At 39.5% G+C, this 57,671-nt stretch carries 49 protein-coding genes (2 of these 49 cut by a window edge); 25 read left to right on the plus strand and 24 right to left on the minus strand.

Annotated elements, in window-relative coordinates; all coding sequences use genetic code 11:
• The 6 genes from lpdA to ampD form a co-directional block, all read right to left on the minus strand.
• Window positions 1-957: the 5' portion of a dihydrolipoyl dehydrogenase gene (lpdA, locus tag AAC855_RS10225; protein ID WP_086955916.1), read on the minus strand. Its footprint begins 471 nt before the window's first position; only the first 957 of its 1,428 coding nucleotides appear in the window; the start codon lies at window positions 955-957; the stop codon falls past the left edge of the window.
• Window positions 958-1,159: 202 nt separating this feature from the next.
• A complete protein-coding gene (gene aceF, locus AAC855_RS10230; protein ID WP_340609445.1) occupies window positions 1,160-3,025 on the minus strand; it encodes a pyruvate dehydrogenase complex dihydrolipoyllysine-residue acetyltransferase in 1,866 nt (621 codons plus the stop codon).
• Window positions 3,026-3,038: 13 nt separating this feature from the next.
• A complete protein-coding gene (gene aceE / locus AAC855_RS10235; RefSeq protein ID WP_099125297.1) occupies window positions 3,039-5,702 on the minus strand; it encodes a pyruvate dehydrogenase (acetyl-transferring), homodimeric type in 2,664 nt (887 codons plus the stop codon).
• Window positions 5,703-5,942: 240 nt separating this feature from the next.
• Entirely contained in the window at window positions 5,943-6,707 is a 765-nt protein-coding gene (gene pdhR, locus AAC855_RS10240; protein ID WP_099111401.1) for a pyruvate dehydrogenase complex transcriptional repressor PdhR, read from the minus strand.
• Between the two features lie 1,072 nt (window positions 6,708-7,779).
• Window positions 7,780-8,634 carry a beta-lactamase regulator AmpE gene (ampE, locus tag AAC855_RS10245; RefSeq protein WP_340609446.1) on the minus strand — a complete coding sequence of 285 codons (855 nt, stop codon included), beginning with the start codon at window positions 8,632-8,634 and terminating at the stop codon, window positions 7,780-7,782.
• Between the two features lie 5 nt (window positions 8,635-8,639).
• On the minus strand, window positions 8,640-9,182 hold the full coding sequence (gene ampD, locus AAC855_RS10250; protein ID WP_340609447.1) for a 1,6-anhydro-N-acetylmuramyl-L-alanine amidase AmpD: 543 nt from the start codon (window positions 9,180-9,182) through the stop codon (window positions 8,640-8,642).
• Between the two features lie 334 nt (window positions 9,183-9,516).
• On the opposite strand from ampD, the gene ppdD reads away from it, so the two are divergent.
• From ppdD to yacG, 6 genes are all read left to right on the plus strand, one after another.
• The gene (gene ppdD, locus AAC855_RS10255; protein WP_340609448.1) at window positions 9,517-9,939 is read left to right on the plus strand and encodes a prepilin peptidase-dependent pilin; all 423 of its coding nucleotides are present in this window, start codon (window positions 9,517-9,519) and stop codon (window positions 9,937-9,939) included.
• A 105-nt stretch (window positions 9,940-10,044) separates the two neighbouring features.
• Window positions 10,045-11,553 carry a type II secretion system protein GspE gene (gene gspE / locus AAC855_RS10260; RefSeq protein WP_340609449.1) on the plus strand — a complete coding sequence of 503 codons (1,509 nt, stop codon included), beginning with the start codon at window positions 10,045-10,047 and terminating at the stop codon, window positions 11,551-11,553.
• Window positions 11,554-11,582: 29 nt separating this feature from the next.
• Window positions 11,583-12,782, plus strand: coding sequence for a protein transport protein HofC (hofC, locus tag AAC855_RS10265; protein ID WP_340609450.1), 1,200 nt, complete (start codon window positions 11,583-11,585; stop codon window positions 12,780-12,782).
• 187 nt (window positions 12,783-12,969) lie between these two features.
• On the plus strand, window positions 12,970-13,593 hold the full coding sequence (coaE, locus tag AAC855_RS10270; RefSeq protein ID WP_340609451.1) for a dephospho-CoA kinase: 624 nt from the start codon (window positions 12,970-12,972) through the stop codon (window positions 13,591-13,593).
• The gene (zapD, locus tag AAC855_RS10275; RefSeq protein ID WP_340609452.1) at window positions 13,586-14,344 is read left to right on the plus strand and encodes a cell division protein ZapD; all 759 of its coding nucleotides are present in this window, start codon (window positions 13,586-13,588) and stop codon (window positions 14,342-14,344) included. The genes coaE and zapD overlap by 8 nt, the downstream gene beginning before the upstream one ends.
• Before the next feature lie 31 nt (window positions 14,345-14,375).
• Complete coding sequence (yacG, locus tag AAC855_RS10280) at window positions 14,376-14,570, plus strand: DNA gyrase inhibitor YacG (protein WP_340609453.1); 195 nt, start codon at window positions 14,376-14,378, stop codon at window positions 14,568-14,570.
• A gap of 97 nt (window positions 14,571-14,667) precedes the next feature.
• On the opposite strand, the gene mutT is transcribed toward yacG, so the two are convergent.
• A complete protein-coding gene (mutT, locus tag AAC855_RS10285) occupies window positions 14,668-15,069 on the minus strand; it encodes an 8-oxo-dGTP diphosphatase MutT (RefSeq protein ID WP_340609454.1) in 402 nt (133 codons plus the stop codon).
• A gap of 413 nt (window positions 15,070-15,482) precedes the next feature.
• Here mutT and AAC855_RS10290 point away from each other — a divergent pair, with 413 nt between their 5' ends.
• Window positions 15,483-17,072: an ATP-binding cassette domain-containing protein gene (locus AAC855_RS10290; protein WP_340609455.1), complete on the plus strand. Its 1,590-nt coding sequence runs from the start codon at window positions 15,483-15,485 to the stop codon at window positions 17,070-17,072.
• 165 nt (window positions 17,073-17,237) lie between these two features.
• Here AAC855_RS10290 and AAC855_RS10295 read toward each other — a convergent pair whose 3' ends face one another.
• Together AAC855_RS10295 and gap are read right to left on the minus strand one after the other, a co-directional pair.
• Window positions 17,238-17,801, minus strand: a complete 564-nt coding sequence (locus AAC855_RS10295) for a TetR/AcrR family transcriptional regulator (RefSeq protein WP_340609456.1) — start codon at window positions 17,799-17,801, stop codon at window positions 17,238-17,240.
• Between the two features lie 65 nt (window positions 17,802-17,866).
• Window positions 17,867-18,865: a type I glyceraldehyde-3-phosphate dehydrogenase gene (gap, locus tag AAC855_RS10300; RefSeq protein WP_340609457.1), complete on the minus strand. Its 999-nt coding sequence runs from the start codon at window positions 18,863-18,865 to the stop codon at window positions 17,867-17,869.
• Window positions 18,866-19,097: 232 nt separating this feature from the next.
• On the opposite strand from gap, the gene AAC855_RS10305 reads away from it, so the two are divergent.
• From AAC855_RS10305 to AAC855_RS10355, 11 genes are all read left to right on the plus strand, one after another.
• Window positions 19,098-20,261: a LeuA family protein gene (locus AAC855_RS10305; RefSeq protein WP_340609458.1), complete on the plus strand. Its 1,164-nt coding sequence runs from the start codon at window positions 19,098-19,100 to the stop codon at window positions 20,259-20,261.
• Window positions 20,262-20,269: 8 nt separating this feature from the next.
• The gene (locus AAC855_RS10310) at window positions 20,270-20,860 is read left to right on the plus strand and encodes a cysteine hydrolase family protein (RefSeq protein WP_340609459.1); all 591 of its coding nucleotides are present in this window, start codon (window positions 20,270-20,272) and stop codon (window positions 20,858-20,860) included.
• A gap of 1 nt (window position 20,861) precedes the next feature.
• Window positions 20,862-21,872, plus strand: a complete 1,011-nt coding sequence (locus AAC855_RS10315; protein ID WP_340609460.1) for a TauD/TfdA family dioxygenase — start codon at window positions 20,862-20,864, stop codon at window positions 21,870-21,872.
• Window positions 21,873-21,883: 11 nt separating this feature from the next.
• Window positions 21,884-22,285, plus strand: a complete 402-nt coding sequence (locus AAC855_RS10320; RefSeq protein WP_340609461.1) for a cupin domain-containing protein — start codon at window positions 21,884-21,886, stop codon at window positions 22,283-22,285.
• 89 nt (window positions 22,286-22,374) lie between these two features.
• On the plus strand, window positions 22,375-23,595 hold the full coding sequence (locus tag AAC855_RS10325; RefSeq protein WP_340609462.1) for an MFS transporter: 1,221 nt from the start codon (window positions 22,375-22,377) through the stop codon (window positions 23,593-23,595).
• Window positions 23,596-25,005, plus strand: a complete 1,410-nt coding sequence (gene leuC, locus AAC855_RS10330) for a 3-isopropylmalate dehydratase large subunit (RefSeq protein WP_340609463.1) — start codon at window positions 23,596-23,598, stop codon at window positions 25,003-25,005.
• Window positions 25,006-25,009: 4 nt separating this feature from the next.
• Window positions 25,010-25,576 carry a 3-isopropylmalate dehydratase small subunit gene (gene leuD / locus AAC855_RS10335; RefSeq protein ID WP_340609464.1) on the plus strand — a complete coding sequence of 189 codons (567 nt, stop codon included), beginning with the start codon at window positions 25,010-25,012 and terminating at the stop codon, window positions 25,574-25,576.
• A gap of 2 nt (window positions 25,577-25,578) precedes the next feature.
• Window positions 25,579-27,417 (plus strand): FAD/NAD(P)-binding protein, encoded by a 1,839-nt coding sequence (locus AAC855_RS10340; RefSeq protein WP_340609465.1) that lies wholly within the window; start codon window positions 25,579-25,581, stop codon window positions 27,415-27,417.
• Between the two features lie 55 nt (window positions 27,418-27,472).
• Complete coding sequence (locus AAC855_RS10345) at window positions 27,473-28,639, plus strand: aminotransferase class I/II-fold pyridoxal phosphate-dependent enzyme (protein WP_340609466.1); 1,167 nt, start codon at window positions 27,473-27,475, stop codon at window positions 28,637-28,639.
• 15 nt (window positions 28,640-28,654) lie between these two features.
• A complete protein-coding gene (locus AAC855_RS10350) occupies window positions 28,655-29,857 on the plus strand; it encodes an amino acid aminotransferase (RefSeq protein ID WP_340609467.1) in 1,203 nt (400 codons plus the stop codon).
• A gap of 72 nt (window positions 29,858-29,929) precedes the next feature.
• Window positions 29,930-31,297 carry an amino acid permease gene (locus AAC855_RS10355; RefSeq protein WP_340609468.1) on the plus strand — a complete coding sequence of 456 codons (1,368 nt, stop codon included), beginning with the start codon at window positions 29,930-29,932 and terminating at the stop codon, window positions 31,295-31,297.
• Window positions 31,298-31,410: 113 nt separating this feature from the next.
• Here AAC855_RS10355 and AAC855_RS10360 read toward each other — a convergent pair whose 3' ends face one another.
• From AAC855_RS10360 to AAC855_RS10380, 5 genes are all read right to left on the minus strand, one after another.
• Window positions 31,411-31,845: an NUDIX domain-containing protein gene (locus AAC855_RS10360; RefSeq protein WP_340609469.1), complete on the minus strand. Its 435-nt coding sequence runs from the start codon at window positions 31,843-31,845 to the stop codon at window positions 31,411-31,413.
• Between the two features lie 33 nt (window positions 31,846-31,878).
• On the minus strand, window positions 31,879-33,138 hold the full coding sequence (locus AAC855_RS10365; RefSeq protein ID WP_340609470.1) for an adenylosuccinate synthase: 1,260 nt from the start codon (window positions 33,136-33,138) through the stop codon (window positions 31,879-31,881).
• A gap of 201 nt (window positions 33,139-33,339) precedes the next feature.
• Window positions 33,340-33,999: an HAD family hydrolase gene (locus AAC855_RS10370; RefSeq protein WP_340609472.1), complete on the minus strand. Its 660-nt coding sequence runs from the start codon at window positions 33,997-33,999 to the stop codon at window positions 33,340-33,342.
• Between the two features lie 2 nt (window positions 34,000-34,001).
• On the minus strand, window positions 34,002-35,270 hold the full coding sequence (locus AAC855_RS10375) for a hypothetical protein (protein WP_340609473.1): 1,269 nt from the start codon (window positions 35,268-35,270) through the stop codon (window positions 34,002-34,004).
• Between the two features lie 2 nt (window positions 35,271-35,272).
• Window positions 35,273-36,064 (minus strand): HisA/HisF-related TIM barrel protein, encoded by a 792-nt coding sequence (locus tag AAC855_RS10380; protein WP_340609474.1) that lies wholly within the window; start codon window positions 36,062-36,064, stop codon window positions 35,273-35,275.
• A 544-nt stretch (window positions 36,065-36,608) separates the two neighbouring features.
• On the opposite strand from AAC855_RS10380, the gene AAC855_RS10385 reads away from it, so the two are divergent.
• From AAC855_RS10385 to yegD, 4 genes are all read left to right on the plus strand, one after another.
• On the plus strand, window positions 36,609-36,749 hold the full coding sequence (locus AAC855_RS10385; protein WP_340609475.1) for a hypothetical protein: 141 nt from the start codon (window positions 36,609-36,611) through the stop codon (window positions 36,747-36,749).
• A gap of 417 nt (window positions 36,750-37,166) precedes the next feature.
• Entirely contained in the window at window positions 37,167-38,276 is a 1,110-nt protein-coding gene (locus tag AAC855_RS10390) for an S-(hydroxymethyl)glutathione dehydrogenase/class III alcohol dehydrogenase (RefSeq protein ID WP_340609477.1), read from the plus strand.
• Window positions 38,277-38,316: 40 nt separating this feature from the next.
• Window positions 38,317-39,168: an S-formylglutathione hydrolase gene (gene fghA / locus AAC855_RS10395; protein ID WP_340609479.1), complete on the plus strand. Its 852-nt coding sequence runs from the start codon at window positions 38,317-38,319 to the stop codon at window positions 39,166-39,168.
• A gap of 216 nt (window positions 39,169-39,384) precedes the next feature.
• On the plus strand, window positions 39,385-40,737 hold the full coding sequence (yegD, locus tag AAC855_RS10400; RefSeq protein ID WP_340609480.1) for a molecular chaperone: 1,353 nt from the start codon (window positions 39,385-39,387) through the stop codon (window positions 40,735-40,737).
• 90 nt (window positions 40,738-40,827) lie between these two features.
• Here the strand turns inward: yegD and AAC855_RS10405 are convergent, their stop codons facing one another.
• The 3 genes from AAC855_RS10405 to AAC855_RS10415 form a co-directional block, all read right to left on the minus strand.
• Complete coding sequence (locus tag AAC855_RS10405; protein WP_340609481.1) at window positions 40,828-41,979, minus strand: tetratricopeptide repeat protein; 1,152 nt, start codon at window positions 41,977-41,979, stop codon at window positions 40,828-40,830.
• Window positions 41,980-42,015: 36 nt separating this feature from the next.
• Window positions 42,016-44,976 (minus strand): SEL1-like repeat protein, encoded by a 2,961-nt coding sequence (locus AAC855_RS10410; RefSeq protein WP_340609482.1) that lies wholly within the window; start codon window positions 44,974-44,976, stop codon window positions 42,016-42,018.
• A 361-nt stretch (window positions 44,977-45,337) separates the two neighbouring features.
• A complete protein-coding gene (locus tag AAC855_RS10415) occupies window positions 45,338-45,817 on the minus strand; it encodes a nuclear transport factor 2 family protein (protein ID WP_340609483.1) in 480 nt (159 codons plus the stop codon).
• Between the two features lie 252 nt (window positions 45,818-46,069).
• On the opposite strand from AAC855_RS10415, the gene AAC855_RS10420 reads away from it, so the two are divergent.
• Complete coding sequence (locus tag AAC855_RS10420) at window positions 46,070-46,606, plus strand: TetR/AcrR family transcriptional regulator (RefSeq protein WP_340609485.1); 537 nt, start codon at window positions 46,070-46,072, stop codon at window positions 46,604-46,606.
• A gap of 825 nt (window positions 46,607-47,431) precedes the next feature.
• Here the strand turns inward: AAC855_RS10420 and AAC855_RS10425 are convergent.
• Both AAC855_RS10425 and AAC855_RS10430 read right to left on the minus strand, forming a co-directional pair.
• Window positions 47,432-48,289 (minus strand): queuosine precursor transporter, encoded by an 858-nt coding sequence (locus AAC855_RS10425; RefSeq protein ID WP_340609486.1) that lies wholly within the window; start codon window positions 48,287-48,289, stop codon window positions 47,432-47,434.
• The gene (locus tag AAC855_RS10430) at window positions 48,273-48,887 is read right to left on the minus strand and encodes a helix-turn-helix domain-containing protein (RefSeq protein WP_340609487.1); all 615 of its coding nucleotides are present in this window, start codon (window positions 48,885-48,887) and stop codon (window positions 48,273-48,275) included. The genes AAC855_RS10425 and AAC855_RS10430 overlap by 17 nt, the downstream gene beginning before the upstream one ends.
• Window positions 48,888-49,297: 410 nt before the next feature.
• Here AAC855_RS10430 and AAC855_RS10435 point away from each other — a divergent pair, with 410 nt between their 5' ends.
• Window positions 49,298-49,993 (plus strand): helix-turn-helix transcriptional regulator, encoded by a 696-nt coding sequence (locus tag AAC855_RS10435; RefSeq protein ID WP_340609488.1) that lies wholly within the window; start codon window positions 49,298-49,300, stop codon window positions 49,991-49,993.
• A 23-nt stretch (window positions 49,994-50,016) separates the two neighbouring features.
• Window positions 50,017-51,300 (plus strand): cytosine permease, encoded by a 1,284-nt coding sequence (locus AAC855_RS10440; RefSeq protein ID WP_340609576.1) that lies wholly within the window; start codon window positions 50,017-50,019, stop codon window positions 51,298-51,300.
• A 104-nt stretch (window positions 51,301-51,404) separates the two neighbouring features.
• Here AAC855_RS10440 and iolB read toward each other — a convergent pair whose 3' ends face one another.
• The 5 genes from iolB to AAC855_RS10465 all read right to left on the minus strand — a co-directional run.
• A complete protein-coding gene (gene iolB / locus AAC855_RS10445; protein ID WP_340609489.1) occupies window positions 51,405-52,235 on the minus strand; it encodes a 5-deoxy-glucuronate isomerase in 831 nt (276 codons plus the stop codon).
• Window positions 52,236-52,271: 36 nt separating this feature from the next.
• Window positions 52,272-53,162 (minus strand): myo-inosose-2 dehydratase, encoded by an 891-nt coding sequence (gene iolE / locus AAC855_RS10450; protein WP_340609490.1) that lies wholly within the window; start codon window positions 53,160-53,162, stop codon window positions 52,272-52,274.
• Entirely contained in the window at window positions 53,159-55,132 is a 1,974-nt protein-coding gene (locus tag AAC855_RS10455) for a bifunctional 5-dehydro-2-deoxygluconokinase/5-dehydro-2-deoxyphosphogluconate aldolase (RefSeq protein WP_340609491.1), read from the minus strand. Before AAC855_RS10455 ends, iolE begins: the two co-directional genes overlap by 4 nt.
• 72 nt (window positions 55,133-55,204) lie before the next feature.
• Window positions 55,205-56,338 (minus strand): Gfo/Idh/MocA family protein, encoded by a 1,134-nt coding sequence (locus AAC855_RS10460; protein ID WP_340609493.1) that lies wholly within the window; start codon window positions 56,336-56,338, stop codon window positions 55,205-55,207.
• 28 nt (window positions 56,339-56,366) lie between these two features.
• On the minus strand, window positions 56,367-57,671 hold the 3' portion of the coding sequence (locus AAC855_RS10465; RefSeq protein WP_340609494.1) for a solute:sodium symporter family transporter. The gene runs 384 nt beyond the window's last position; 1,305 of the gene's 1,689 nt are visible here — the last part of the coding sequence; its start codon lies off the right edge, out of view; it ends in the stop codon at window positions 56,367-56,369.

Raw genomic sequence — 57,671 nt, forward strand, 5'->3', positions numbered from 1 at the left:
CATTGGCTGACCAACGATATCACCGATAGCGAAGATATGAGGTACGTTAGTACGCATTTGCTTATCAACATTGATAAAGCCACGCTCATCAACAGCAACACCTGCTTGACCCGCATCGATCAGTTTACCGTTTGGTACACGGCCGATAGCAACCAGAACCGCGTCATAGCGCTGAGGTTCTGCCGGTGCTTTTTTACCTTCCATTGTCACGTAGATACCATCTTCTTTGGCTTCTACAGCAGTCACTTTGGTTTCCAGCATCAGATTGAATTTCTTGCTGACACGCTTAGTGAATACTTTAACAACGTCTTTGTCCGCAGCAGGGATAACCTGATCGAACATTTCAACCACGTCAATCTGAGAACCCAGAGCGTGATAAACAGTGCCCATTTCCAGACCGATGATACCGCCGCCCATAACCAGCATGCGTCCCGGAACTGTTTTCAGCTCCAGTGCATCAGTAGAATCCCATACGCGAGGGTCATCATGCGGAATGAATGGCAGCTGAATTGGGCGTGAACCCGCTGCAATAATGGCATTATCAAAATTAATCGTTGTTGCGCCATTTTCGCCTTCAACTACCAGAGTGTTAGCACCTGTGAATTTACCAACACCGTTAACAACGTTAACTTTACGGCCCTTAGCCATACCGCCCAGACCACCTGTCAACTGGGAAATAACTTTTTCTTTCCAGAGACGGATTTTATCGATATCAGTTTGTGGCTCACCAAACACGATACCGTGTTGTGCCAGCGCTTTTGCTTCTTCAATGACTTTAGCAACGTGAAGCAATGCTTTAGATGGGATACAACCAACGTTAAGGCAAACACCACCCAGAGTAGAGTAGCGCTCAACCAGAACGGTATCCAAACCTAAGTCTGCACAACGAAAAGCAGCAGAATACCCTGCTGGGCCTGCTCCAAGCACCACTACCTGGGCTTTAATTTCAGTACTCATCATGACCTCTTAATTGTTTGTCCGGCGGGTCAGACGAAAAAAAACCATATTCCACCGGGACGTACACACCGCGAGCAGTTTACAGAATTGTAAATAACCTGAAAAGCGCGTTAACGTGACGGAAATCTCAACCTGCCAGATACAAGTATAAAATTTCCATCACTGTCGTAATTATTAGGCCGGCTATTCACCGGCCTTTGCATTACATCACCAGACGGCGAATATCGCTCATCAACTGATTAATATAAGTGATGAAACGAGCACCATCAGCTCCATCGATCACTCGGTGGTCGAAAGACAGAGACATAGGCAGGATCAGACGAGGAACGAATTCCTTGCCATTCCAGACCGGCTTCATGGAAGAACGGGACAGGCCCATAATCGCAACTTCTGGCGCGTTCACGATTGGTGCAAAGCCGGTTGTACCGATACCACCCAGGCTGGAAATGGTGAAGCAGCCGCCCTGCATGTCGGAAGCAGTCAGTTTACCAGCACGAGCTTTCTTAGATACTTCCGCCAGTTCTCTTGACAGTTCCATGATGCCTTTTTTGTTAACATCTTTGAATACAGGAACAACCAGACCGTTAGGCGTATCAACCGCAATACCGATGTTGACGTATTTTTTCAGGATCAGCTTTTGGCCATCTTCAGAGATAGAGCTGTTAAAGCGAGGCATTGCTTCCAGTGCTTTCGCAGCCGCTTTCATTACGAATACCAGCGGAGTGATTTTCACGCCCAGCTGTTTCTTCTCTGCTTCTTTGTTCTGCTGTTTACGGAATTCTTCAACTTCAGTGATATCCGCTTCATCGAACAGGTTAACATGAGGGATCATTACCCAGTTACGGCTCAGGTTTGCACCGGAGATTTTCTGGATACGGCTCATTTCAACTTCTTCGATTTCACCAAACTTGCTGAAATCAACTTTCGGCCAAGGCAGCATACCAGGTAAGCCGCCACCCGCAGCCGCTGGTGCCGCTTCAGCGCGTTTGATCGCATCTTTAACGTAAGCCTGAACGTCTTCGCGCAGGATACGGCCTTTACGACCAGTACCTTTAACTTTAGCCAGGTTTACACCGAATTCACGAGCCAGACGGCGGATAACCGGAGTTGCATGAACGTAAGCGTCATTTTCTGCAAACTCATTTTTGCCTTCTGCTGGCTTAGCCGCAGCCGGAGCTGGTGCTGCTTTCGCTGGTGCAGCCGCAGGAGCCGGAGCCGCTACAGGTGCAGCCACAGGCGCTGCGCCTGCAACTTCAAATACCATGATCAGAGAGCCGGTTTTCACTTTATCGCCAACCGCGATTTTAATCTCTTTCACAGTACCTGCAAATGGCGCAGGGACTTCCATGGAAGCCTTGTCACCTTCAACAGTGATCAGTGACTGCTCTTCCGCAATGGTGTCACCCACTTTAACCATGATTTCGGTAACTTCAACTTCATCACCACCGATATCCGGTACATTAACTTCTTTTGCCGCAGATGCTGCGGGCGCTGCTGCCGGAGCAGGAGCTGCTGCCGGAGCTGGCGCTGAACCAGAACCTGCAACTTCAAATACCATGATCAGAGAGCCGGTTTTCACTTTATCGCCAACCGCGATTTTGATCTCTTTCACAGTACCTGAGAATGGCGCAGGGACTTCCATGGAAGCCTTGTCACCTTCAACAGTCAGCAGAGATTGCTCTTCAGTGATGGTATCACCGACTTTTACCATGATTTCGGTAACTTCAACTTCATCACCACCAATATCCGGTACAGCAACTTCTTTGCTTTCAGCTGCAACAGGTGCTGCTACTGGAGCTGCTTCCTGCTGTGCCGGTGCAGCTTCTGCTGCACCTGTTGCGGATTCAAAGATCATAATCAGTTTGCCGGTTTCAACTTTGTCACCAACTGTAACTTTGATCTCTTTAACCACACCCGCCTGTGGAGAAGGAACTTCCATAGAAGCCTTATCACCTTCAACAGTGATCAGTGACTGTTCTACTTCTACTGTGTCACCAACTTTCACCAGAATCTCGGTAACTTCAACTTCATCTGCACCAATATCAGGCACGTTAATTTCGATAGACATTAATCTTTACCTCTTATGCCAGACGTGGGTTAACTTTTTCTGGGTTGATGCTGTATTTCTTGATGGCTTCTTCAACCACTTTCACATCAACTTCGCCACGTTTGGCCAATTCACCCAGAGCAGCAACAACCACGTAAGAAGCATCAACTTCAAAGTGGTGGCGCAGGTTTTCACGGCTGTCAGAACGACCGAAGCCGTCAGTACCCAGTACGCGGAATTCGCTTGCTGGTACAAAGTTACGAACCTGCTCAGCAAACAGCTTCATGTAATCGGTAGAAGCAACTGCTGGTGCTTCATTCATGATCTGAGCGATATAAGGAACGCGTGGTTCTTCTGATGGGTGCAGCATGTTCCAACGCTCACAATCCTGACCATCACGAGCCAGTTCAGTGAAGGAAGTTACGCTGTAAACGTCAGAAGCAACACCGTACTCGTCAGACAGGATCTTAGCTGCTTCACGAACGTGACGCAGGATAGAACCGGAGCCCAGCAACTGAACTTTACCTTTCGCGCCTTCCATGCTTTCCAGTTTATAGATACCTTTACGGATACCTTCTTCAGCACCTTCCGGCATTGCTGGCATGTGGTAGTTTTCGTTCAGAGTGGTGATGTAGTAATAGATGTTCTCTTGTTTCTCACCATACATACGCTCCAGACCGTCATGCATGATAACAGCCACTTCATAAGCGAACGCTGGATCATAAGAGATACAGTTAGGAATAGTCAGAGACTGAATATGGCTGTGACCATCTTCGTGTTGCAGACCTTCACCGTTCAGAGTCGTACGACCGGAAGTACCACCAACCAGGAAGCCGCGAGCCTGCTGATCGCCAGCAGCCCAGCACAGATCACCGATACGCTGGAATCCGAACATGGAGTAGTAGATGTAGAATGGGATCATCGGCAGGTTATTGGTGCTGTAAGAAGTTGCAGCCGCCAGCCAAGATGATGCAGCACCCAGTTCGTTGATACCTTCCTGCAGGATCTGACCTTTAGCGTCTTCTTTATAGTATGCAACCTGCTCACGGTCCTGCGGAGTATACTGCTGACCATTCGGGCTGTAGATACCGATCTGACGGAACAGACCTTCCATACCGAAAGTACGTGCTTCGTCAGCAATGATTGGAACCAGACGATCTTTGATAGACTTGTTCTTCAGCATTACGTTCAGGGCACGAACGAAAGCGATAGTGGTAGAAATTTCTTTGGATTGCTCTTCCAGCAGAGAATTGAACTCTTCCAGTGCTGGGATTTCCAGTTTGTCGTCGAAGTTAACACGACGGCTTGGCAGGTAACCACCCAGTGCATTACGACGCTCATGCAGATATTTAGCTTCTTCTGAGTCTTTGTCGAAAGTCACGTATTGCAGGTTTTCAACTTGCTCATCAGATGCAGGCACGTTGAAACGATCACGGAACTGGCGAACGCCTTCCATGTTCATTTTCTTAACCTGGTGAGCAATGTTTTTACCTTCAGCGGTATCACCCATGCCGTAACCTTTAACGGTCTGAGCCAGGATTACAGTTGGTTGGCCTTTAGTTTCCTGCGCTTTATTCAGTGCAGCGTAAACTTTCTTAGGATCATGACCACCACGGTTCAGAGCCCAAATCTCGTCATCAGTCATATCTTTGACCAATTCCGCAGTTTCTGGGTAACGACCGAAGAAGTGTTTACGGACATAAGCACCATCTTTAGACTTGAATGTCTGATAGTCGCCGTCCAGAGTTTCGTTCATCAGCTGAACCAGTTTACCGCTGGTATCTTTACGCAGCAGTGCATCCCAACGCTCACCCCACAGGACTTTCAGTACCTGCCAGCCAGCGCCTGCGAAGATGCCTTCCAGTTCGTTAACAATTTTACCGTTACCGGTTACCGGGCCATCCAGACGCTGTAAGTTACAGTTGATGATAAATACCAGGTTATCCAATTTTTCACGGGTTGCGATAGTGATCGCACCTTTGGATTCTGGCTCATCCATCTCACCGTCGCCCAGGAAAGCATAAACGGTTTGTTTAGAAGTATCTTTCAGACCACGGTTTTCCAGATACTTCAGGAATTTAGCCTGATAAATTGCAGAGATTGGGCCCAGACCCATTGAAACAGTCGGGAACTGCCAGAAGTCAGGCATCAGTTTAGGGTGCGGATAAGAAGACAGACCGTTACCACCGATTTCCTGACGGAAGTTGTTCATCTGCTCTTCAGTCAGACGACCTTCAAGGAATGCACGAGCATAAACGCCCGGAGAAATGTGGCCCTGGAAGTAAACCAAATCGCCGCCATCATTGTCATTACGAGCGCGGAAGAAATGGTTAAAACAAACTTCATAAACAGTAGCGGAAGACTGGAATGAAGCCATGTGACCGCCCAGCTCCAAATCTTTCTTGGATGCACGCAGAACAGTCATGATGGCATTCCAGCGAATTGCAGAACGAATGCGGCGCTCCAAATCCAGATTACCAGGGTAAGCCGGCTCATCCTCAACCGGAATAGTGTTGATGTAATCACGGCTTGCAGTACCAGCTGCTACACTAACGCCACCTTTACGTGCTTCGTTCAAAACCTGATCGATCAGGAATTGAGCGCGTTCAACACCTTCTTCACGGATGACCGATTCGATCGCCTGTAACCAGTCGCGAGTTTCGATCGGATCCACGTCATTTTTCAAAATATCTGACATGGTGTGTTCCTTATCTGTTATCTATTTCTAATGGTTGTTTTGGAGCCTATCTTCTGGTCATACCTTTTGACATTCAGTCAGTCATGACCGGAAGATAGGCCCTGCTATATGTTGCCGCTAAAACTCTTCAAAAAGAGCATAACGACTGTACAGACGCAGCAGCCAGGATCTGCACAGTCAATTTAGGACCTACCCCATTTGGGAGTTGTTTTAATCCATGACGCCCCGGAGGATAGGCTCTTATTCCTGATGTTGTTGGAGCCTTCTCAGTGAGCGTTCACGACGGGTATGCTCACGAGTCAGATCCAATAAAACTTCTTCAATGAAAGACAAATGACGATGTGAAGCTTCACGGGCTTTTTCCGGTTCTTTCGCCATTATTGCGTGAAAAATCGCTGCCCTATGGTCACTCACTGCCGCAAGCATTTCTTTACGGGTATAAATGAACTCGAAATTGCGCCGGATATTCTGTTCCAGCATCGGGATCATACAACGCAGTAAATGCAGCAAAACCACATTATGTGCTGCTTCTGTGACAATAAGTTGATATTGCAGAACTGCATCAGATTCCGCACCAATATCCCCGCTTTGCTGTGCTTCCTGAATCGCGAGATGGCTTTCCTTAATGCGTTTAAAATCTTCATCTGTTCCTCTGAGCGCCGCATAATAAGCTGCAATACCTTCCAGCGCATGACGGGCTTCGAGGAGATCAAATTGTGATTCCTGATTCTCTGCAATAAGTTGGGCGAGCGGGTCACTGAAACTTTGCCAGAGATTATTCTGTACAAAAGTTCCTCCACCCTGACGACGGAAAAGAAACCCTTTGGCTTCTAGTTTTTGAATGGCTTCGCGCAATGAAGGACGTGATACCTCGAACTGCTTCGCCAGCTCACGCTCAGGCGGCAGCTTTTCCCCGGGGCGCAACGAGCCTTCGAGAATGAGGTTTTCCAGACGCTGCTCAATCACATCTGATAATTTTGGTTGGCGAATTTTGCTATAAGCCATATCTGCTGTAAGCCATTCAGTAAGTAAGTGTTACTTTGAACTATTTATGGTTGAACTATACCCCTATACCCTGTTTAACAGAGTATTCAGACTAACCTTCAGTTTATCGACCTCATTCAATTAACCTCGTTTAGCTGGGATTTAGTCAATTGGTATTACCAATTTAGAATACAGGCCATAAAGTAACAAAGTATTCACTAGCTGTCTATAAAGACCTTGGGCTAAATCATAAAAACCTGCAAATTTTAACAAATTATTTTAATTTTTATCAGAAAATTATAACCAAATGGGATTTTTAGTCAGTAAAACAGGTTAGAGTGGTAAAGATACAGATTAAATTCATTAGCCATTGTTATAATTCATTTAATATATTGAATCTTTTGTTTATTTATTATTTAAATTTATACATTACTATTTAACTTACACATATAGTGAACAAATTAAGGGTTATAGCACTTGTTACTGATTATGACAGCACCATAGTTATGTTATTAACAAAACTAATTTAAAATAGGAAATCACAAACATAAATTAAGTATTTCACTGTGTAGCTAATCTACCGGATAGATTTCATACTGAATCGTTCTATTACAGTTACAGACAAGACAACAGTGGCAAACCAATGCAGTGGCAACAATAAGTAGCTAAAAACACATATAAAAAGTATTAAATACACCCTCCCCCGCCTCAGGAATAACAAAAATGTTATGGACATCTCTTAAGTGGTTAATTTAAAAGCCAACTCAGGGAATATTTAACGTTTCAGGATGAATATATACCCAATAGATTTTGAGTTGAGCTCCGTCGGAAAAAGAATAGTTTATCAGTAACATAGAGAATTATGTATATGTAACTGGAAAACCCAGCCAACGCAGAAACTACTCTAAAGATTAAGGGTATACTCAGGCTAATTTGATATATACCAACATATTTCAAGTTGTCTAACTGGGGTCAATGATGCCGATTGACAATATCACCAGCCAAAAGCTACAACCTGAAAAAATGAACGGTATAAAAATCTTTTTAAAGTAATTCCCGCCAGATGTCATATATAGACATAGGCGGGAATTTTTTATGCTAACGCTCCATAAATCGTCAACAGTGCGACAATAATCACAATCGTGAATGTTGCCTTTTTCGCAATTTTTACCGCAGCAAGGGGACTATTCAAAAGATCTAAATGAGGTTCCTTGCTCAATGCAAATTGAGCCAATTGGCTGACCACTTTATATTGTGATGTCCGCAAATCACTGAGTGATGCGATCCAGGCCGGTAACGCTTTTTCCCCATGCCCTAGCAAAGCATAAGCAATACCTGCCAAACGTGCTGGTATCCAATCCAAACAGTTTAATAGCGCATCAACCCCAGATTGAGCACGTTGCACAGAAGTTCTGCATTGCGCCAACCATCGCTGATAAGCCCTCAGAAAACAGTATCCCATTAAAATTGCCGGGCCAAACTCACCCATAACAACTAACCAGAAAATCGGGGCAAGATAATAGCGGAAGTTTATCCAGATCAATGCGTTCTGTATTTCACGCAAGCGGTCATCTTTTGTCATCTCAGGCGGAGTCTGTTGCCCTACGAGTAAATTTGTAAGATGAATATTCTGTTGCTCTAAATCACCAATACGTACAGAGCGGAGATATTCACGATAACTATGACGTAAAGAGCCGGCACCAATACATAACAAACTAATCATGATGCATAACAGGATCGCAGGGATACCAAAAGCAACAACACTCAGTACATCAATAATTTTCCAAGTCAAAAAAGCGACCACAAATGCCATCACTAAACTGACCCACAGTGAATACACTTTTACTCTGGCAAAAAAAGGAGACAGATAATGTTCTAACTGCCAATGGTCTCCCATCTTAAAAATGCGTTCCCATGCCAGTATTAACAATAGAATAAAGAGAGTCATCCAACTCACTCCTTTAATAGCTGCCGATAATGTTCCCAGTAAAAATAAGGCCCTGGATCAGTTTTCCTGCCCGGAGCGATATCACTGTGACCTGTAATATTATTACGGATATCAGGATAATGGCTGATAAGCAATTCAGTCACTTCCGCCAGCTTAGTGTACTGAATTTCGGTAAATGGCTCGTAGTCTGTGCCTTCTAACTCAATGCCTATTGAAAAATCATTGCACGTTTCCCGATCACAGTAGCAAGAAACCCCTGCATGCCAGGCTCTTTTGTCGAAAGGTACATATTGCACAACTTCACCGTCACGACGAATCAAACAGTGTGCAGAAACCCTCAACCCTTTTATTTCCCCAAAGAAAGGGTCTTCATTCGGATCCAACGTTCCCATAAATAGCTGATCAATATACGGCCCGCCAAACTTACCGGGCGGTAAGCTAATGTTATGTATAACCAATAATGATGGTATTTCCCCGGATGGGCGCAGATCATAATGCGGTGAAATAACCTTTCTGGCATTAACAATCCACCCTTCATGTAACCTCATACCCTTGATTCCTCCATCTTTCAAAACCTATTGAGTATATACCCTATGAATTTCAAGATGCAGCCAAAGTGTAACAGGTTGGATTTTTCAATCGAGGAGTATTTTTGTTCATGTTTTCATTTGCGAGCAGGCTCGAAAACTTCCCAGTATAAAATGTAATTAATAATTATTTTCTTTGAATCACTTCCATAAATTTCATTTATCTTATTTTATTTTTTAAGAAAACATTCATGCTAACTGGCATCAGAAAGTCATACATAGCATGCTTCTATTTTAAAAAAATAACGAAGCCATGTAATCATCAAATAAAAAATCAAAATGAGGAAAAAATAATATGAATCAACAGGGATTTACATTAATGGAAGTCATGGTGGTAATGGCTATAGTGTCTATCCTCGGTGCGATTGGCATTCCTAGTTATCAGGGATATATCCAAAAGGCAGCACTGACTGATATGCTACAGGCTATTGTTCCTTATAAATCTGGTATTGATATTTGTCATTTTGAAACAGGAAATTACAAAGAGTGCAGTTCTGGGCAAAAATCAATTCCATCAGGGTTTAATAGCCATTACATCAATACAATTACAGTAAAAGAAGGAGAAGTAAATATCATTGGCCAGAAAAACCTCAGCGGCCTGAATATTACCTTAAAACCAGATCAAAATATCAAAACAGGTATGACTCACTGGCAAGTCATGTGCCATTCTGAAAATGAATCGCTAAAAATAAAATGCCAGGAAACATTCAAGTTTTAACCAATTGAAAATATTGCCATTTAAATTATAGCACTCCACTAAAAGTGGAAATTGCCTTATATGTAAAAACTAGCTTCTCATTTTAAAACCAAAGGAACATATTAAATGAAAAACATGGAGAGCATTTCAATGGAAAAAGAAATTAATGACCTATGCCAGAAACATCAGGCAATTATTATAAAAAGAAATAGTTATTCTATCACTATTGCCTGTAGCCAATCACCTAATGAAGAATTCATTACTGCATTACGTTTTATTTCTGGTGCAATAATTGATTTTAATATTTGGCCAAAAGCCAAAATAGAATCCATGTTGACACAAAAACACATACTACCTCCCTATGCAGAAAATTATTGCTCAGAAAGTAGCGAAACAGAAACCTATCGGATAGAAAATTTCACCACTCAAGATAACAATTATAATGAAAAACAATTGAATGAAAGCAATTCAGAAGATATTGACACTCCGGTTATTCAATTAATTAATCAAACAATATCTATCTCTATACAAAAAAGAGCATCAGATATTCACTTTGAACCTTTACGAAACAGCTATCAAATACGTATTAGGGTTGATGGTTCATTGCATTTTATGCCACCACCTCCTCCCCAAATGAATACAGGCATTCCTGCTCGTTTAAAAATTATGGCGAAACTCAATATTGCCGAAAAACGTCAGCCACAAGATGGGCAATTTGACTGGAATGATAATAAAAACCGTTATGCAATACGTATCTCAACATTACCCACCCTGTATGGAGAAAAAATTGTTCTACGTATTCTCAGCACCATACAACAACTATCATTGGAACAACTTGGCCTGTCTGAATCTCAGCTACAGCTTTTAATTCAGAAACTTCACGTACCACAGGGAATGATTGTCGTAACCGGCCCGACAGGAAGTGGGAAAACTGTCACGTTATACAGTTGCCTGAAATATCTAAATCAAACTCAGAAAAACATCTGTAGCGTTGAAGATCCAATAGAAATCCCCTTACAAGGCATTAATCAAACACAAATCAATAATAAAATAGGGCTAGACTTTGCTAAAGTTTTACGGGCATTACTCCGACAGGATCCCGATATCATCATGGTTGGTGAGATTCGTGATAATGAAACGGCTGAAATATCGATGAAGTCGGCTCAAACGGGCCACTTGGTTTTATCCACCCTACATACCAATTCGACGATAGATACCTTATCACGCCTCCAACATCTTGGGATTTCAGGTTATACAACCGCCTCATGTGTTAAATTAATTATTGCTCAGAGATTAGTCCGTAAGCTTTGCCCTCATTGCCGTCAACCTGCAAAAGAACCTGAGTTCATACATACTGAAGATAATGATAAAAAACAAAGTATAGAAGTAAAAAAATGGGTAGCAGTCGGCTGTGAGCACTGCTTCTCTGGCTATTATGGCAGGACAGCCATCTATGAATTTCTCGAAATAAAACCTGAAGTTCAACAGGCTTTATCAGCACACCCTTCTGACAAAACACCCTGCTTACCAACCCTGCAACAAAAAGCTACGCTTTTATCTGCTGGGTTAACATTAGTCGGGCAAGGTATAACAACTCTAGAAGAGATTTATCAGATTTTAGGCCAAGAATTATAATCAATAAATACCCATATAGAAGGCAAAGAATGAGAATAGAATTCATTTATCACTGGAAGGCCGTGAATAAAAAAGGAAATATTATAACAGGAGAAAAAATAGGTCAGAACAAACAAGTTGTTTTCAACCATCTGAGTCAACTTGACCTACAACCCTATGCCATTAAACGCCGACAGATGATTTATTACAGTGAAAAAGAAATGGCTTATCGGCTACATTTCACCCAACAACTAAATACATTGCTGACATCAGGTATCCCTCTGTTACAGGCTCTTAATATTCTCATACCAGAATGTAAAAATATTATCTGGAGATGCATATTAGCTGATATTACCCACAAAATTAGCCAGGGAGATTCATTCTCCACCGCTTTACAGAATTATCCACAACTATTTTCTCCTTTATTCTGCCAATTTATTGCAATAGGAGAACAAACAGGTCAACTTGAATCTTGTTGTCAATTACTTATTCATCGGCTAGAACAGCAGAATATATTGCATAAAAAATTCCAGAAAGCATATCGCTATCCATTGATAATTTCTCTTGTTACAATAATTATTATTTTATTAATGCTACTTTTTGTTCTCCCAGAATTCAAACAGGTTTATTCTGCATTTGATGCCTCACTACCTTTATTAACACAATGGATCTTATCTTCCTCTGACTTTATGATTGACCATGGCTTTTTTATTTTCATGACAACATTAATAATGGCAATCAGTTATTTATGGTTACGCTCCCGGTTTCCGACATTACACGAAAAAGAAAAAATATTTTTCACCCGATTACCGCTGTTCAAAAAACTCATAACATATCGGCATACCAGTCAGATATTTCATATTCTATTTATGACTCAAAAAGCAGGGTTAACTTTAACCATTGGTTTGGAATGTGCAATGACTGCAACCCACCATCCTTTATTTATAGCTGGAATCAAAAACCTTCATCGACAAATACAGCAAGGTGTACCAATGAGTCATGCACTGAAAAAAGAGTATTGTTTTCCCCCATTATGTAAACAGTTCGTCATAATTGGTGAAGAATCAGGTGAACTTGAGCTATTTTTAGGTAATCTAGCGATATGGTATCAAGAACAATTTATAAACTGTGCTGATAATTTAGCTAACTTACTTGAACCTGTATTAATGCTGCTCATGGCGGTCATTGTAGGCCTGTTACTACTCGCAATGTATTTGCCAATTTTTCAATTGGGTACTATTTTGACGTAACATATTATATACACTGAGTTTCTAGTTATTTTGCGGCAGCACTGATACAAACCGTCCAAGGGAGCGATAACTATGTAGCTGGGGTATTACTGTAAAAACAAGAATTATATATGTTTGTTTATAGCCCATATGCCTCCCTTGAGTTACAATTTATTTATATAGGCTATCAGAATATTTGAAGGATAGAATGACTTATATTGTTGCACTCACAGGTGGAATTGGTAGTGGTAAAACAACTATCTCTAATGTATTTTCATCCCTTGGTGTCCCGCTTGTTGATGCAGATATTATTGCCAGAGAAGTTGTAGCCCCTGGCTCTCCCGCATTACAGATAATCGCTGAACACTTTGGTTCGGATATCCTATTATCGGATGGTAGTTTAAACCGTTCTGGGCTACGCCAGAAAATTTTTGCGGCGCCAGAAGAAAAGCAATGGCTCAATTCACTTCTTCATCCACTAATACACGCAGAAACACAACGGCAACTGAACCAAATCAACGCCCCTTATGCTATTTGGGTCGTCCCTCTGTTAATAGAAAATAATTTAATGCATTTAGCTGACCGAATCTTAGTGGTTGATGTCTCCCCTGAAGTACAAATCAACCGGACAGTCACGCGGGATGGCGTCAGTCGAGAACAAGTTGAAAATATTCTGGCTGCACAGGCCAGCCGCAATGAACGTCTGGAAAAAGCAGATGATGTCATATTAAACGATCAAAAAGAGCAAGATCTCACTGTACGTATAGCTGAATTACATCAACAATATTTGAAACAAGCAGAATTAGTCAGACAGGAAAAACGCAATGAGTGATGCAACCTCTACTATTATTTTTGAACACCCGTTAAATGAAAAGATGCGTTCATGGTTGAGGATTGAATCTTCACTGCAACAACTGGAAAAACAGTCTCATCTGGATTCACAAGCAAACAGTTTGGCATTTTTTCGCACAATCGCCGAGTTAATTGAGATACTGGAACGTGGTGAAGTGCGTTCGGAGTTATTAAAGGAACTGGAACGCCAGCAAATAAAATTAAGACAATGGGTTAGTGCTCCTAATGTAGATACGACGATGGTGCATAGCCTGATAGATCAACTGAAAGAGCGGAGCCTTGCATTACACCATGCTCCCCGCCTTAGCCAGCAGATTAAAGAAGACCGAATCATCAGCATGGTTCGTCAACGGCTCAGTATTCCGGGCGGATGTTGTAGTTTTGATCTACCGACATTGTATCTGTGGCTTCATCTGCCACAGTCTGTCCGGGATGAAACTGTCAGTTCTTGGCTAAACAGTCTCCTACCACTAAAAAAGGCATTAGAAAGCATTCTGGAACTCATACGGCAGTCAACAGCGTTCTCTTCGCAGGTAAGTCATAACGGTTTTTTTCAGGGGAATGCGGGTGATGCCGATCTACTAAGGCTAAAACTAGATATTTCGGAAAACCAATTAATCTATCCGCAAGTTTCAGGCCACAAGACTCGCTTTGCTATCCGTTTTCTGCCAATGGACAGTGAAAATGGTACAGTGCCTGCACATTTGTCATTTGAATTGGCCTGCTGTTAACATACCCTCAAACCAAGCAGGAGAAAACAGCATGTCTGAAATATTGACTGTCGCATGTCCTACATGTGGTCAGGCCGTAATCTGGGGGGAAATTAGCCCGCACCGACCGTTTTGCAGTAAGCGTTGTCAATTAATCGACTTAGGTGAATGGGCTAATGAAGAGAAGAAAATACCAAGTCAGGGTGACAGCACAGAAAATGATGAGTGGAGTGAACTGACTGAGTAGTAAAATCACTTGATGGATTTTAAGACAGACCAATCAAGAGAAAATTTTAGAGAGGGCGAGATAGCATCGAATCAATTCGACGCTATCTTTGTTCCCGTTAGCTCGAAGATTTAGTCAATAAACCAACGATACTACGGTTTGCTGGCGGGAATTCATCAGCAACTAATTCAGTTTGCAGGAGCCAGCGGGAAGGCTGCCCTTCTTTTCCAAATGGCTCATCTTCCCATTGATCAACCATAAAAAAGTAAAGAGTGATATTCCTATCTGTAAATTCATGAGTGATAGTTTCCATCAACTCACAATGAGTTACCGTGATACCAACCTCTTCTTTCAACTCCCTTATTAAGGCTTGTTCTGGTGTTTCTCCCTGTTCAAGCTTTCCTCCCGGAAACTCCCAAAATCCGCCCATATGTGAATCGGCACGACGTTGGGTAATAAAAATTTCATCATTGCTGTTTTTAATAATGCCTGCCGCAATATGCAGATGTTTTTTTTCCATAACGTTTTCCATGATGGTCGTTCTTACAGGCCATAATAAACAGCCTTATGGGAAGATATAATCTCACGAGATCCGCATCAATTCACATTTCTTTTTATCTGCTCCTTCATGCATAAAAGAATATTATATATACTCAACTCATTCCTATTCATAAGAAGTCTATTTTCAAAGTGTATCGCTGCGGCAAGAAAACGTTCCTTAGGCGCTTAGATAATCTATGCTTGTAACTACGCTGACCTGATGAACACGCGGATAACAAAAGGCCATTTTAAGAACGACAAACTTACATTGACAAAACAATACGGCAAAAAGAAGGCAGCTAGAAAATGAATCGAAAAAACAACAAATAAGGTTTTATCCAAAAAAATAAAAAATAATTAAATCACATAATAAAGATTGAGGGAGAATCATTCATGCAATATGAAGGTCAACCATTAATCGAAGCAAGAAAAATAGCCCATCAATTTTCGGGTGAACTCAAACCACTATTTTCCGGTATTGATATTACTCTGCATACAGGGCAACACGCACTGGTAGGCCGTAATGGTATTGGTAAATCCTGGTTAGCATCAATACTGGCAAAACAAACTCCACCATCGGAAGGAAGTGTTAAACATTTTTGTGATGTGGGTTATCTGTCACAAGGTCTGTCTACTTTTACAGGTAGTTCAGCCAACATATTCGGACTCACTGAGATTATCAATGCCAATGAGCGTATTCTTGCTGGTATTGGTGAACCCGCAGATTTTGATGTCATGGAAGGAAACTGGGATTGGCAATTTCAGATCGAATCTTTACTGGCAGAAGGTGAATTGGCTCCAGAGATATTAAATCTCCCCTTTAATTTACTCAGCGGAGGAGAACAGACACGACTGAGGTTACTGTCTCTCAAAAAACAGGGAGCCGGTTTTATGATTCTGGATGAGCCGAGTAACCATCTTGATCGACAAGGACGCCTCTGGTTAGCCCAATGGCTGTCAACTTTCAACGGTGGTATTTTACTGGTTACACATGATACGAAGCTCTTACAGCACGTTTCCGTTGTTTATGAGCTTAGTGGGTTAGGATTATCACGTAGTATTGGTGGCTGGGAAACATGGCTGGACAGCAAAGAACAGTTAAGGCTAGGCATACAGCGCGATGTGGATCAGACCAGAAAAAACCTCAAACAAGCCATACGGGATAAACAAAAAGATCGAGAAAAATCGGACAAAAGGCAGAGCCAAGGGAAACAACGTAGGGAAAATGCTAATCAAGCTAAAATTTTGCTGGATCGCGCATTGGACCGTTCTGAATCCACGCTGTCACGGCTGGCAAAACAGAATGAAGAAAGGCTACAGCGCAGTTCTACCTTAGCCGCTGATGCCAGAGCAAAACTCGACATTATCGATCCTCTGTCAATTGCTGTTGCAACTCCACAGGCAGCAACGCCTCCATTGCTTTATCTACAGGATATTATTTTACCGTTTGGAACAGGTTCCCCTATCAGCTTGACTATCAATAGTGGTGATCGCCTTGCTATTACAGGCAAAAATGGCAGTGGAAAATCGACTTTACTGAAAGTTATGACTGGCTCACTGGCACCAAAACAAGGCACTTATCGCATCACCTCTTCACATCGCTTAATGGACCAGCATTTCTCATTCCTCGATAAAACCCAGTCAGCCTTGTATAACTTTCAATTACAGTCACCAGGCTGGACGGAAGATCGTTATCGTACTCGGCTGGCGCAACTGCGGATGCGAGGAGAAGAAGCACTAAAACCTGTCGGCTATCTAAGTGGAGGAGAACAACTGAAAGTTGCCCTTGCCTGCTTATTTTGTGGGCCTTCCGCACCGGCACTTCTATTGTTGGATGAACCGGATAATCATCTGGATATTGAATCCCGTGAGTTACTCCAGGAAGCGCTACATGATTACACTGGAGCTATGGTATTAATTTCTCATGATGATCAATTTATTGAGAGTATAGGCAATATGCAGGAACTCATACTGGGAGATTAACCGAATAATGTGATTTGATGAGTTGTTAATTTTATGAACTATTATAAATATGCTGAAATCATTTGCACCTAAAAATAATAAAAAACCCCGCCTCAAGTGGCGGGTAATGTATTAGTTCAGGTCTAATCTGAACTAATATACACAGAATAAAATTTAAAATACATTTTATTTCAACGCCTTAAGTAAGGCATTAATACTAATTTGAAAGTAAGTTTCATCTTGTAATCCCTTAGCTGTGATATAAGAGCCCTGCAAAGTAGAAATAATAAGTGTTGTAGCTTCTAATGGCGCTAATGTATTTGATATAGAACCATCAGAAATACATAGTCTAACAAGTTCCTCAATGCATTGTTTCATCCATTTAAAACCTCTTTTAACCTCCTCTGCTAGCTTAGCATCTTCCATTATACGGCGATCTCGAGCCATTTGCCCAATCAAACAACCACGAGTGATATTTCTTTTTTTATGAAGAAAATCAACTAACTTCTCATAAGCACTTTTTTCTGTGTTTAAAATAGTCTCAGTAGCATTAATAAGCTGATTTGTGTTGTATTTAATGGCATAAAAAGCAAGGTCTTCTTTACCTTGAAAATGATGGTATAAACTACCTTGACCAACACCTGAGCGGGTTAAAATATCTTTCGGGCTTGTATTAGCTAGCCCCTTTTCTAAAAGAAGCTCCCCCATTGCCTCAATTAATTTTTGCTTTGAATTTAATTCGTTAGACATTTTCCACCTTAACTTGATAAAACACGCTCTTTTCCAAAAAGCGTGTTTTAATTATGAAATGCAATTTAGGCCATTTGTATGACAGTATCTACTAAGCGGTTAGAAAATCCCCACTCATTGTCATACCAACAGACAATTTTCAACATCCTACCATCAATAACTTTGGTAAGTTTTGCATCAAAAATAGAGGATGCAGGATTATGAATGATATCCGAAGATACAATCTCATCCTCTGTATATTCAAGAATTCCTTTCAATACTGTACTATTAGTTGCTTCTTTAACAATTTTATTTACCATTTCTTCACTGACATCTCGTTCAAGCATGACAGTAAGATCAACCATTGAGCCAGTAATTACAGGTACACGAACTGAACCACCATCAAGTTTACCATTCAGTTCTGGAATCACGATGCCAATAGCTTTGGCCGCTCCTGTTGAAGTAGGTACAATATTCTGAGCTGCACAACGGGCTCTTCTCATATCTTTATGTGGCGCATCTTGTAAATTTTGATCTTGGGTATATGCATGAATTGTTGTCATAAAACCAGAAGCAATTCCAAAATTCTCACTCAAAACTTTTGCTATAGGCGCTAAACAATTTGTTGTACAAGATGCATTCGATACAATGTGATGTTGTTTCTTGTCATAGTATTGGTGATTTACACCTTGGACTATTGTCAAATCAACATTACTCGCAGGAGCTGATATCAATACCTTTCTTGCACCACTATTAAGGTGTGCTATAGCTTTATACCCGTCATTGAAAACACCCGTTGATTCAAGAACAACATCGATATTATGTTTTTCCCATGGCAAATTTTCTGGGTTACGTTCTTGGTAAACGATAATTTCTTTATTACCAATCACAAGTTTGTTTCTATCAACACTTATATCCTTCGGGAATACCCCCAAAGTTGTATCATATTTAAGCAAATGCGCTAATTGATCAATCGATCCCAAATCATTGACAGCAACAATATTGATATCTTGCGGATTTTCTTCTAATGCACGAACAAAATTGCGCCCAATTCTACCAAACCCATTAATAGCTACGTTAATCATAATCATTACCCTTTATTGTATCGCCTAAAAACATACTATTATGTATGTTATAAAATAAAAAGCATTATTCAAATATAGAGATAAAAAATGTTCAAATTGCGACACAATGACACACACATGTCACAAAATTAACAATTATGTGACCTTGATCATAAAATTATCTTATGCATTTCTATACCATGCATGGCACATACCTACTGGTATTTATGTTTAATAATTAGGGAAATGGTAAATGAATAAGGTATCGATATTAGATACAACTTTAAGGGATGGAGAACAGGCACCAGAAAATGCCATGAATCCAGAACAAAAATTAAAAATCGCACTAAAGCTTGAAGAGCTCGGTGTAGATCATATTGAAACAGGATTTCCTGCATCATCAAATTTCGACTATCAAGCAACAAAGTTAATCAGCAAAGAAATTACTCAATCAGGAATTGCAACTTTTTCTCGCACACTAATTAAAGATATCCAATTGGCCTTAGATGCAGCAGGAACAGAAAAAAAACATACAATTCAAATGGTTGCTACAGGAAGCGATCTACATCTAAAAAACAAACGCAATATCACGAGAGCTCAGTCCATTAATGAAGTAATCCAATCTGTTCAATTTGCAAAACAAAATAGTGACTGCCGAATTTCTGTTGGGATAGAAGATGCCAGCAGAGCCGATTTTCTGTTCATGGGTGAAATGGTTCAGGCTTCTGTCGATGCTGGCGCACAGCAGATCATCTTGGCCGATACAACAGGCCACTCCAATCCTCATGAGTTTAAGGAGATTATCAAATTCATAAAATCTCAGGCAGGACAAGGAATTAGTATTTCTACCCACTGTCATAACGATTTAGGCTTGGCACTCGCGAATACGTTAGCCGGTATTGAAGGTGGTGCGGATGAAGTTCAAGTGACTCTGGGTGGGATTGGTGAACGTGCAGGAAATGCATCTTTAGAAATGGTTGCATCTAATTTATATTTTAAAAGCCAGCAGTACAATGCATATACAAATATCGATTTAAGCAAAATGTATTCTACTTATAAAATACTCTGTGAAGTAATTTCCATGCCAATTCCTAGAAATCAACCAATATTCGGTACATATGCTTTTGGAACAGCAGCGGGTATTCACCAGCAAGGAATATTATCCAACCCAGATACATATGAATTTGTAAAACCAAACATCTTTAACCGGCAACGTGAATTTTTCGTTTCTCGTCATTCAGGAAAATCCATTATCAAATATCTTCTTCAACAACAAGGTATTACTAGTGATGTTGAGTTAGTCGAAGAATTATATGAAGTCTATATTAATAGTCGTTCTGAAAGTAATTGTTTAAGCATGAACGAATTACAACAACAAATTAATAAACATATTTTATTAACTACCCAAGTTGCATAAGGTGCCATATGACAAAAAAAGCCATTCTGGTATTAGATGTTATTAATGATTTAGTTCACTCAGAAGGCAGCGTGGGTAAGGATGGGTTTTATAAACAAGCTTATCAACGTGGATTAATCAAAAATATAGATCAATTACTTAACTTTGCAAGAAAAAAAGAAATAACAATCATATATGTTGTAGTCGGTTTTAATGAAAACTATAATGAATGGTCTCCAAAATCAAAACTTTTTAAGCATGTTAAAGAAAAAAAACAAATTGTCTTAGGTGAATGGTCAACTCAAATTCATGAGGATATTCTTCCACAAGGAAGGGAAATAATTATTCAAAAGAATAGAATAGATCCATTCTTTAACACTAACTTAGATCTCATATTACGTACAAATAATATTGAAGAAATTGTTTTAACAGGAGTTTCTTCCGAATTTGTTGTATTATCTACAGCATTATCAGCTCATGATAGAGATTACAATGTTGTAGTTCTAGAGGATTGTATATCATCATCAGATCTTCATAGTCATGAATGTGCCATACACATTATTAACAAAATTGCCGATGTAATGTGTTCAACTAATTTTAAAACAAAAGTTAATATTTAAAATGAAACCACTATATACATTTACTGAACAAGAAAAAAAACAAATAGAAAAAATAATAAAAACCAACCCTTACAACCCATACACTCAATATTCTGAATTTAAAGACTACATTGCATCTATTATAATAAATCATCCATTGCCAGAGAATCTAGTTAAGGTATGCAAAATAATTGTTGATGACCGGATTAAGAATGGCAATCATGTACACGTTATTAAAAATTGCCCTATAGATCTAAAACTACCTAACTTAGACTTAAATAACCCTGTACAACATAAATATGAATCAAAATTAACATATATTGGTGAAGGATTTTTAGAATTAATCTCTCAAATTCAGAAAACCCCTTTATTTTCTTATAAAAGCAGAAATAATGGTGACTATTTTACGGACCTAGTTTCATTCAACAAATTCAAAGGGAAAAAGACTGGATTTACCGATGGCGATTTAATTTATCATAGTGACCGTTCATATCATCCTGTCCGGGCAGACTATGTATCACTACTTGGTCTGCAAGTAACCGAATCAGAACTTATTTATACAACTTATATGGATGTCAAAGAGTTAAAAAAATACCTAAGTAAAGAGATTATTTCAATACTTGAGAAAGAGATATTTCAAACTGATGTTGATGATCGATCAAAAGAAAATAATAGTAGTTGGCAAAGTTCAGCTACCCATGCAATTTTCTTAAAAGGAAATTTGATTCGCTACCAGGATACTTTTACCCGGCCAATTGATCATAACAACATTGATGCGATCAAAGCTATTCTTGAATTAAAACATGCAATGAGTAAAAGTGAGAAATTACGCCATATGATAAAAAAAGGGGATTTACTCATCTTTGGAAACCAAAGTGGGATCCATAACCGTGAATGGATTGATGTAAAAAATCCAGAAGAAGGACGAAAGCGGTGGCTTTTAAAAACTTATAGCCTCGACAATGAAGAAAAAGTTCAACAGTATTCTAAGTGGGCTACAAAACAAGATCCTTACTGTATTACAGATAATTAATCGAAAATAAAATGGAAAATTTATTAAATTTTGATACGGTAAGAAATTCTTTACCAAAACTATTAGTCGGTTCTTTAAGTGAAAATTTACATTCAGAAAATTTAAAATTCGAATCAATTAATAAAAGTGGTAGAGCAAGTGCTGAAGTACATTGGCTTTTTAAACCAGAAGAAGCAAATGGCTCAGCTGCTGCAATTATTCATTATTATGCCGGCGGTAGTGCACCGCCTCATTTGCACACTGGATTTGAATTAATTTATATATTAGAAGGAGAAATGAAAACTTCTACTGGAATAGTTAAGAAGAATGATCTCGTATTACTTAAACCTGGCTCTATTCACGAATCAAGTAGTGAAATAGGTTGTGTTGCTTTAATTATCTGGCAAAAACCAGTAACCGTTATTAACGAATAAACTAATATCTAAATTTGTATCTGAAGATAATTTAATTAAAAATAACATTTTTTATTAATTATATTTTTTAATCTACTTTGGTAATAGTAATGAATAATAAAAGTAGTTATAGATGGTTTATCCTAATTGTTGGTGTGTTAGCGCAAGCAACATTTGCAATGGGTTTCGCAGGAATACCAGTAACAGGTATTTTGATGAGGGATGATTATCACTTTTCTCTCTTCAGTCTAGGAGTTGTTTTAGGTGCTATGGGGTTAGGAGTTGCTATCTCAGAAATATTTTGGGGGATGCTTACAGATAAACTTGGCGATAAAACAGTATTAATTCTTGGCTTATGGTTATCTGCAAGTGCTTTTACCTATATTTCATTCTTTTTGACACCAGAAAACAGTGAAACTGTTAATTATTTACACCTTAGTACTGCATTAATGGCTGCTGGTGCATTCGGTGGTAGCATTAACTCCTCTTCAGGACGTACCGTTATGTCTTGGTTTGATGATACTGAGCGAGGTTTCGCAATGAGTATACGCCAAACTGCAATCCCTATAGGCGGAGCAATTGGAACAGGGTTATTACCTTGGATAGCCTATTCTTATGGTTTTCAAATCACATTTATTATTTTGGCTATTACTGGGCTTTCTGTAGGTATTTTTGTCTTAATTTTCGTTAATTCTAAACATGCTGAAATAAAAAATACTCATCCTACAAATTTCAACATAAAGTCACCTCTAAAAAAGATAGAAGTATGGAAAGTAACACTCGCTGCAGGTTTTCTTACTGTACCACAAATGGCTGTACTAACTTTTGGTGGTGTTTATATGAAGGATATTTTACATATAAACTTATCCCTTATAGCATTCATTCTAATCGGTGTTCAGATCGGTGGTGGTGCATTACGCATTTGGTCAGGTTATTACACTGATAAAAAAAAGAATAGAATTCAATTAATAAAGCAACTTTCTGTTTTAGGTGGTATTTCTTCATTAATACTTTGCTTTGTCGTAGACAGTACTATTTTTGGGATCATTTTACTTATTCTAACTGGGCTTTTTGGTCATGCATGGCATGGTATTGCTTATACAGAAACCGCCGTTAAAGCGGGTGTTGAACGTGCAGGAACAGCACTTGGTATGATTGGAACAACCGTGTTTATATCCTCATTTTTAACACCAATAATGATCTCCCGTATTTTAGATTGCTATAACTGGACTATTGTTTGGGGTATTGTCGGTTTGTTAACACTAGTTTCTCTTTTATGTCTCATAGATAATAAAAAATTAAAAATAGTCAAACTTAATAGTGATATATAAATGTATAAAAAAACTATCTCTCAAAAAATATGGGAATCTCATAGTGTAAAATCATTAGGAAAAGATGAAGTTTTACTTTATATCGATTTACATCTTCTCCATGAGATAAATACACCTCAAGCCTTTGAAAGCATAAATAATAAAAAAATAGCAGTCCGAAGACCCGATAAAACACTAGCGACGGAAGATCACAATACCCCAACCACGTCTATTTTAGATATAGATAAAGATACATCAACTTGGACTCAAATACGTTTACTCAGAGAAAATTGCAGCAAATACGGAATAGAACAAAATAAGTTAGGTGATTATAATCAAGGTATTACACATGTCATTGCACCTGAACAAGGTAGAGTTTTACCTGGTTCTACCGTCGTTTGTTGTGATTCTCACACCACTACTCATGGCGCTTTTGGGGCACTTGCTTTTGGTATTGGTACAAGCCAAGTGGAGCATGTTCTCGCAACACAAACACTACGAGCCATTCCCTTTAGATCTATGTGCATTGAAGTTAGCAAACAGCTTCCTAAAGGCACGAGCGCTAAAGACTTAGCCCTGACCATCATCAACCAAATTGGAACCGGTGGAGGCCAAGGCTATGTAATTGAATATCGAGGAGATGCTATCAAATCCCTTTCAATGGAACAAAGAATGACACTGTGTAATATGAGTGTAGAAGCAGGTGCCAGCGCTGGAATTATCTCTCCTGATGAAAAAACCATTGAATATTTAAAAAAAGCTTTTGCACTGAAAGGAGAGCATATCGAACAAAAAACAATAGATACGTGGTTGTCATATGCTACTGATTCAGGTGCTGTCTTTGATAAACATATTAAAATGGATGCGTCAACAGTAAGAAATAGAATTACCTGGGGTACTAATCCCTCTCAATCAGTACCTGTAGGAGAGCATATTCCTTTCATAAAAGATATAAAAAATACAAGTGAGAATATTGCTGCAATACAAGCATTAAAATATATGAAATTAAATGAAGGTCAAAATATTTCAACCTTAAAAATAACAAACGTTTTTGTCGGATCTTGCACTAATGGCCGTATAGAAGATTTAAGGATTGTCGCTGAAATTTTAAAAAATAATAAAGTTCATCAGGATGTTCACATGCTAATTGTACCCGGTTCTATGGCCGTTCTCAGACAAGCTCTTGATGAAGAATTGGATAAAATATTTGAGGGCGCAGGTGCTGATTTTCGTTCACTTTCAGGATGTTCTTTATGTGTTGGTTTAAATACCGATAAGTTAGATGCCAACAAAAGAACAGTATCGACAAGTAATCGTAATTTTGAGGGACGTCAAGGACCGGGAGTTCGTACACATATTGCTTCTCCTGCGATTGCTGCTGCTACTGCAATCCGAGGTTTTATATCAACACCAGCGGATATCGGAAAATAACATTATGATTCGAAATGTTTATCGTGGCAGAGGTATGCCACTTGTCAAAAACAATATCGATACAGATCAAATTATGCCTGCCAGATTCTGTTATCGCCATACTCGACGTGGTCATGATAATTCTGTATTTGGTGATTGGCGTGAAGATGCTAATTTCATCATGAATAATCCAAATTACCAAAGGGCTACTATTCTCGTCACTGGACGTGAATTTGCAACAGGTTCTTCGCGTGAATATGCTGTTTGGGGATTAAAAGATTGGGGATTCAAAGTCATTATTGCTCCCAGTTTTGGAGATATTTTTTATAAGAATGCTTCTATTAATGATCTCTTACCAATAATATTGAATGAAAGTGATATTGAAACTATTTGGGAAATGCTTTTTGACGATTATTATATGGAAATATCTATAGATTTACATCAAGAAATAGTTATTGCAAAAGATATAAAATTCAAGTTAACAATCGATCCTATTGTGAAAAAACGATACATAGAAGACTTGGATGATATAGAAGATTCTCTGACTTATCTACATACAATAGAAAAATTTGAAATTAATAACGAAAAATAATTATGAATACAATTACAATTATTGGAAGTGGTCCACGTGGAATGTCTGTTTTGGAAAGATTAGTTACTCGCCTTAATGACAATTCGGAGAAGTATAACTTAGATATTATTCTTGTTGATTACCATAAAATAGGCCAAGGTAGAGTTTGGGATAGTTCACAAAGTGAAAATTATATCATGAATACTCTATCTACTGAAATATCAGCATTTTCAGGGCATGGTCCTATAGAGGAAGCCCGTCCAGGACATGGCCCATCTTTCGCTGAGTGGTGGAAAAATGAATTTGATGATTTTGAAAAATATCAAGGGTATGCTCCTAGAAAATATTACGGGAAATATTTAGAGTTTGTTTATAAAACTATTAAAAAACACTTACCTATTGGTATCAGACTCATCGAATGTAACGATTTAATAATAGATATAGAAAAAGATAATGACGGGTACTATGTCGTTTCTAAAAACCATCTAAAATGGAAAAGTAATGCCATAATTCTTACTACTGGGCATTCTAAAAATGAATATTCAGATAAAATAAATAAACTATCTAATTTTGCTGAGAGAAATTCAGAAATTAATTTTTTTGGTGATGGTTATGCCAGCGAAATGGTACTTTCCAGCATAAAACCTAATGAAAATGTTGGTATTATCGGGTTAGGATTATCATTTTTTGATATTATCTCAGAACTTACAGAGGGTCGAGGAGGACAATTCGTTGAAAAAAATGGTGAGTTTATTTACCTTCCATCAAAATTAGAACCAAATTTATATTGTGGCTCCCGAAGTGGACTCCCTATTCTTGCTCGTGGAAAAAATGAAAAATCATCAGACTATAAACATGAACATAGAATATTTACTATTTCTAAGGTAAAAAAGTTAAGAAGCAAGAGAAAAAACAATTTAGATTTTATCGAAGATATCTGGAAACTTCTTGAATCTGAAGTTAACTATGTTTATTTCAATCAGATTATTATTAATGAGGTAGGAATTAATTCATCTAAAGCCTTTAACTCTGCTATTGTCAATGACAATATTGAAGATAGCAAAAAATTATCACTAATTGCATCTGAAATATTAGGAAGAGAGGTTTTATCTTTAAATCTCAAAACACTAGCCAGGCCTTTTAGTAAAAAAGGATTTAATAATATAGAAGAGTGGGAAAATAGTCTAATTTCGTTGTTAAGCGATGATTTATCTGAAGCTGAAAGTGGTAATATCAGCTCCCCTTTAAAATCAGCACTAGATGTTTTAAGGAACTCAAGAGATAATATCAGAGCTGCGGTAGATTTTGGTGGTTTATCTCCTAATGATCATAAACTATTCTTATACGAATATTTACCAATTATTACTTTACTATCTGCTGGGCCACCATTGTTTAGAATAAAACAATTAATTGCACTCATTAAAGCAAGAGTTGTAACTATTGTTCCTCCTAACATGGATATTTCATATAATGATAAAACATATATATTATGCTCTGAAGCAGTAAATCACTATCAACAATCTGTGACAACTTTAATTGATGCCAGAATACCAGCAGTTTCGCTACAGACGGATAAAAATCCTTTGATAAAAAATCTGTTTAATAAAGGAATATTTTCTCCCTTCGTAAATCATGGCGATAATAATTTAGCCTTTGTTACTGGAGGTGTTAATGTCACAACTTCACCATTTCATCCTATTGGTGCCGATAATGAGATTCATCGTAATTTGTTTGTATTAGGTATTCCAACAGAACATACCCGTTGGTTTATGCAATCAGGTAGTAGTCGTCCATCTCATTGGATCGATTTTATGATTGATGCTGATTCAATTGCAAACTCTGCTTTAAAAACGATCAATTAATTATAAATAAGAGTTAAATTTTATCTTTTATTAATGGTAACATTAAGGAATAAATATGTTCGAAGCTTACGAAAAATCTGTATTTGATCCTATCTCTATTGTTTCTGCTCAATTTCTGGCTGACTCTCGCCCTGAAAAATTAAATTTATGTATAGGTTATTTTGAGAGTGAAATCACAAAAAACAATGGGTTTACTGTATTAGAAAAAATAAGAAAAAATAAATCAAAAGTAGGCTTTAATATCCTTGGGGAAGAGTCTTTTAGGGAAGCAATTAAATCATTATTAAAAACTCAATCATCACAAGAATATAACTTATCAGTTGTCCAAACTATTGGCGCCTCAGGTGGATTATGGCTTATATTTACACTTCTTCAACGCTTTACTCATAGTAACCGTGTATGGTTTAGTACGCCTACCTGGAGTAATCACCTTGAAATTGCAAAGAATACAAATCTTGAAATATCTCGATATAGATATCAGTTAGATAATCATGGTAAATTAGAAATGGATAAACTGATACATGATATTAGTACAATAAAATGTGGTGATATTCTAGTTTTACAAGGTTGCTGTCACAATCCTCTAGGTGTTGACCTTAGTATTACTCAATGGAAAAAATTAGCTCAATATGTTAAGCATCTCGGAGCACATCTGGTTATAGATTTTGCCTATTTTGGCCTGAGTAATGGTATTGAAAGAGATAAATCAATATTTCTACCATTATTTAGCGAATTAGAACATTTTTTTGTCGTTAATTCTTTTTCTAAAAATCTCGGATTATATGGTGAGAGAATAGGTGCTTTATCTTTTTTCTCTCGCTCAAATGAATATCGAGAAAAATTTGAAGTATTAGCAAAAAAAATCATTCGTTCTACTTATTCAATGCCTCCTCAAAGAATAGCAAAAGACATTGCTGACATCATATCGTCAAACGATTTATCCCAACTATGGTATAAAGAAATTTATACACTTAGAGAAACGCTTTTAAAAAGAAAAAACTCATTATTAAATGTTTTAAGAAATCATGGACTTCTTCATATAGTCGCTAATCCTAAAAGCCACGGAATGTTCTTAAATTTGAACCTAACGGAGCAAGAAGTCACTACGCTCGCTAAAGAATTTGGAATATATATTTTACCAAATGGAAGGCTCAGTTTAGCAAGCCTTCAACTTGAAGATATAAACCAGCTTGTAGAAGCTATCTGTATAATTAAAAAATAAAAATCAGGTTCAATAATGTATACCAATATTCAAGCTAGAAAAAGCGACCCTATCTTTGCTCTTAATGAAATGTTTCTCCATGATAAAAGATCAAAAAAAATAGATCTTGGTGTCGGTGTATTTAAAAATGACAACGATATAACTCCATTAATGAAATCAGTGGAGTTAGCAGAAAAACAAGTCATAAATAACCAAAATACAAAAGTATATAAAGGACTTAATGGTAACGAGGAATTCAATCAAGCAATAGGCAAACTACTTATAGAAAGTTCATCAGTCAGATTACGCTCAGCAATTATACAAACGACAGGTGGCAGTGGTGCACTTAGGCTTATTTCAGATTATATCTACTCAATAAACCCTTCCACTACAGTATGGGTTAGCAATCCTAGTTATGCCAATCACTATCCTATTTTGAATGATGCAGGATTGAAAGTAACTCACTATAACTATATTAATACTGAAACAAAAATGGCTGATGTTGATGCCATTATTTCTTCACTTATGTTAGCAAAACGAGGAGATATTATTTTATTACATGGCTGTTGTCATAATCCTACAGGCGCAGATTTAAGCATAAAACAGTGGTCAATTTTATCTGAATTTATGATTCGTAAGGGTTTAACCCCATTCATTGATATTGCATATCATGGTCTAGGTGATGGATTAGAGGAAGACGCTGCTGGATTGAATATTATACTCAACCAATTTGACGAAGTTTTTATAACAACCTCTTGCTCTAAAAACTTTGGCTTATATGCTGAGCGAGTTGGTGCTGCAATTATTGTGTGTAAACATTCTTATTCTGTTCAATATGTTAGAAAACATATGGCAAACTTAGTATTAAATTCTTATGCGATGCCTCCCAATCATGGTGCCCAAATAGTCAGCCAGATCCTTAATGATTGCTCATTAAAAAAACTATGGGAATTAGAGTTATATGAAATGAGAAATAGAATTATAGAAAACAGATTTTTATTCTATAGATCATTAAAAAGTACAGGGTATTATGATGATATATCTTTTATATTGAAACATAAAGGAATGTTCTCAGCCTTTGGCTGGCAAGATCAAATTATTGATAGATTAAGAGAAGAAAATTGCATTTATATTGTAAAAGGAGGAAGAATAAATTTTGCCGCTATGCCGAAAAGTAAAATAGATAGAATTACCTCATGCATTTATTCTGCGTATAAAAATTTTGACTACATTAAATAATGAAATTTCTGTCATGAAAAATTTCAACTATAAAAAATAAACGTAAAATAAAAATTGTTGTAAGAGGATAATATGGTAAAAGGCATGCAAAAATCAACGCTAAATCGTGGTTTAAAAAACAGACATATACAATTTATTGCGCTTGGTGGATCCATAGGAACAGGCTTATTTTTAGGGGTTGGGCAAACTATTAAAATGGCAGGGCCTGCTGTATTATTAGGGTATGCGATCGCAGGCTTTTTTGCCTTTATCATCATGCGGCAGTTAGGAGAAATGATTGTTGAAGAACCAGTCGCCGGATCATTTAGTTACTTTGCAAATAAATATTGGGGTAGTTTTGCTGGTTTCTTATCTGGCTGGAATTACTGGTTCATGTTTATTCTTGTAGGAATGACTGAATTAACAGCTATAGGAATATACATTCAATATTGGTGGCCAAATTTACCAACATGGGTTCCTGCAGCAATCGCTTTTTTTTTAATTAATACTATTAATTTTGCCAATGTTCGTCTATATGGTGAGACAGAATGTTGGCTATCAATCATTAAGGTTGTTGCGGTTGTTTGTATGAGCATATTCGGATTATACTTATTACTAAACGAAAAAGACCAAGACCAGGCAATATTAGCAAATTTATGGCAGCATGGTGGTTTTATGCCAAATGGATTTAGTGGATTGTTTATGTCAATGGCTACTATCATGTTTTCATTTGGGGGCTTAGAAGCAATAGGTGTCACAGCAGCTGAAGCTACGAATCCACAAGTTATCCTACCTAAAGCAATTAAACAAATTATTTATCGTATAATTATATTTTATATTTTCTCTTTATTTATACTTCTCTCATTATGCCCATGGCAAAATATTGTAAATGGAATTAGCCCATTTGTACTTATTTTTCATAATATAAATAGTTACTGGGTATCAAATGTATTAAACATTGTTGTATTAATTGCAGCTTTATCCGTTTACAACAGCGGTGTATACTGCAATAGTCGGATATTATATGGATTGGCAAAGCAAAGGAACGCACCTCAGCTATTAGCTCAAACCAACAGATACAATGCTCCTATTGTATCAATAGCATTTTCAGCATTAATAACATCCATAGGCATTTTACTTAATTACATTCTACCAGATAAAGCATTTGAGATTCTAATGTCATTGGTTGTGACAACATTAGTTATTAACTGGTTCATGATATGTTTATCACATATGAAGTTTCGAAAACAGAAAAATGGCACAAAATCAAAATTCAAATCATTTTGGTATCCATTTGATAATTATTTATGTCTTATTTTCCTATCCTTAATTCTAATTATCATCATGATGATCGATGAAATAAGAATCTCAGTTATTATTATGCCATTATGGATTGGTTTTCTATGGTTAAGCTTTATTCTTTTAAATAAGCACAAAGAAAATAATAAGATTAAACTATAATATAAATTTAATTCACTTATGCTATGCAAAATGAGTTTCAACTACATAATATCTGCAACTAAAAGGTGCTCGCTGTAAAGCGAGCAATATACTAAAAACTGTATAAACACAGGTTATGAGTTTTCCCTCATTTCTATAATCTCAATCGGCCTGTCAAAGCGTAAATGCTCATCAAGAGCCATGGGGATTAACCAGCGTAAATTGTAAATAACGTTATCAGGTAATAATTGTGCTTCATAAATATTAACAATTTCTTTTTCAACAGATTTTGCAGAATAAACTCTGTCATCATACGTATAGAGGAAATTAACCTGATAAGCATCAGGACGAGTCAGCACAGTAAATAATTTCCATTCTTCAGGCTGAGTATTAATTCCTGCTTCCTCAGCAAATTCCCGTGCCATTGCCTGTTGAGGCGTTTCACCTGTTTCTATTTTTCCGCCAATACCGTTGAGTTGACCTTTCTGCCAGCTGGGTTGTAATTTAGAAATAAGAACAACATGCTTCTTATCTTCAGAAAACATAAAACCGGTCACATAATGAATCATTATCTTCCTTTCCTCGTTACTGCGCTATTAATATTACTGTACTATTAAAGTTTGTTCTCTATCAGGGCCATGCGAAATGTATTTAATCGGGACTCCTGCATAATCCTGAATAAAATTGAGAAAATCAATTAGTTCAGCAGGCAGCTCTGTAAAGTAAGTATACGATGCGTTCAGCTCTCCCCAGCCTTTAAAAACTTTATAGACAGGTTTAACTTTCTCAAGCTGCAATAATGCGTTATCACAGCACACCTGTTCATTATCAATTTCATATGCGATAGCTACCTTAATTTCATCTAATCCCGCTAAAACATCAGTATTAGTTATCGCCAGTTCTGTTACCCCATTAAGTTTTACCGCATGCTTGATCAAGCATAGATCCAACCAGCCACAGCGCCTTGGCCTTTTGGAAACAGTACCATACTCGTTTCCACGCTCCCGGATATAGTCAGCCTGTTCAGCCTGTAGTTCAGTCGGGAATGGGCCATTACCAACCCGGATCATATAGGCCTTCATCACACCGACAATATGCATTTTCTGCGCCGGTATACCAATCATGGCAAAACAGGTTTGAACCAGAGTCTGATACGCGACAGTATAAGGATAAGTACCAAAACTGTTATCTAAAAAAGTAGCTTGTGATGTTTCAAGTAAGATATCTTCACCGGCATTCAATAAGTCACGGATGGCTTCATTAGTAAATGTAAAATAAGGCTCGATCTTTTTTCCATATTGATGTGTTATTTCTAACATATCCTCAAAATCTAAAGTCGAATTATCATTAAAAACGTGACTGATTTGTTTTTCCCTGATGCCCCAAAGAAATTCTAATTTGCTTCTGAGTTTTTCTTTATCCAGAGTATCAATAAGCCGAATACCATGTCGGTTCGATTTATCTTCAACACAGGCACCCACACCTACGCCCACAGATCCGATTTTATTCTTACCTTTATATTTTTCAGATGCTTTATTTAACTCTGCGTGTAATGGTAATACAATATGGCATCGGGGATCAATTGAGATGTTGGAGTTAATATTTTCTCTTTTTATAAACTCAATTTCTTTCACAAGTACCGGAAGGCTAATTAATGCCCCCTGACAAATATAAAGATTCTTTTTATTAAGTGATGCCGGTAATTGAGAAAAAGACCCTCTTATATTCCCATATTGCACACAATGGCCTGCATTGGCTCCGCCATTAAATCTGGCAATGTTATTTACACCACCAGATAAGTAATCAACAAATTTACCCTTTCCTTCATCGCCAAATTGAAGCCCAACCACAGATATTAACATGAGTGCACATCTCCCATTTATAAATCGTCTTTTAAATGGTGTTTTCTTTTATATTTTAATAAGAATATAAATTTAATGATTTATATCATTCAGCGAATTATACAAAACATGAATCGCTTCATTTAAAAACATAATAAAGAATACGTCATTTAAAATGATAGTGATGATAAAAATTATTTATTTCAATAAATTAATATTTACTTATTTACTGACTAAGTAATCCGCCATTAATAAAGCCTCGTTTAATGTATCAACAACGGGTACACCTGCAGCTTCAAGGCTTAAACGGCTATGCGTTCCACCAGTGTAAAGAATGGCATGAGTACCTGCGGCTAGTGCTGCAATAGCATCATCGGTTGCATCACCAATCACGACACTCTTTTCAGGAGCAATATTGATCTTTTTAATGTGGTTAGCTAATTGCTCAGACTTTCCGGTAGTCAATAGCGGTGTATTTCTGCCATCAACGTGGGTAAAAAATTTAGTAATACCGTGGTTATCAATCATCGGAACTAATTCTTCATGCTGCATCAATGAGCATAACGATTGGGTCGCACCTGACTGATAGCGGGCAGCAAGCAGGTCACTCACTCCTTCTGCTAAATTTGCTTTTTGTATACCGGGCCGATAATGGGTGTTAAATGTTTTTCCTATGATTGACCATTCAGCAGAGGATGGTTCGCGTCCAATAACCTGCTTATAGAAAATTTGCACTGGTACACAATAATATTCCCGATATTGTTCCAGTGTCAGTGGTTCAATCCCAATTTCTGCAAGTGCTAAATTTGTTGCGCTTACTGAAACATTAACATCATTCAGTAGTGTGCCATTCCAGTCCCAAATAATATGTGCTGTTGCCATGATCAATTAACTTCCTTAGCTATATTTGCCTGTTCCGAACAATTTGCACCAAACTCCCGGTTGCGGGATAAACATTCAGGGCATTGCTGCGCAATATCTCTAAATGCATCAATGGGTTGGTCATAGTCCACTTTTTGGGGAATTGCCAGAGTAGATAAAAAACCCAGTAATTCAGGTGCCCAAGTAGAATCTTTCAACGTGTCATACAAGACAGACAATAAACTATACGAATAGCTGACCCAATCCGCTGTAGTTGTATGGGAATGAGTTGTATGGGCATGTTTCCCCTCATCAGTTGAGAGCTGGTTAACTAAGTGATTCAGTATCTTATGATGTCTGAAACACCAAGGGGTCAATACATCCAAAAATTCGGGGCTGAATACACGATCAGAATATCCGTACACACGGGTACGCAATAGTTTTTCCCAATGCAATTCTGTGGCCCGTAGCTTTGGCCTTATTCCGGTCCGGGTTATAACCAGATCCCTGACCTGTCGTAAGGTATCTCCGGTTCCACAATTATCATCAATAATCGAAATAGAATGCCCGGATGGAATGTTACGTCCCCAGATATGATGATTATTGCTACATGCATCATCATAGCGGGAAACTTTCACTAAATTGAGTTCACTATTCCATGCTGCGGCCGTTACTGCGGCTGTCGCAGCACCGCCTAACATAACCCCGATAACGGCAGAGTCAGGGCATACATCTATTTGTGCAGCAGCCAGTGTTAACAGGTGATTATCTCCCTCAATATATGTTCTTGGTACCTGATGCCCCGTACCAGCCGGAAGTTTCAGGTTTTGAAATAATGAAAGAGAAAAACCGGATTTTCTTCCCGTCAATGTTGAACAGACAATTTCAGCACACGCTTTCACCCCATCAATAAAAGGTACAATGTCTTCATTAGTAATCTGTGGAACACCTAATAAACTGTCGATAATACGTAACAGTTTCACCAGACAATGATCAGCTAATATATATTTTGAAGGCACTGCGCATTGTTTATCTGTGCACTGGAGTGTAATGATGATGCCTGCATAATATTTTACTGTTGCCAATAATTCATCACAGGTTTTGGGTTCGTAATAAGCAACGCCTCGAGAACTGAGGAAATTCTGTTTCTTCGTGACGACTCCCGGAAGTGCCATCACTTCTTTCATCAGGTAATTTGTTCCGGCGATAGCACGTAACTCGCCTAATAAACCAACAGCACGCAGGTCTAAAGTAAATGGAACAACTGAAGAAGGTGAAAGAAACTCAGCCATATTTAACCTCTTTGAGCTTGCGTTTTTGGTGTTCGGGTTGCCGCAATGGCTTCTTCAAGTGGCACTTTACCGATATGTAACGCCTGACCAAGAATGGCTCCTTCAACTCCCTGATCATACATACCGGCTAAAATACGTAGATCATCGATGCTTGAGACTCCACCACCAGCAATGACCGGTGATGACGTTTTTGCGCATACTTCACTCAGAAGAGTAAAATTGGGGGAGCTCATCATACCGCCCCGCTCAACATCAGTGACGACATAACGCTGGCATCCCTGTCTTTCCAGACCTTCAAGAATATCCCAAAGCTTGCCGTTATTGACATTCCACCCATGAGTTGCCAGTTGATAACCTTCCGGTGTACTCCTTACATCCAACGCAATAGCAATCTTATCGCCATATTCGCCAATAGCTCTGGCACACCAATCGGGGTTTTCTAATACAGCGGTTCCTAAATTTACCCGCTGACATCCGGTTGCCAATACCCGGCTCAAGATCTCTTCATTCCTGATACCGCCACAGACTTGTACATTAATATCGACCGCCTCGATAACATCAGCAATCAAGTGACTGTTTGAACCTCTGCCTGACGCAGCATCAAGATCAACTACATGTATCCATTTTGCTCCGGCATTTTGCCAGGCTAATGCGACTTCTGCCGGAGTACCTAAAGGCCGCCGTAATGTTGAGCTTTCACCACGAGTTAGACGAATTGCAGAATTTGATGTCATCGCTATTCCATCGACAATATCAACTGAAGGAAACACCTCGAACGCTTTAGTACCTATCATTTACCCACCTGATTTATGACAAATATATTTCCTGAATTTAATAACAAAGATCATTAATGTGATTACCACTCATTGCTGAATAAACAATGTGTATTTTGAATCACCAAATAACATTCACATTAGTTTATATTAATAATTTCAGTTAACCATTTCTAAAAATCATAATAAGAAAAAGAAATGACTTTTCAATAAAGTTATTTTGTTACGTATTTTTATTTTTTTATAGCAAACAAATAAAATAAAGGCAGAAATAAAAACCGACAACCAAAAACAAACACCCACACTATCTGGTTATTATCTTTTCATCAGAATAATATTCTTAATATGACCTATCTAATAGGTTTCAGATTACGTTGAAATGGAAAAAAACGAATCCATTCAGCATAGATAACTCTCTATTTATAACCATAATAACCAAAGGGATGTATAGAACTAACAAAGAAGAAACTTGAAACATGAAGGCTATATTTACTATAAATGAGTTAAAGCCATATCAATTATAAAAATACATTTATTAAAAATAATCATTTTCATGAGGAAAAACATGTCGAGAAAGATAGAAGTCAATAATAAAAAAGAAAAGTTATCTCTGGGAATTATTTTAACACTCGCAATGGCATTACCTATACACAATGGATTTCAAGATGCATCGCGGCGGCAAGGGAGTTCATCCCCGGAAGCATAGATAACTATGTGACCGGGGTGAATGAGCGCAGCCAACAAAGAGGCAACTTGAAAGACGAAGTGTATATGCTGATTCTTTACGCATGTGGAACACTAGCCTCTTTTATACTAAGAGAAGGAATAATTAATCGTGAACTCTTGGGAGGATTTACACGGACGAGACATTTGCAGTCATGATTCTGGCAACTCATTCTTGGTTAAGGGGTAGTGTTAGTAATTTATCGCAACAAAACGGTTAGACAGTACAGGGTGAATATCACTCACAATCAGGTAAACTGAATGCCATATCGTTCATAATTTTCATCATGCGCAGTCAATTGATGAGCAAATTTGCGATACAGCTTTTTCTGTGTGCGCCATAGCCATATGCACACAACCTCACCTTTACTTTTTTTATCTCATCGAAAAGAGGGATGCTATGAAATCACGTGCAGCCGTTGCCTTTGGGCCAAACAGACCACTCGAAATTGTTGAAATTGATGTGGCACCACCGAAAGCCGGTGAAGTACTGATCAAAGTCAGTCATACCGGAGTTTGCCATACGGATGCTTTTACACTTTCAGGTGATGATCCAGAAGGTTTATTCCCGGTTGTGCTCGGGCACGAAGGCGCTGGAGTCGTTATTGAAGTTGGTGAAGGTGTTACCAGTGTTAAACCCGGTGATCATGTCATTCCATTGTATACCGCTGAATGTGGTCAATGTGATTTTTGCCGGTCTGGTAAAACTAACCTCTGTATTGCCGTTCGCGATACTCAGGGAAAAGGTCTGATGCCTGATGGGACAACTCGTTTTTCCTACAACGGCCAACCTGTTTATCACTATATGGGATGTTCCACATTCAGCGAATATACAGTTGTCGCCGAGGTTTCGCTGGCAAAAATCAATCCAGAAGCAAATCATGAACATGTTTGCCTATTAGGTTGTGGCGTAACGACAGGTATCGGTGCTGTACATAATACGGCTAAAGTTCAGCCCGGGGATTCTGTGGCTGTTTTCGGGCTGGGTGGCATCGGGCTTGCTGTCCTTCAGGGAGCACGTCAGGCCAAAGCAGGCCGTATTATTGCTATTGATACCAACCCGACTAAGTTTGAATTAGCCAGACAATTTGGTGCGACAGATTGCATCAATCCCAACGATCATGACAAACCTATTCAGCAGGTTATTCTGGATATGACAAAATGGGGAGTTGACCATACTTTCGAATGTATTGGTAACGTCAACATCATGCGGGCAGCGCTTGAAAGTGCTCATCGTGGTTGGGGTCAGTCAGTCATTATCGGTGTTGCAGGTGCCGGACAGGAGATTTCGACTCGTCCATTCCAGCTTGTTACCGGTCGGACATGGAAAGGAACAGCCTTTGGCGGCGTCAAAGGGCGCAGCCAGCTACCGGGGATGGTTGAAGATGCAATGAAAGGTGAAATTGAGTTGGAACCTTTCGTAACACATAAAATGCCACTGGAAGATATTAATGAAGCCTTTGAACTGATGCATGAAGGTAAATCTATCCGGACGGTAATTCACTACTGATTGCGCAGTCCCATATTCTACCGTTTGAGAGAGAAAAGTAATGGAAAGAATTGAACATCACGCATCCTTTGGCGGATGGCAAGATGTCTACCAACATGAATCCAGTACTCTGAATTGTCAGATGAAGTTTGCAGTTTTTCTGCCACCTCAGATAAAAGACAAGAAATTACCGGTACTGTACTGGCTCTCCGGATTAACCTGTACTGAGCAGAATTTCATTACCAAAGCCGGTGCTCAGCGTTATGCCTCAGAACATGGCATCGTTATCGTTGTTCCTGATACCAGTCCACGAGGAGATGGTATTCCTGACGATCCTGCTTACGATCTTGGAAAAGGAGCCGGATTCTATCTCAATGCGCTGAAACAGCCTTGGGCAACACATTATCAAATGTATGACTACCTTGTTTCAGAGCTGCCTGAATTAATCGAGAAGCAGTTTAATGTTAACGATATACGCGCCATCAGTGGGCACTCTATGGGTGGACATGGCGCATTGGTTATTGCGCTGAGAAACTCGGAACGTTATTGCAGTGTGTCAGCATTTGCGCCAATTGTAGCCCCCAGTCAGGTTCCGTGGGGAGAAAAAGCGTTTTCGGCTTATCTGGGCGAAGATCGATCACTATGGAAACAGTATGATACGGTAGAATTAATTAAAAATGGTGAAGTAAAACAACAGATACCACTTTTGATTGAGCAAGGCACTGGGGACGATTTTCTGAATCGCGAGTTGCGCCCCGACTTATTACTGAATGCCTGTAATGAAGAAAATTACCCGATAACAATCAACTTTCGTCAGGGTTATGATCACAACTACTATTTCATTGCCAGCTTTATTGAGGAGCATATCGTCTATCATGCCGGAGCAATGCAAAAGCGGGCTGAAAGGCGATAAACTTTAACGCCATATCATCTACCTTTCCTGAAAACGGTAAATATCCGCCGCCTTTCTGATACTAAACTGGTTTCCAGCTCATATTTCAGCTTACTGGAAACCAGCCTGACAAAACCATCCAGATAATCTTATCGAAGTCACTCGCCTTTGAATTTAATTTGCGATAGCATCTGCGCCCTTTTTACAATTTTTCGACAATTGAAGATGAGGAAACCTATGTTCATCGGTTTTGACTATGGCACATCAAATTGCGCAGTAGCAGAAATGATCGGAAATACGCCACAGCTGATCGCTATTGAAAATGACAATTTTTATATGCCTTCTGCACTGGCAGCACCAACCCGAGAATCAGTTTCTGAGCACTTGTTCCGCCACAGAAATATTACTCCGGGTTCTCCAGTCGGTGAGCAATTACTCCGCAGCGCAATTACGGCAAATCGTGAGGAAGGTATCGATCTTTTACCTGAAGATATCGTATTCGGTCAGGCTGCATTGACACGATATCTGGAAGATCCTCAGGATACTTATTACGTCAAATCACCAAAATCTTTCCTCGGTGCTATGGGGCTGAGAGAAGTGCAAATCAGCTTTTTCGAAGATCTGGTTTGCGCCATGATGTCCAACATAAAGCAGCAAGTAGAAAATAAAACGCAACAATGTGTTGAGGAAGTCGTTATTGGGCGGCCGGTTAACTTTCACGGACGTGGTGGTGAAAAATCGAACCAGCAGGCCGAATTCATTCTGTTGCAGGCAGCAAAACGAGCAGGCTTTCGCAATATAGAATTCCAATTTGAGCCTGTCGCCGCAGGACTGGAATATGAATCCACCCTGACTGAAAATAACATCGTTTTAGTCGTTGATATTGGCGGCGGAACAACAGACTGCTCGCTCATTCAGATGGGGCCGGACTGGTGTGGTAAATCCGAACGTAATGACAGTTTACTGGCGCACACCGGTCAACGGGTTGGCGGTAACGATCTGGATATCAATCTGACGTTTAAACAATTGATGCACCCTTTTGGCTTAGGCAGTAAATTTTCCTCAGGTATTGATATGCCGCTCACTCAGTTCTGGAACCCGATTGCCATCAATGACGTGCAGGCACAAAAAGAGTTTTACTCTCGCCAGAACCTAACCGCATTAAAATCTTTACACCGAGATGCACAAGAGCCGGAAAAACTGGCACGGTTACTGAAAGTTCACCACGAAACGCTGGGATACAGTCTGGTACGCAGCGCTGAAGAAGCGAAAATCGCACTGTCAAATAACAGTGAATATCGTGCTCAATTAAATTTATTATCAGAAATTATTGAAGTCGATATTCAGCGCGATCAAATGATAACCGCTATCGAATCTACAAAAAATAAAATGACCAGACTCGTCAGCGAGGCAGTGACTCAAGGCGGCATTCAGCCGGATGTCATTTTTATGACCGGTGGTTCAGCCAGTTCTCCTATTCTGCGTCAGGCGGTTGAGCAGGTATTACCGGAAGTGCCTCTGGTCAGTGGTAACTACTTTGGGTCTGTGACGACAGGTCTGGCGCGCTGGGCGAAAGCTTGTTTTTCTTGATATTACGAACCCGTTAATACTTCACTATTTTGAACTCCCCCGTTCAATATGACGGGGGAGTTTATTGACTTGTATACAGGATCAACAATTTTATTTGAGTTTATCTTTCATATCCTGAATTTTCATATCTAAATCGATAAGTCCGTTATCAAACGCTTTCTGATACCATTCAAGTGCTTTTTTCTCATCTTTCGGGACAACCTCACCCAATTCATAAATTATCCCCAGATTTCTCTGAGCTAAAGCCGACAGAGATTCTTCAGCATTCAGATACCATCCCATGGCCTTATTGTGATCTTTTTCTACCCAATTGCCGGTCCAGTAAAGATGACCAATATTTTCTGAGGCCTGAAGGTTCTTTTGCAGAAATGCTTTTGAAAACCATCCCATTGCTATCCAGCCACTTTTCTCTACTCCCAGCCCTTCCATGTATAAATAACCCAGCGCATTCTGGGCGTTAGCATCTTCCTGTTTAGCCGCTTTTTCATACCATTTGTGGGCTAATTTATAATTCTGGTACACTCCGGTACCAGTTCGGTAATAATCGCCCAATTTTACTTGTGATTCGGCATCGCCCTGTTTAGCCGCTTCAGCATACCATTTTGCTGAGTTGGAATAGTTGCTCTGCCCGTTATATCCTTCAGCATAAATCTGGCCCAATATCTTTTGAGCATAGAGATCTCCCTTTTCTGCAGCTTTAACGTACCAACTAATGGCATCATCATAATCTTGTGGTACACCTAATCCATTAAAGTACATATAACCTAAATTAGCCTGCGCAATCGCCTTTCCCCGTCCAGCAGAGCGAATATTCCATTTGTATATATCGCTGTCATCCAGCCCGACATCTAATTCCTCAAGGTAAAGGCCGACAATATTTGACTGTGCATCATTATTTCCCTGCTTAGCCGCTTTGAGAAACCATATAGCTGCTTCTTTGGAGTCCTGTGTTACTCCGAGTCCCTTATGATAAAGAGAAGCCAGATAATATTGTGCCCCTGCATTCCCTTGATTAGCCGCTTTCCTATACCATTTGGCAGCTTCTTTATAATCCTGCTGGACATCTAATCCTTTTTCATACAATCGCCCGGTTTTAAATTGCGCTTGCGTATTACCATCGTTCGCTAATCGTAAACAGGCTGAAAAAGCCCCTTCTTCTATCTGGCAGGGATCCTGGGGTTTACATGCTGTGGTTAATACGCTGAAAACCAGAAAAAAGCCGATACAGAGTAATCGTTCCATGTTGTCGTTCCTAATTGATTATTGTAGAGAGCTTCGTTATTTCCTGAGTTTTTTCATTAATATTTCCACTTTCTTCCCGACGCCTGCCGCTCCGTTTTCCTGCGCTTTTTGATACCAGCCAAGTGCTTTTTCATTATCCTGTGGCACAATTAGGCCTTGTTCATAAATGCGTCCCAGATTTAATTGTGCAGTAGCATCACCTTGTTCAGCCGCCTTGAGAAACCACGCTATCGCTTTTTTACCGTCTTTTTTGACACCATCGCCATTCAGGTAAAGTACACCGATATTATTCGCTGCCAATGTGGAGTTTTGATCTGCTGCCTTCAATAACCATTTCATTGCAGTCTTACTATTTTTTTGAACGCCGATACCATCCATGTAGAAATAACCGATATTAACCTGTGAATCGATGTCTCCTTGCTCAGCCGCTTTCAGATACCACTCAGCCGATTTTTTATAATCTTGTTGCACTCCTAACCCTAATGCGTAATATTCACCCATCACAGCCTGCGCATCTGAATCTCCTTGCTTAGCCGCTTCTGTATACCACCTAGCTGATTTAGAATAGTCTTTTGGTACACCTAATCCATATCTATACAGATAACCAAGATTAAACTGAGCGTCTAAATAGCCCTGCTCAGCCGCTTTAGTGAACCAGTTGGCTGACTCTTCAAAATCTTGTGTAAACCCCAGACCCTTCAGATATAAAACTCCCATATTGAACTGGGCGCTGGAATTCTCTTTTTCAGCAGCAAGAAGATACCATTTAGCTGCCTTCTGATAGTTTTTTCCAACACCTAATCCTTTTTCATAAAAGAGACCCAAGTTATTCTGACCAACTGAATTTCCTTGTTCAGCTGCCTCGGCATACCATTTAGCCGCTTTCTGATAGTCCCGCTCTACGCCCAATCCTTCCTCGTAAAGATATCCGATGCTAACTTGCGCATCAGTACTTCCCAGTTCAGCAGCTCTCAAGTACTGTTTATGCGCTTCCTGATAATCCTGTTCGACACCGGAACCATCAAAATAGAAATCAGCCACATAATACTGAGCGTAGGAATTTCCCTGTTCAGCAGCCGCCCGATACCATTTCATCGCCTGTTGATAATCTTTTTCTACTCCTAATCCATCCCGATAAAGACTGCCAAGATCAGTCTGCGCATCAACATCGCCCTGTTCGGCTGATTGAAGATACCATTTAGCGGCTTTCTGATAGTCTTGTTCTACCCCCAAGCCTTCTTTATATAAATAGGCAATAAAATATTGTGAGTAAGCACTTCCCTGCTCTGCTGCCTGACTGAACCATTTCGCGGCTTCTTTATAATCCTGAGGAGCACCTTTCCCCTTAAAATATAAATACCCGATATTATCCCGCGCATTGGTATTACCTTTTTCTGCTGCCGGCAGATACCATTTAATCGCTTCCTGATAATTCTGTTCTACACCAAAACCTCGTCTATAAAAATCGCCAAGATTATCCTGACTCTTCGTATGCCCCAGTTCAGCGGCCTTGGTATACCATTTGGCGGCTTCCTTATAGCTCTGTTCTACTCCCAGCCCTTTATCATAGAGATATCCGATACTAAATATTGCATCAGGATCACCTTGCTCAGCGGATTGCTTATACCATTTGAGTGCTTCCTGATAATCCTTCTTAACGCCGAATCCATAGTAATAAAACTCCCCCATATAATACTGCGCATAGTGGCTTTTTTGTTCAGCGGAAGCACGGTACCATTTCATTGCCTGTTGATAATCTTGCTCTGTACCCAGCCCATCCTTGTAGAAATCACCCAGTTCAGCCTGCGCATAAGAACTTCCCTGCTCAGCGGCTGCCTGATACCATTTCATCGCCTGCTGATAATCTTGATCTGTACCCAGTCCATCCTTGTAGAAATCACCCAGTTCGACCTGTGCATAGGCATTTCCCTGTTCAGCGGCTACCCGATACCATTTCATGGCCTGTTGATGATCTTTTTCTACACCCAAACCATCCCGATAAAGATTACCAAGATCAAACTGTGCATCGACATCCCCTTGCTCAGCGGCTTTGAGGTACCACTTAACCGATTCCGGATAGTTTTTTTCTACTCCTAGCCCTTCTTTATATAAGTAGGCAATAAAATACTGTGAATAGGCATTCTCCTGTTCAGCGGCCTGACTGAACCACTTCATTGCTTCTTTATAATCCTGAGAAACGCCCATTCCCTTAAAAGAGAAATACCCCAGATGATTCTGAGCATCAACACTGCCCTGCTCAGCCGCAGAGAGATACCATTTGGCGGCTTCCTGATAATTCTGCTCAACTCCCAGCCCCTGATTATAAAGATTGCCGAGACTGACCTGACCGAAAGCATGCCCCTGTTCAGCCGACTGGATATACCACCTTACTGCTTCCTGATAATCCTGCTGTACACCAAACCCTTTTTCATAAAGATACCCCATGTCCACTTGTGCATCAGGATCTCCCTGTTCAGCCGATTTCGCATACCATGTCAGCGCTTCCTGATAATCCTGCTCGACGCCTAATCCTTCCTTATAGTAATACCCTACAAAATACTGGGAATAAGCATTCCCCTGATTAGCACCAGCGAGATACAATTTGAAAGCTTCTTTATAATCCTGCTCCACTCCCCACCCTTTATGGTAGAGACCAGCAAGAGTATTTTGTGCCTCGATATCCCCCTGACCGGCAGCAGTTTTGTATTTTTCAGCCTCTTCCTTATAACGCTCATGAAGATCCGCCTGCGCATCGGTATTTCCCTGCTGAGCAGATTCGGTATACCACCTAATTGCTTCCTGATTATCTAATGGAACTCCTAGTCCTTTTTCATACATTTTCCCAATCTTATATTGTGCAATTGCATCACCTTCATCAGCTAATCTCAGGCAGGTGAGGAAAGAAGATCCATCAACCTGACACGGATCTGCTGGCTTACATGCTGAGATAGAAACAGTCAGAGTGAATAAAAGAGCAAGCAAGGGAACGCGTTCCATGTCTTTAATTCCTTATTTTTGGGAGTTCAGTCGGAGGGCAAAGTGAATACACATTAACAAATATTATATGATGGGGGAATAATACTGATTATTTTAATAGGTGTTAAAAACAGGAGTTTATTATCTTTTTATAAAAACAGTCTACTGAAGAAATAATAATTCAATAAACCAGTGTGAAAAAAAATAATGTAACAGCTAAAAGCAAATCATGAGTCAAAATAGACTGAAATGAACGAGCAAGTTAATTCAACCGCAAACTGGCAGATTATGTTCTATCCAAAACTAGTGAGCCTGTACATCGATCTTTGCACAAGCCCTACAACTTTTCAAAACCATAAGCTAATTTTCTAGCTTATTAAAATTACAAACCTAATTCACTGAGTCCCGGATAATTATCAGGTCGACGACCCAAAGGCCAGTGAAATTTGCGTTCATCTTCATTTATCGGGATATCATTAATACTCGCAAAACGGTTGATCATCATTCCATGTTCATCAAACTCCCAATTTTCATTACCATATGAGCGAAACCAATTACCTGAATCATCATGCCATTCATAGGCATACCTTACAGCAATCCGGTTTCCTTCCACCGCCCATAACTCTTTAATTAACCGATAGCTTTTCTCTTTTATCCATTTTCGGACCAGCCATTTTCTTGCCTCATCTCGGCCATTAACGAACTCTGTTCTATTTCGCCATCTAGTATCTTTGCTGTATGCCAACGCAACTTTATCAGCATCACGTGTATTCCAGCTATCTTCAGCAATACGGACTTTTTGTATAGCTGTTTCATAATTAAATGGAGGAATAGGTAACTTTTTCTCAACGAACACAGACATATTTTCTCCGTACCATTTAGCGAGTAGTAGCAAAAATTAATGGCCTTATAAGCTTTCTTAACTCCATTACAAAAATATGGGTTATTTAATTTTTAGATTAACTGAAGGCCATAAATCCCAATAATATGATATCATGTGAACAGATCTGTACACTTAATCCGAGTGTACAGGTCTGTTCATAGAAAGAAAATATTAGAATTGCATTAAAAATAATATTAATAGAACTTTTTTGAATAACTAAGAAAAAACATCATGAGCAAAAAAGAGCACATCTTAGATATTGCAGAATCACTGTTTAACCAATTTGGCTATAACGCTGTTGGTGTTGATTTGATCAGAGATCAGGCAAATGTATCGAAGACATCCATGTATCGTTACTTTGGTTCTAAAAATAAGCTGATTGAAGGAGTGTTACTCAGACGCCACCAAAGATTTCAACAGGAGCTAACTATTAGTGCATCTTCAACAGAGGGGGTTGAAAACAAAATTAATGCAATCCTCGACTGGCACTTTTCATGGTTTGCCACGGAAGATTTTCAAGGATGCCTGTTCATGCATGCTCTGGCTGAATTTAAAGGGCAAGATGAAGCTATCGTTAAACAGGCTCAACAACATAAGGCATGGATAAAATCCTTGTTACTATCTATTTTCTCAACCGCTCAGGGAAATGCAGAGAACAAAGCAGAAGCACTGATAACATTTATAGAAGGAATGATAATAAGAGCTGAGTTTGGTGAGGTTTCAGGTCAGGAAGAGTATTATCGAACAATGGCACAGCGATTCATTTAGAGCCCTGAATGTGTTTGCCAATTCAAGGTTTTTCGGTCTCTTAGCCAGCAAGCTGACCAAGAGACCGATTACCATAAGAACAAAAAACGTTCAGAGATTACCCTGGTGTTGGGTTAGTTAAAGCTAATTACCTTTTGTCTTTCAAGCTGCTACTTTGCTGGCTTCGTTCACTTCCCCCTGTCACATAGTGCTCTATGCTTCCGGGAGTCTTTCCCTTACCGCCCAATGCAACTCGAAATCCATTAGGTATATTCAAAATAATGAAAATTATTTGTCTAAATAAAAGGCAGTGATAACTCACTCCCCGGTTATCTGACAAAATCTTAATTATAACTTATATTTTTACAACCAAATTAATACACCAGACTCACGATAAAATCAACAAATAAAAGCTCAAATGTTGATTTAGCTACACAATATTCGCGTCTTAATTTAGCCAGCAAAAAACACAACATAGTAAAATTTAATTTATCTAATTGATTTTAATGGATAAAAATTCAATATATTGAATTTATTCCTGAATGTAAAAAAATACGCATATTTTACGAAATTTATTGCATAGATAACGTGAATATGAAAAGTGCTACTGTATAAATATGCGGAATTTATAGTATCCTTTTAATCACGATAAAGTTTAAATTGAAGGCTAACCATCGGCCATTTCATCAATATATACCCATGATTTTCGTGTTGTATTGCGACAGTAAAGGAGTACAGACAACAAAGAAGCAACGTGGAAAACAGTGGATATCGCAGGATGTTATACTATATTAGACCGGATTTTATCGGTGAAATAGCATGGAGAAATGCTCTCCATGCGATTGATTAATGTGCAGCCTTAACAACCCAGCGATTGAATAAATAACGCGAGCCATAGGCAGGAAAGACGTTAAACAAAGCAAAGAAGATTTTAATTAAGATCTGAACTACCATCATCCCAATAATCTGATTAGTAGGAAGTTTTCCGTAGAATGCAACAAAACAGAAAACAAAACTATCAAGGATTGATGCTATAAACGTACTAAAAAATACTCTTAGTGCCAGAAACCGAGAATTTGTCATGTCTTTTAACTTGCACAAGACATATGAATTAACCAGCTCTGAGACTAAAAATGACAATGATGATGCAAAAATCGCCGACAAGATGTGATTCATCAAAGCATTATACTGCTCATTCAAACCCCAGCCCGGAATAGCTGGTAAACTCGTCGATATACTTAATAACGAGACAATAATCAGATTAGAAGCCAGAGACATGTATATGGCTTTTCTTGCCAGACGGAATCCATAAAACTCACTGAGCAAGTCAATAACTAAAAATGAGAACGGATAAATGAAAGTACCCGGAGTCACAATAATATCAAAATACTCAATATAGACAGGCTTCGCTGCTGCTATATTACTGAAAGTATAGAAAATTGTTAGTAACAGGGCGAGAAGTGAATAAACAACCCAAGACTTTTCGTTGCGCTCCTCAATTTCATAGACTGAGGGTGAACTTGGAAAACTAGAGTATATTTTCCTGTAGAGTGATTTCGTTTCGTGACTATCAAAGTCATCTGCTATTTCACTCTTTTCTAACTCCTTCACATTGATTTTTAAAACTTTTCCTGTTGATAAAATTAATACATTGGCTGTATTATCGTAACTGTTAAATCCCAATAATTTATATTTTTTTCCCATACCCAAACCGCTCTTCCATTATATCCCCAATCACTGCAAAATCGTCTGAATTCTCAGCACAAGACTCATTGATATGAAACTTTTTCTGTTTTGGATCGAAACATAATTTAGGGTTGTTGCTCTGATAATTACCTCTTCTGACTATTAATAAATCACCAGCATTATATTTACCCGAAAAATCATTCTCAAGTAAAATAGCGACAACATTAGGGCCAGAACCGAAATAATAAGTTAATTTTCTTCCAACAATAAGTGTGCCAATTTTACTTTGATAAAACTCTTCAGTAACACATTCAGATTGCATAAACAGCGGGACAGCACACGGATTCATATTACCTTCATAAGAAACAATTGCATCAATACGCTCTTTTTCTGCGATATCAATCGCTTCGATCTCACTGTAAGAAATACCAAAAAAATTAGATACTTTTTGGATTGTTGAGGTGTGAACACTTTGTACCCGACCATCTAAGATATTGTAGATTGTTGTTCGATTAAGCCCCGTCCGGTCACAAAGTGACACTCGGGTTTCCCCTCTGGAATCAAGTAAATACTGTAAATTTTTTCTCAGGTATTCCATTTTTTGTTTTTTATACATAGCAATGCCTAGGAAAATATGTAACCATCTAATTTATATGACCTTTTAGAATAAACACTTTTTATTGAATTTCGTAAGAGTAAAGAACACTCTTGCCATAAATGATAAAAAATGATAGCAATTTATTTGCTAACCTTATTATTTAATAATACAACTAAATTGTTTTTTATGGAAAATATTAATTTTTCGGGTTATATTTTGATTAACACCATTAAAAAATAATAATAAAAATACAAAAATAACATTAAATAAAGTGAATATGACTTATGCCAATGCTTTTTATCAAAAATTCGGCCATTCCATCTCAAAATTATTACTTCTATTTAAAGATCAATGAGGAATAACATATAGATATATTGGTTACTATTTACAAAATAAAATTTACCACATGTAAACTATATGAGATAAAAATGAGTTCACTCTATAAAAATAATGAACCTTACTTGAAAGGGTTGATCGCTATGATGGAACATCTCAGCGATCCTTGGGGCATTAAGGATTTAGGGTCCCGTCATATTTATATGAATAAAGCAGCCTATCTATACACCAACACACCTGAAACTTTTGACGTAGAGGGTAAGCTTGATTGTGAATTTCCGGCTCACTGGTCTGAAGATCAATTTGCACAAGATTTAAAAGAACATGACCGGAGAACCGAAGAATCAAAAGACAGGGTTTCCATCATCGAAACCCATTATTGGTATGGAAAAAATAGCCTCGCTCCTTTTATCAGCGAAAAGTTCCCTGTGTACAACGATGAAAAAGAATGTATTGGCATTGTCTGGAATGCCAAGCCACTCAGTAGCCTTTCCCCTCTGAAATATATTAATCAACATAAGCCCAGCGTGTTAACTACAGAGGCTGAGACAGACCTGTTTACCAAAGGGGAACTGGATGTCATCTTTTTAATGTTGCAAAGACGCTCAAGTAAGGAAATAGCTCAGATTTACAATGTCACACCTAAGACAATAGAAAATCGGATATATAACATCTATCAGAAAGCCAATGTCCACTCGCATCAGCAATTTGAGGAATTTTGCCGGCATTTACAATTAGATAGCTATATTCCTGAACGTTTAATTGAGAAAGGCGTTCTATTTATCTAAAAATCAGGGAATGATCGATGGTAGTGATCAAAATTGAACACAGTCCATTATGCCGAGTACCACAACAACAACGTTTATCTTTACTGAGCGTGGCTATCGTCCATATGGGCATGTTAACCGCATTGGATCAGTTTATGTTGGGTGCAGTCCTCGGCAATGCTATGGCACTGACTGATGCATTTATTGCTATTTTTATTGGCAGTCTGATATTTGGCATTGTAACTTTTGGCCTCGGCTTCGCCGGCATGCGTGAAGGCCTATCCGGTAGTTTATTGGCCCGATGGTGTGGCTTTGGACGAATAGGCTCCGTGCTGATCGGCCTTGTTATTGCAGTCAGTTTATTGGGCTGGTTTGGCATTCAGAATGCTATTTTTGCAAAATCTCTAAACTTCGCTTGCGGAGATAAACTTGGCTTTAGTCTGGCGGCAATGATATCCGGTGCTTTATTGACAACTCTTGTCGCTTTTGGTTTTAAAGCATTACGATTCACGGCCAGAATTGCTGTACCCATGTTTATCTTATTAGTTGTTTATATTTACACCACTGTACTGTCTGGTGATTCTGGCCAGAATTGGTATGAAATTATGCAGCTACCTCATTCAGATGAAACTTTATCTATCAGTGCAGGGATCACCATAGTTGTCGGTGGCGCAATTGTTGCCAGTTTGATGACGCCTGATCTGACTCGTTATACCAAATCAGGGCAACATGTTTTTGGGATCACGCTGTTGACGATTATTGCCGGTGAGTTTGTTATTAATGGTCTGGCTATTTTAATCGCGAAAGCACTAAACACATCCGATGTTGTTACCATTATGTCTCAGGCTGCGGGCGGTGCGGGTCTGTTCGTGGTCGTATTTTCAACCTTAAGAGTGAATGACCTGAATCTATACTCTTCATCATTGGGAGTTATCAATGCTGTCGAAGGGATTACTGGAAAAAAACTACGCTACCCTCCAACAACAATAGTGATTGGAATATTGGGAACCCTATTTTCTATTCTGGGTATTCTGGATCGATTTGTGGATTTTCTGACTGTACTCGGCGTTGTCTTCCCGCCAATTTTAGGAGTCATGTTGGTTGATTACTATATTTTGCGTTCTTATCGAAAGGTATTGGATGAAAGTAGACAGAAAGGGCAACTTCCGCCAAAAACACCAGTTATAGGCTGGGCAGCTATTATCGCCAGTCTCGTTGGCAGTATTATTGGATTAACCGTTGAATGGGGGATACCAGCACTTAATTCATTATTAATAGCAAGTGGCGTTTACTGGTTCACTAAATCTGCTTTTAAACGCTTACCCTAATTCTCCCCAGATATTGCTCCCTAATAAGGGAGCAATTTAATTCTTGTCTTCCAATTTTTTCTTTTACCCCGAACATTATTTTTAAGTTCATGTAATAGACAATTTCAGCTCTTACTGTGCTTTTCAGCATATGTGCCACTATTAACCCATTGATGGTCTGCTTCCCATGTAAACAACCACTTACGCGTAGGCCCAGCCATGACGTTCAGATAATAGCTATCATATCCGGCTAGTGTTGCTACAGGATGATACCCTTTCGGAACCATCACGACATCTTTGTTATACACTGCCATTGTTTCATCTAATAAGCGATCATCAGTATAAACACGCTGTAAACAAAAACCCTGCGGTGGGTTCAGACGATGGTAGTAAGTCTCCTCCAAATAGGTTTCATGAGGTTCATTATCGGTGTCATGTTTATGGCTGGGATAAGAGCTGCTACAACCTTCATCAGTATAAACCTCCACCACCAATAAACTATCAGCTGGCTGGTGATCAGGAAGAATGTTATGAACATAACGACGATTATTCCCATTACCCCGTTGTTCAGCCCCTATATCCTGCGGTGTAATTAATCGGGTCGGATGATTCCCTTTCCCTTTAGCCTGACAAACCGCTAGCTCAAGATGGGTTTGAGCGATAATTTCTATCACCTCATGTGGCGCGATATAGACAGCATAAGGTTTTTTACGTTCAAACGGACTCATACGATCGCCAATTTGTTCAAATCGATGTTGAGCCGTACTCACTGTTGCTTTTCCTGCAACTAACACCAGACAGGTTTCGTTCTCCGAAGCCGCCAATGTTATTGACTCCCCCGTATCCAGCTCATAAACATCAAAATGAACATATCCCCAGTGTGCGATTTCTGGCGAGATATGTTGTGTCCGCTTGTTTTGATCGGGTTTATGATATTTTGACAGCAGCTTAGACATGCAATCTACCTCAAGGTCACTTTTTAATTTCAGTGTTCACATCAACCCAGCATCTTTAGCAAGCCGATGTAAATTTTTATACCCCAATGTGGCGTAAGTCAGCGGGTGTGCAACAGCAGGGTCCTGCTCTGCTTCAACAACCAGCCAGCCGTGATAGCCGTTGTTTTTCAATGTATTGAAAATATCAGAATAATTTACACAACCATCGCCCGGTACAGTAAAAACACCGCTCAGCACTGCATCCAGAAAACTGGTTTTCCGGTTTTTAACATCTTTCAGTACCTCCGGCCGTATATCTTTGCAATGTACGTGGTTAATGCGTTTACCCCAGCGTTTTGCCACAGTCAGCGGATCATCTCCGGCAAAGGTTAAATGCCCGGTATCCAGTAACAGCCCAACTTCTTTACCCGTGTTTTCCATCAGATGATTAATGTCTTCAGCACTTTCAATCACTGTTCCCATATGGTGGTGATAAGCTATCTGAACCCCATGAGACTGAGTATAACGGGCAAATTCTGTTAATTTTTCTCCATACTCCTGCCAACGCTCTGCCGGAAAAAGGGGGCGTAAATACACGGGCTTACTCTGATCTCCGTGTATACTGTCTGTCACTTCGGCAAAAACCATCACCGTCGCGCCCAATTCACGCAGCAGCGTTAAATGTGGCTGAACAGCTGTAATTTCTTCCTCGACACTGCGTGTCAACAATTGCCCGGAATACCAGCCAGATACCAATTTCAGATAATGGGTGGCCAGAATAGGCCCTAATATCTGCGCTTGGCGGGGGAATTTATTACCCAATTCAAAACCCGCAAACCCTGCCTGACGCCCTTCTGATAGACAGGTTTCCAAAGAGGTTTCTGCTCCCAGAGAAGGCAGATCATCATTAGTCCATGTCAGAGGGTTGATGCCAAGTTGAACGGTCATGACGGTTCTCCTGTATGTTGAGGATTCAGTTCTTCTTTTGCTTTTTTTCCATCACGCTGACGCCAGTTGTTAATCAGATCGTGGTAGTTCTTTTTTACTTGTAGAACAAGTGTCTGATCATCTATTTCGCCAGCCAGCCATTTTTGTGATGCTTTGCCGAATAGTGTTCGACCAACGGCAAACCCTTTAACAATGGATTTACCTGCTGCCGCATTGAAACCTGCCTTGAGTGTTTTTGCAGGTGCATCCAGTCCCAGAATCACAACTCCGCGACAATCAGGATCCCGTTGCATAATCAAATCTTCAATCTGATCCCACGTTGTTGATTGCATGGGAGGCAATTTCCACCAGTCAGGCTTGATACCAAGATTGTAGAAACGCTTTAGTGCACGTAGATAAAATTCATCTGAGCGTGTCATTCCGGATGGCAAGATCACCTCTAAGAGTAGCTCATGGCCTGACCGGCAACAGGCTGCATAAACTTCCTTCACTATTTCTTCCTGCTCCAGACGCAACGTACTGTTATCTTCAGGGTGGAAGAACACCAGACATTTCACGATATGTTCCAATGGCCAACTGACCAGCTGGGAACCGATATTTCCATGTTCTAAACAGAGTGGACGGGAGCCGGGTAGTTCAATCGGACGTCCTATCCATAATCCCTGCCCGGTCGCAGCATCAAGAACGTCCTGTCCAAAAGTACTGTCACATAATATGCCTGAGTGACCTTTCAGATTAGTTTCTGCACTCACTTCCTGACTGGCTTGGAATAGCAGTTTTTTCAGAGGTGGAATGAGATCAAAACTGGCATTCACTTCACGTGCCATTTCAACAAACTGAATCCGGTGGTCAAATGCCATGATACACAGTTCCTGCCACTGCTTATGACGGCTACTCACGCGATGAAGATGATTCAGGTGGATATCTAAATCAGGGCGATAACCTGTTGCTGTTGGCGCAAATTTTTCTGCTCGCACGATATAGTTATCCAGTTCAGCCTTATCCGGCATTGCAGGCGCACAGCCATGTCGTGAAACAACCAAAGCGCCACAGGCATTTGCATAAGCACAACTTTGTTCCCAACTTTCGTTATTCAGATACCCTCGCAATAGACCAGACATAAATGCATCACCCGCTCCCAACACGTTCAGTATTTCTACTTTAACGCCTTGAATAGTCAGCCCTTTATCAAGTTTTTCAGGGATATCTCCGGTAAATACAGAACACCCTAGTGCCCCACGTTTACAGACCAGAGTGGCAGAACTCAGTTTCCTGATATTGCGTAAGGCATCTAAGGTATTTTTAGAACCACCAGCAATATGAAACTCTTCTTCTGTACCGACTATCAGATCAAATTGAGAGAGTACTTCCTGTAATTGAGCAGTAACCTGCTCTGAAGCGATATAGCGGGTTTCGCCATCACCCAGCGATGTCAGCCCCCACAAAACAGGTCGATAATCGATATCAATAACAGTTCTTACACCATTGCGACGGGCATATTGTAATGCAGTCAGCACAGCATCTCTGGTTTTCGGATGAGACAGATGGGTTCCGGTAATCGCCAAGCAACGGGCAGAAGCAATATATTCCTCACTGAAATCATCACGGGTAATCGCCATGTCAGCGCAATTGTCACGGTAGAAAATCAGCGGAAAAGTTTCTTTATCTTTTATACCGAGTAACACCAAAGCTGTAAGACGCTCTTTATCAGTAATTAAATGGCTGGTATCGCATCCTACCCTCTCCAGCTCTTCACGTAGAAAACGCCCCATATGTTCATCGCCGACTCTGGCCAGCATGGACGATTTTAATCCCTGACACGCTGTACCATAAGCTACGTTGCCAGAAGAGCCACCCAGATATTTAGAGAAACTGCTCATGTCCTCCAAACGTGACCCTATCTGCTGACCATATAAATCGACCGCAATACGTCCCATACAGATAACATCAAACTTTTTATGTTGCTCCATCGCTCCACCTCTTACCAATGTGCGTTTTGCTAACTTATGTTGCTAACCCATATATGTCGCTAACTGCGAGATTTAATTAATTTCAGTGACGTTAACCCAACGTTTTTGTTCATGAGAGCAGACAATAGCATCCAGAATACGAGAGACTTTCCAGCCTTCGGTAAAATCAGGCCAGAGGTCTCGATCCAATGCGATACCATCAACTAAGTCTTTCACTTCCACTGTTTTCTGGTCATTAAAGCCAATGCCATGCCCGGCACCATGACAAAAAGGCGCATAATCTGGATGTTCCGGCCCGACCAAAATGGTTTTGAAACCCTGACGATTGGCCGGTTCATCGTGCCGGTATAGTTTCAGCTCAGCCATTCGTTCCTGAGTAAAACTCAGAGTGCCTTTAGTTCCTGTTACGATATAAGTCAGCCCCATCTTTCGGCCACAGGCAATGCGGGAAGTTTCAATCACGCCTGTAGCCCCACTATCAAAACGTACCATTGCATGAGCCTGATCTTCGTTTTCAACGGGGATCAATACAGAAGAACCGGATATTTCAGGGCGTGCTTTCACAATTGTTTTCATATCACCACAAACAGTTGTGATATCCCCCACCAGATATTGCGCCATATTGATAATATGTGCGCCAAGATCACCCAATGCCCCCAAACCGGCTTGATCCTTAAAGCAGTGCCAATGAATCGGATTCAGAGGATCAGCCATATAATCTTCATTATGTGTACCGTAAAAATGCACTACGTTGCCAATCTCACCATTCGATATAATCTCTTTAGCCAATTGCGCAGTCGGGTTTTTCATATAGTTAAACCCCACCAGTGTCTTCACTCCGGCAATAGTGGCAGCAGCGACCATCTGTTTTGCATCATGGGAATTCAAGGCCAGTGGTTTTTCGCAATAAATATGTTTTCCGTGCTTAATAGCTTCTAACGCCATTTCTTTGTGCAAAAAATTTGGTGTACATATATCAACAACATCAATATCAGGATCAGAAACCAGTTCTCGCCAATCGCCCGTTGAGCGTAGAAAACCGAGTTCGTTTGCATGAGTCTGAGCAAGCTCCGGCGTGATCCCGGCAATCATGTCACGTACTAATTTTCCTTTTAATGGAAATACCGTTGGTGCTTGCGCATAAGCTATAGCATGGGCACGCCCGATATAGCCCGCACCAATCAAGCCAATCCGAATCTCTTTCATATTATTTGGATTCCATCACTCAGGTTTTCTAGGCACTTTCACTATGAACAGAGCGCTTAAACAATGCCTTACTGATTTGATAAACGACATATCCCAGAATTCCGGCTGCAAACAGATAGTAAAGTGTCATTACATAATTCGGCACATTCTGAGCCAGAAAAACATACATTGAGATAGCAGCCAGTGTAATTAACCATCCCATAGGCTTCACCATTGACCACGGGGTAATATCCACCTGTTTTGTATACACTTCCTCATAACTTTCAGCAGGGAAGAAATAACCGATTATCAGCATAAAAATGACATTCAACACAAATAAGATGCCGACCAGATGGAAGAAATGGATATCAATATGCAGGATAAAGTTACAAACAATATATGCTGACATACCAAACAGCAGCCCCAGCTTTGCTGCTATCGGAGGAACACGTTTTGTCATCAACCCGACCAGAACGACACTGAGAATGGGAGCATTAAAAATCCCCTGTAATTGTTGGATCAGGTAAAACAAACCATCAGGTGCATTCGCAACGAGCGGAGCGATCAGCATGGTGACCAACGCCAGAGCAATACCCAAATATTTTCCTACAGCAACACTTCGAGCTTCACTGGCATTCGGGTTAATTCTTTGTTTGTAAATATTGACAGTAAATAAAGTAACAGAGGAGTTCAGGCCACCACTGAATGTAGAAAATACCGCCCCAACAACCACCGCCGCAAAAAAGCCAACCAGAATTTTAGGCAAAACTAATTGTACTAATGCGGGATAGGCATTATCCGGGTTATCTATTTGCCCATTGAAAATATGGAATGCAATCACACCCGGCAAAATAATAATAGAAGGAATAAGTAGTTTTAACACAGCACACAACATTACTCCTTTTTGCCCTTCCGCCAGATTCTTCGCACCCAGTGATTTTTGTACAATGGATTGGTTGGTACACCAAAAGAACATATTGGAAATGATCAATCCGGTAAACAGGGTTGAAAATGGAACAAGTGAATCTTCACTACCAATGGAGTTGAATTTATCAGGATGAGCCTGATAAACATCGGTCAGGCCTTGCCAGGCACTGCCATCCCCGACATACAGTAAGGCAAAAACAGTAACGATGCCTCCGCCGATAATTAGCCCGATACCGTTGATAGTGTCAGCTACTGCAATCGCTTTAATGCCGCCAAAAATAGCGTAAATTGCGCCCAGACCGCCAACACCCCAAACCATAATCCATAACGCGGTCGTTTTATCGACATTGAATACCTGAGAAACCTGAAACAAACTTTCCAGTGCAATAGCGCCGGTATATAACACGATAGGCAATAACGAAATAAC

Origin of the sequence: Xenorhabdus bharatensis, assembly GCF_037996705.1 — a bacterium.
Taxonomy (GTDB): domain Bacteria; phylum Pseudomonadota; class Gammaproteobacteria; order Enterobacterales; family Enterobacteriaceae; genus Xenorhabdus; species Xenorhabdus bharatensis.

Excerpts from the sequence above, each read along its gene's own strand:
- aceF (WP_340609445.1), bottom strand. The coding sequence starts at position 3,025 with ATGTCTATCGAAATTAACGTGCCTGATATTGGTGCAGATGAAGTTGAA.
- aceE (WP_099125297.1), bottom strand. The coding sequence starts at position 5,702 with ATGTCAGATATTTTGAAAAATGACGTGGATCCGATCGAAACTCGCGAC.
- pdhR (WP_099111401.1), bottom strand. The coding sequence starts at position 6,707 with ATGGCTTATAGCAAAATTCGCCAACCAAAATTATCAGATGTGATTGAG.
- ampE (WP_340609446.1), bottom strand. The coding sequence starts at position 8,634 with ATGACTCTCTTTATTCTATTGTTAATACTGGCATGGGAACGCATTTTT.
- ampD (WP_340609447.1), bottom strand. The coding sequence starts at position 9,182 with ATGAGGTTACATGAAGGGTGGATTGTTAATGCCAGAAAGGTTATTTCA.
- ppdD (WP_340609448.1), top strand. The coding sequence starts at position 9,517 with ATGAATCAACAGGGATTTACATTAATGGAAGTCATGGTGGTAATGGCT.
- gspE (WP_340609449.1), top strand. The coding sequence starts at position 10,045 with ATGAAAAACATGGAGAGCATTTCAATGGAAAAAGAAATTAATGACCTA.
- hofC (WP_340609450.1), top strand. The coding sequence starts at position 11,583 with ATGAGAATAGAATTCATTTATCACTGGAAGGCCGTGAATAAAAAAGGA.
- coaE (WP_340609451.1), top strand. The coding sequence starts at position 12,970 with ATGACTTATATTGTTGCACTCACAGGTGGAATTGGTAGTGGTAAAACA.
- zapD (WP_340609452.1), top strand. The coding sequence starts at position 13,586 with ATGAGTGATGCAACCTCTACTATTATTTTTGAACACCCGTTAAATGAA.
- yacG (WP_340609453.1), top strand. The coding sequence starts at position 14,376 with ATGTCTGAAATATTGACTGTCGCATGTCCTACATGTGGTCAGGCCGTA.
- mutT (WP_340609454.1), bottom strand. The coding sequence starts at position 15,069 with ATGGAAAAAAAACATCTGCATATTGCGGCAGGCATTATTAAAAACAGC.
- AAC855_RS10290 (WP_340609455.1), top strand. The coding sequence starts at position 15,483 with ATGCAATATGAAGGTCAACCATTAATCGAAGCAAGAAAAATAGCCCAT.
- AAC855_RS10295 (WP_340609456.1), bottom strand. The coding sequence starts at position 17,801 with ATGTCTAACGAATTAAATTCAAAGCAAAAATTAATTGAGGCAATGGGG.
- gap (WP_340609457.1), bottom strand. The coding sequence starts at position 18,865 with ATGATTAACGTAGCTATTAATGGGTTTGGTAGAATTGGGCGCAATTTT.
- AAC855_RS10305 (WP_340609458.1), top strand. The coding sequence starts at position 19,098 with ATGAATAAGGTATCGATATTAGATACAACTTTAAGGGATGGAGAACAG.
- AAC855_RS10310 (WP_340609459.1), top strand. The coding sequence starts at position 20,270 with ATGACAAAAAAAGCCATTCTGGTATTAGATGTTATTAATGATTTAGTT.
- AAC855_RS10315 (WP_340609460.1), top strand. The coding sequence starts at position 20,862 with ATGAAACCACTATATACATTTACTGAACAAGAAAAAAAACAAATAGAA.
- AAC855_RS10320 (WP_340609461.1), top strand. The coding sequence starts at position 21,884 with ATGGAAAATTTATTAAATTTTGATACGGTAAGAAATTCTTTACCAAAA.
- AAC855_RS10325 (WP_340609462.1), top strand. The coding sequence starts at position 22,375 with ATGAATAATAAAAGTAGTTATAGATGGTTTATCCTAATTGTTGGTGTG.
- leuC (WP_340609463.1), top strand. The coding sequence starts at position 23,596 with ATGTATAAAAAAACTATCTCTCAAAAAATATGGGAATCTCATAGTGTA.
- leuD (WP_340609464.1), top strand. The coding sequence starts at position 25,010 with ATGATTCGAAATGTTTATCGTGGCAGAGGTATGCCACTTGTCAAAAAC.
- AAC855_RS10340 (WP_340609465.1), top strand. The coding sequence starts at position 25,579 with ATGAATACAATTACAATTATTGGAAGTGGTCCACGTGGAATGTCTGTT.
- AAC855_RS10345 (WP_340609466.1), top strand. The coding sequence starts at position 27,473 with ATGTTCGAAGCTTACGAAAAATCTGTATTTGATCCTATCTCTATTGTT.
- AAC855_RS10350 (WP_340609467.1), top strand. The coding sequence starts at position 28,655 with ATGTATACCAATATTCAAGCTAGAAAAAGCGACCCTATCTTTGCTCTT.
- AAC855_RS10355 (WP_340609468.1), top strand. The coding sequence starts at position 29,930 with ATGGTAAAAGGCATGCAAAAATCAACGCTAAATCGTGGTTTAAAAAAC.
- AAC855_RS10360 (WP_340609469.1), bottom strand. The coding sequence starts at position 31,845 with ATGATTCATTATGTGACCGGTTTTATGTTTTCTGAAGATAAGAAGCAT.
- AAC855_RS10365 (WP_340609470.1), bottom strand. The coding sequence starts at position 33,138 with ATGTTAATATCTGTGGTTGGGCTTCAATTTGGCGATGAAGGAAAGGGT.
- AAC855_RS10370 (WP_340609472.1), bottom strand. The coding sequence starts at position 33,999 with ATGGCAACAGCACATATTATTTGGGACTGGAATGGCACACTACTGAAT.
- AAC855_RS10375 (WP_340609473.1), bottom strand. The coding sequence starts at position 35,270 with ATGGCTGAGTTTCTTTCACCTTCTTCAGTTGTTCCATTTACTTTAGAC.
- AAC855_RS10380 (WP_340609474.1), bottom strand. The coding sequence starts at position 36,064 with ATGATAGGTACTAAAGCGTTCGAGGTGTTTCCTTCAGTTGATATTGTC.
- AAC855_RS10385 (WP_340609475.1), top strand. The coding sequence starts at position 36,609 with ATGTCGAGAAAGATAGAAGTCAATAATAAAAAAGAAAAGTTATCTCTG.
- AAC855_RS10390 (WP_340609477.1), top strand. The coding sequence starts at position 37,167 with ATGAAATCACGTGCAGCCGTTGCCTTTGGGCCAAACAGACCACTCGAA.
- fghA (WP_340609479.1), top strand. The coding sequence starts at position 38,317 with ATGGAAAGAATTGAACATCACGCATCCTTTGGCGGATGGCAAGATGTC.
- yegD (WP_340609480.1), top strand. The coding sequence starts at position 39,385 with ATGTTCATCGGTTTTGACTATGGCACATCAAATTGCGCAGTAGCAGAA.
- AAC855_RS10405 (WP_340609481.1), bottom strand. The coding sequence starts at position 41,979 with ATGGAACGATTACTCTGTATCGGCTTTTTTCTGGTTTTCAGCGTATTA.
- AAC855_RS10410 (WP_340609482.1), bottom strand. The coding sequence starts at position 44,976 with ATGGAACGCGTTCCCTTGCTTGCTCTTTTATTCACTCTGACTGTTTCT.
- AAC855_RS10415 (WP_340609483.1), bottom strand. The coding sequence starts at position 45,817 with ATGTCTGTGTTCGTTGAGAAAAAGTTACCTATTCCTCCATTTAATTAT.
- AAC855_RS10420 (WP_340609485.1), top strand. The coding sequence starts at position 46,070 with ATGAGCAAAAAAGAGCACATCTTAGATATTGCAGAATCACTGTTTAAC.
- AAC855_RS10425 (WP_340609486.1), bottom strand. The coding sequence starts at position 48,289 with ATGGGAAAAAAATATAAATTATTGGGATTTAACAGTTACGATAATACA.
- AAC855_RS10430 (WP_340609487.1), bottom strand. The coding sequence starts at position 48,887 with ATGTATAAAAAACAAAAAATGGAATACCTGAGAAAAAATTTACAGTAT.
- AAC855_RS10435 (WP_340609488.1), top strand. The coding sequence starts at position 49,298 with ATGAGTTCACTCTATAAAAATAATGAACCTTACTTGAAAGGGTTGATC.
- iolB (WP_340609489.1), bottom strand. The coding sequence starts at position 52,235 with ATGTCTAAGCTGCTGTCAAAATATCATAAACCCGATCAAAACAAGCGG.
- iolE (WP_340609490.1), bottom strand. The coding sequence starts at position 53,162 with ATGACCGTTCAACTTGGCATCAACCCTCTGACATGGACTAATGATGAT.
- AAC855_RS10455 (WP_340609491.1), bottom strand. The coding sequence starts at position 55,132 with ATGGAGCAACATAAAAAGTTTGATGTTATCTGTATGGGACGTATTGCG.
- AAC855_RS10460 (WP_340609493.1), bottom strand. The coding sequence starts at position 56,338 with ATGAAAGAGATTCGGATTGGCTTGATTGGTGCGGGCTATATCGGGCGT.